Genomic DNA, 57,671 nt, shown 5'->3' with positions numbered 1-57,671 from the left:
TAACGCCTCATCGCCAGTATAATCATCTTGTAAAATAATAAATGCTTTTACAATATTACCGCGAATCGCATGAGGACTTGCTACAACTGCACACTCTTTTACAGCAGGATGATTTATTAACGCATCTTCTACTTCAAACGGTCCGATTGTATAACCAGAACTTATGATGATATCGTCACGACGACCTTCAAACCAGAAATAGCCATCTTCATCAATATGCGCTAAATCACCTGTGATATAATAGTCGCCAGCTTGTGCCGCTTTCGTACGTTCTTCATCTTTATAATATCCTTTGAAAAGTCCTGGGAAATCTAGTGGCAACGCAATATTACCTTTCACATTAGTATCCACTTTATTGCCATCGTCATCTACTACAGTTACATGACTTCCTGGAATTTCTTTACCCATTGAACCTGGACGTGGTTCAGTATCTTTTAAGAAACCGATAAGTAAAGTACTTTCCGTTTGACCATAACCATCACGTACCGTTAAGTTGAAGTTTTTACGGAACTGTTCTACAACTTCACGATTTAATGGTTCACCGGCAGATACGGCACTGTGCAAGTGTTCTAAGTTATAATCTTGTAAATTCTTTAATTTCGCCATCATACGATATTCTGTTGGTGTACAACAAAGCACATTAATTTTAAAATCTTGTAATAATTCTAAGTAGCGGGATGGATTGAATTTACCATTATAGACGAAAGCAGTAGCGCCTGAACCCATAATAGATAAGAATGGACTCCACACCCATTTTTGCCAACCTGGTGCAGCAGTTGCCCACACTAAGTCATCTTCTTTGATGCACAACCAATGCTCTGGCGCCATTTTCATATGTGCATAACCCCAGCCATGAGAATGTGTTACAGCTTTAGGATTGCCTGTCGTACCAGAAGTGTAGGATAAGATAGCAATATCGTCTCTAGTCGTGTTAGCCATTTCTAGTGACGTACTTTGGCCTTCTTTTTCATCTTCGATACTAATCCAATCCGTTTCGTGACCATCTACAATAAATTTAGTTAAGTTATCATATTCTTTAATATTTTTAAATTCTTTGATGAAATCTGCCTTAGCAATAACAGCATTAATTTCCCCATGCGTAATACGATATTGTAAATCTTTCGTTCTTAACATTTCAGAACTTGGAATAATCGCAATACCTAATTTTAAAGCTGCAATGTAAAGTTCATATGTCATGATTGAACGTGGCATCATAATTAATACTTTATCGCCTTTTTTTAACCCATGTTTTAAAAATACATGTCCCACTTTATTCGCATTGTTGATTAATTCAGAATACGTAACTGTGATAGGTTCATCGATTCCATTTTCATAAATCAGTGCTTTTTTAGTTGCATCTGAAGCGTGTTTCTCAATTTCAGAAACAATGTTATACGTTTCCGGTGCAAGTAAGTTTGAATTCTTCATATTAAACTTCCTTTCCCTTCTCATTCGTGCTTTCTTTTCAATTTCTTTAACGCATTAAAATATACCACTTATGGCAATGATTTTAAATAGTACCGTTTTTATAAATTAAAAAGATTAAGTCCCTAACTCCCATCACCATAGGTATTAAGAAACTTAATCTTATCATGTTAGAAAATATCAGTTACATCTATCGTAGCTTTCAAACCAGCTAACTCAATACGTACATTATACGATAAATCACGATTCACTATATCGTAATCTACACCTTTTCTAGTACCACGTTTTTTATGCGTTTTACTATAAGCTTCAGAGTTCTGCCAATCGTAAAATGCTTGACGATCTTCCCATAATGTTAAAATAATGTAATGACGATGTGCAACGTTAGGACGTAAAAAGCGTAAAGCTTTAAATCCTGGTTCATCTTGTAGGTATTTAGGACGTTCTAAGAATTTCTTCTCAAATTTTTCTTCCATACCTTCATTAACGAATAAATGATTTAATACACAAAATGAGTCGTTAGATAATTCGTTTATTTCTTCTAAAATACTATAGTTTTGAGTATCATTATTTTTTTGAATCGTCATTAGTTGATTATCTACTTCATCAATTACATATGTTTTATAACTGTCTTCTAAAATCATGTCTGTTATTCCTTCATTTCTAAACTAGTATTCAGTTTTTAATATCTTTCTAGCTTCGACCTTGTTGTTCATATAAAGAAATTGAGCGTTTTACAATTTCCAAAAATTCATGATCTAAAGTCGGAAAGTTTATAAAATAATCTAATATATTATCTGAGAGACGTTCTTGCTTTGGAAATGACTGATCTTCATTAATCCAATGTGCAAGTTCACCTAACGGGGTCTGGTCGTCCACAAATCCTTGCATAAAATCATAAAAACTCATTATCTCACCCCAGTATTCCAATATATATTTATACTATCATGAACAATATCCTTAAAACTAGAGGTGCGAGAGAGACAGTTTTACCGAAAGTGTAGATTAGAAGTCATTATTCTGCACTTACCTATGAATTTAAGTAATCTAACACAACTGCGCCTACCGCTTCTGCTGCCACAAGCATAGATGATTCATCAATTCTAAATTTAGGGTGATGATGTGGATAAGCTTTACCGTCTTGTGGTGCTGCACCTGAATAAATAAATGTACTTGGTAATTCTTTCGCATAAAACGCAAAGTCTTCAGATGGTGGCTGTGCTTCACATTCTTCGACACCTTTAACATCTGCTAAGTCTGCATTTTCAATTGTTTTCGCTACATATTCAGTAAACTCTGGATCATTATATAATGCTGGATAGTCTTTACTAAATTCAAAGTCACACTTAACACTAAACGTTGCTTCAAGTCCTTCAACTAAACGTTTAAGTTCTTCTTCAATACGGTCACGTGTAGCATCTGTAAGTGCACGGACGTCACCTTCAAGTACAATTTTATCTTTAATTACATTGAATTGCCCTTTTCCATCAAAAGAACCAATTGTGACTACGCCAGTTTCAAAAGGATTAAGACGACGTGAAACTACAGTTTGAGCAGTTGTTACAAAGTTAGCACCTGCTACAATCGCATCGTTCGCTGTATGAGGAGAGGAACCATGACCACCTTCACCTTGCACTGTTAATTTGAAATATGAACGACCTGTTTGAACGTTCTCTGGGCGATAATACACTTTACCAGGTTCCATATTTGTCATGACATGCGTACCTAGTACATGGTCTACACCTTCTAAAACGCCATCTTCAATCATGCCTTTCGCACCACCAGGAGGCATTTCTTCTGCAGGTTGGTGAATAACAATGACTTTACCTTTAAACTGGTCTTTCATTTCAATTAAAGTTTCTGCCAAAATAAGCATGTACGCAGTATGAGCATCGTGACCACACGCATGCATGACACCATCATTTTTAGATGCGAAAGATAAGCCTGTATCTTCTTGAATAGGAAGTGCATCAAAGTCGGCACGAATAGCGATCGTTTTCCCTGGTTCGCCACTATCAATCGTGACTTTCACACCATTTTCACCTACATTCGTTTCTACCTTACAATCTTTATCTTTATAGAAATCAGCAATATATTTAGGCGTTTCTTCTTCTTTAAATGAAAGTTCTGGATGTTCATGTAAATGACGACGAATTTCAATCATACGTTCTTCTTTATCTTGTAGTCGTTTCACTAAATCTTTTGTCATCTCTCGTCCACTCCTTCTTTTTCCTTCATTATATGCCTTTAAAAAATAAAAATGTTGTTGCACGATTTGACATAGCATTCCTAATTAAAAAGGGAGTGGAACAGAATTTTTTTAAATTCGTTGTTCCACCCCCGCAAGGATGACTAGAACTGAGAAAAGCTTGATTTAAGCGCCTTCTCAGTTCAGTCAGCTACTGCGAATTTGCAAAATAGCATCATTATAGTATTTATGTCCCAGCCTCTTTAAAAATTATTTAGTGTTTATAATATGGATCAAATTCCATTGCGCCTGCTTTTTCATCGCTAACACCATGTTTATAATAATCTACATATTGTGGTTCTAATGGTTCTCTACCACGAATAATGTCTGCTGCTTTTTCAGCTAGCATAAGTACTGGCGCATGAATGTTACCATTTGTTGTTCTAGGCATAGCTGAGGCATCAACCACACGTAAGTTTTCCATACCATGTACTTTCATTGTTAGTGGATCTACTACTGACATTGGATCTGAAGCAGGGCCCATTTTCGCACTACATGAAGGGTGTAAAGCTGTTTCACCATCTTTACGTACCCAATCTAATATTTCTTCATCAGTTTGAACAGATGGTCCTGGTGAAATTTCGCCACCATTATATGGATCCATTGCTTTTTGAGATAAGATATTACGCGCTACTCTAATCGCTTCAACCCATTCTTGTTCATCTTCTTTAGTTGAAAGATAATTAAACACAATACTTGGTTTTTCAAATGGGTCTTTTGATTTAATCTTCAAGCTACCTCTTGAGTTAGAATACATTGGTCCAACGTGCACTTGATACCCATGGGCTACAGGTGCTTTTTGACCATCATATCTTACAGCAATTGGTAAGAAATGGAACATTAAGTTTGGATAATCAACTTGATCATTTGATCTTACAAATGCCCCACCTTCAAAGTGGTTAGAAGCTGCCGCACCTTTACGTGCAAATATCCATTGTAAACCAATCCAAGGCATACGTTTTAAATCTAAACTAGGTTGTAAAGAAACTGGTTGTTTACATTTATGTTGAATATAAACTTCTAAGTGATCTTCAAAGTTTTCCCCTACACCAGGTAAGTGCATACGAGGTTCGATTCCTTTAGATTTTAAGAACTCAGCATCACCAATACCTGATAATTGTAATAATTGAGGTGTATTGAAGGCACCACCTGATAAGATAACTTCTCCAGCATCAACAGTATGATATTTACCATTACGTTTGAATGTGACACCCGTTGCTTTATTACCATCAAAGTGAATTTCAGTAACAAAGGCACGTGTTTTCACTGTTAAATTTTTGCGCTTCATCGCCGGATGTAAGTAAGCTCTAGAAGCAGAGACGCGACGACCATTATGTACTTGACTGTCAAATGGTCCAAACCCTTCTTGTCTATAGCCATTTACGTCTTTTGTTTTATGATATCCTGCTTCTACACCTGCATCAAAGAATGATTTAAATAATGGGTTAGTCGCAGGTCCTCTTTTTAATTTGATAGGTCCTTGATGGCCTCTATATCTATCATACGGTGCAGCACCATATGTTTTTTCTAAACGTTTAAAATAGGGTAAGCAATGTGCAAAGTCCCATGTTTCCATACCTTCTGGCTCTGCCCAACCTTCATAATCCATTGGATTACCTCGTTGATAAATCATACCATTGATAGAACTTGAACCACCAAGCACTTTACCACGTGCATGGTCTACTTTACGTCCCATATGTGGCTCTTCTTCAGTTTCATAAATCCAGTCATAAAAACGATTACCTGAAGGGAACATTAATGCTGCTGGCATTTGAATAAATAAGTCCCAAGGATAATCACTACGGCCCGCTTCTAATACAAGCACATCTTTATCCTTGTCTTCTGTCAAACGGTTACCTAGCACTGAACCAGCACTGCCTCCTCCAATAATTACGTAATCATAAGATTTATTTTTACTCATAGTCATCTTCGTCCTCCCTTAAAAAATTGTTCTTTTTATCTACATTGAATTTAAGTTCGATACGTTACTCTACTTTGTTCAAATAAATGGGACCGCATGATATTACAATTTCTACGGCCCCCATAACTTTATTTAGCTTTACTTGCTGAAGAAATTTACCGGCTCTGGATTGGTATTAGTTAAGATATGTTTAGTTACTAAGTATTCTTCTAAACCTTCTTTACCTAATTCACGACCAATACCTGATTGTTTATAACCACCCCATGGTGCTTGTGCAAAGTAAGGATGGAAATCATTAATCCATACTGTACCTAATTTAAGTTTATTAGCCACTCGTTGCGCTTTTCCTAAATCTTTTGAAAAGACAGCCCCAGCTAAGCCATAAATAGAATCATTTGCTAATTTAATCGCTTCTTCTTCACTATTGAAACCTTCAACAGTAACAACTGGACCAAATACTTCTTCTTGTACAATACGCATTGATGTATCGCAATTAGTAATCACTGTTGGTTCAAAGAATAAACCATCTTTTAAGTCGTCTCTATCAGGACGTTTACCGCCGATTGCAATTGTTGCGCCTTCTTCTTTAGCAATGTCCATGTATTTTTCAATTTTATTGCGGTGCTCAGTTGAAATGACTGGACCCATTTCAGTATCATCGTCAAAACCGTTACCTAGTTTAATTTTTCCAACACGTTCAATTAAGGCCTTTTCAAAGTCATCTTTAATATCGTTATGCACTAAAATACGTGAACCTGCTGAACAAACTTGGCCGGCATGGAAATAACCACCATTTAATGCTTGGTCTACTGCTAATTCAAAATCCGCGTCATCAAAAATGATATTTGGATTTTTACCACCAAGTTCTAATGCGATATTAGTGACGTTATTAGCAGCATTCTTCATAATGTGTTTACCTGTTTCAATACCGCCTGTAAATGAAACTAAGTCCACTTCTTCATGACCTGATAGGGTATCGCCAACTTCTTCACCACTGCTTAGCACTAAGTTGATAACGCCTTTAGGGAAACCTACTTCTTCCATTAATTCGAACACGCGGATTGTAGTTAATGGCGTAATCTCACTTGGTTTCATAACTAAAGAACAACCTGTTGCTAGCGCTGGCGCAATCTTCCATGACGCTTGTAGTAACGGATAATTCCATGGCGTAATTTGAGTTACTACACCTACTGGCTCTTTTAATACTTTACTTTCAGAATTTGGGATTGGCGTATTAATGATTTCGCCGCCATCTTTATCTGCTAACCCTGCGAAATACGTAAATACATTCGCAATGTCATCCATATCTGCATAAGATTCTTCTAATGTTTTACCAGTATCTAATGTTTCTAATTTTGCTAATTCATCACGATTTTCAGTGATTTTATCTGCAATCGCTCTAACTTTTTTACCTCTGACTTCACTTGTTTCTAATGACCATTCGCCATCTTCAAAAGCACGACGCGCTGCTAAAATTGCTTGTTCAGTGTCTTCAGCAGTGCCTTCAGAAACAGTAAAAATAACTTCTTGGTTATACGGATTGATAATATCTCTCGTATTTTTATTTGAACTTTCTACCCATTCACCATCTATATATTGACGATTAGACAATTTACTTACAAGTTCCATCAAACGACCTCCGTTAAGTTTGTTAAATTTTTATTTAACGAATTTTACAAATTTATCCTAGCATATATTTTATACCCTTGCAAACGTTCTTATTATCATCATTTTCTTACTTTTCTTGAAAATGAAGTACAAAAAATGCTAATAATAGTAATGCAATTTTGAAACTTTTTATAAAACACTTTATAATAATTGAGACTTAAAAAATGGGCGTAAATATTAATTTATTTTCGTAATATTTAATATGCAATAAGGGAGGTGCAAACATGGCACGTTCTAAAAATTATGATCAAAAAATTGAAGAGGCAAAAGATTTAGTAATTAATTCAATTGGTGAAACCATGGACTTGTACGGTACAAACAGAAGTGTAGGTAACTTATATGGCACTATGGTTTTTGAAGGAAGTATGACGCTAGATGAAATGCGTGAACAATTACAAATGAGTAAACCAAGTATGAGTTCGGGTGTTAAAAAACTACAAGAGTTTGATATTGTTAAACAACAATTTACTCGTGGTAGTCGAAAACAACATTTTATTGCTGAAAAAAACTTTTTTAATTTCTTTCGTAATTTCTTTACTCAAAAATGGGAACGCGAAGTCGATACTAATCTAGAAGCAGTAAATAAAGCAGAAGCCCTTCTTCAAGAAACATTACAAAACGAAAATTTAGATGATGAAGCAAAAGCAGAAGTTGATAAAATTCAAGCACAACTTAACCATACAAAACAATATTGTAAATGGTTAGAAAATTTAAGTAATGCAATTGAAAGCGGCCAAATCTTTGAACATTACCCTATACCAGAAGATGAAGAAAAATAAAAGCTAGAGGATGTTAAAATCCTCTAGCTTATTTTATGTTATAAATTGTCGTCTTCTGGTTTCTCTTTAACTTGAACAATCCTTAAAGAACGACGTTCAATTTCTTTATGTTTATCAGCACGCGTTTCGAGTTTAATCCTATCTCTATTTAACGTGATAATAAAGGATATCATCATAAAGATAAATATCACTATTAATGGCACACTTGCTAAAATAGATGCCGTTTTTAAAACTTCAAGTGCACGCTCCCCACCTACTAACATTAATGAGAATGGTAATAAGCATAAAGCAAATGCCCAGAATAAACGATTTGCTTTTAATGGTTCTCCAATCACTTTCTTTTGAGATGCGGCAGCTAAAATATATGAACCAGAATCAAATGTAGTCGCTAAGAATAAGAATGCTGATATTAAGAATAAAACAATGATTAATGTAGGGAATGGTAATTGATGCATAACTTCTATAATTGTAGCTTCTGTACTATGCGCATTTAAGAAGCTAATCACATCAAATTGCCCTGAAATTTGTAAATAAACAGCATAGTTACCGAAGATACCAAAGAATAATAGACAACCTAAAGTACCATAGATAATTGTGCCTAAAATGACTTCTTTAAGACGACGACCTTTTGAAATACGAGCGATGAATAAACCTATAAATGGTGCATATACTAACCACCATGACCAATAGAATATTGTCCAATCTTGTGGGAAGTGCGTTTCTTTACGCCCTTTTATTCCACCAAATGGTTCCATCCATGTTGCCATATGGAAAAAGTCTCTTATCATATTACCGAAACTAGTAATAGTCGTTTCCATAATAAAAATAGTTGGTCCTACGATAAATACGAAGGCTAATAATAAGAACGATAGCCATACGTTTACGTCACTTAATTTTTGAATCCCTTTTTTCAAACCAGTATAAGAACTAATAGCAAAGATGACTGTAATTGTTAGTAAAATAATTGATCGCATGACCATATTTTCTCCATCAATACCTGTAAGTCTTTCAATACCGGCTGAAATCATAGGTACACCTAGGGCTAATGATGTTGCTGCCCCGCCAAGTAAGCCGAAGATAAATAAAATATCTACTAACTTACCTACAAATTTATCTGTTTGACCTTTTAATACTGGACGACATGCCTGACTAATTTTATAAACAGGTTGTTTTTTTACGAATACTAAATAACCGATTGGTAAGGCTGGTAAAACATATATTGCCCAGGCAATTGGTCCCCAGTGGAACATGCCGTATTGTGTTGCATATGTAAGAGCTTCATCTGTCATTCCTTTTGCGCCATTCGGTGGAACTTGGTAATAGAACGCCCACTCTATAACGCCCCAATATAAAATATCTGAACCAATACCAGCACAAAATAACATTGAAGCCCAACTAAAGTTATTAAATTCTGGTTTATCTGTTGCTTTTCCAAGTGTTACATTTCCGTATCTTCCAAATGCGATATATAGTACAAAGAATAGTATAGCTAAGCCCATGAATAAGTAAACGGAACCGATCGAATTTGAAATTGCACTATTAATATCAGTAATTACCTTTTCACTTGCATTAGGAAATACCATCATCGGTATAACAGCGAATAATAGTACAATCACCGTCCCTATGAAAGTGGGCCAATCCATAATTTTCTCTTTTTTCAATGATGCTCCTCCTCTATATATTTTGCAGATTTTATGGGTATTATATATTTTGACGATATCTAATATTAAATAAAAATGCAAATTCCATTCAAATTAATCGATTTTATTTTTTGAATAATTATATATTTATAATATATTTATAAGCTCCCTAAATCGCCACAACAATAGTGTTAAATTTAAACTAAACGTATTTAACAAATTTTATAGTATATTAAAAATGAATATTTATAACATATATATGCATTTATATTTATTTTCATTTTTTATAAAACAATTTATTTTCAATCAAAAAAGACTATCAAGTCCTTACTCTTAAATAAGAACTCAATAGCCTTAAAAGTTTAATATCCTAATATCATTTTAAGCGTAAATCCGACAATGACTGAAACGCTAATCGCGAAGAAGCCTGGAATGATGAAACTCGTCGGTCGTGTTCGTCCTGTCTCATCTAAGCTCACCGCAAAGAGTATCGTCGGTTGCGCTGGAATAACAAAGTTAACATTCAATGTTTGAACCATTGCCACGAAGTACATTGGTGGAATACCCATGCTCATCACAATCGGTACCATAATTGAAGCAGTAGCCGTTTGTGAAATAACAATCATCGCGACCACAGCTACTAAGATAATCACTAACCATGGTACAGATTGTATTGTTTTGCCGATGTCATCTCTAATAATTTTTAAATTTTCAGGCGCATTAAAGATAGTTGCCCCTAGCCATCCTGGTCCTAACACGGCGAAGAGTGCACCGATAGCTGATTGTGTAATATTAGAAGATAGAATATCGCTTGTATTAATTTTTTGTAGCAATAAGTTAACTGCTACACTTAAATACATGAAGAATTGCACAATTTCAGTCATTGTGAGCGCTACTTCTTTGCCATCAACTTTGAAAGTAGGCATTAAATCTGGAAAGATACCAAATGTCAGAATTCCTGCGACACATAATAAGAACGCTACGACACCAATTTTTACTTTTTTTGAAAATGAAGGCGCCACCTCAACGTCAGGTGTATGTGCAATTTCACTTTCAGTTACTGTCGTTTTACGTCCTACAAAGGTACAAAAAACACTTAACAGTAACATCGTAATAATAGCGGTTGGTAGCACAATACTTAAATATTTGCCCATTGAAATACCATGCCCTGCCATAACTGAAATAATGTATGCTGTCGCAGAAGCTGCAGGACTACATAATAATGCTAAATTCGCTGTCAGCACTGAAGCCGTCAATGGGCGTTTAGGTTGTATGTTCGCTTTAACTGCCGTTTTAGCAATAATTGGTTCTAATGATAAAGCAATATTCGCCGTTCCTACGCCAAATACAAATAAAAAGACAATAATAGGGGCGATAAAGATAATTGATCTAGGAAATCGTTCGATAATTTTTGAAGCGAGATAGACAAGATAGTCTATGCCTCCTGTAGCTTGTAAGGTACCACCAGCGATACCAATAGATAAGATGATTAATACTGCAGTAACGGGCGCTGACCCCGGAGGTAATTGAAATCCAAATATCATGATAAGTTGCGCGACGATGGCGAAGATACCACACCCTAAAGCCCCAGCTGTTCTAAGCCCTAATAATATGGCCAATATCATGATGATAATTTCTACTACAAATAGTAGCATGATGAAAGCTCCTAACTTTTCTGAAAATTATTGTGATTTTTTTAACATACTTATTTTAACACTTTAATATGCCAAACGTATATAACTATACTAATTTTTAAAAATTAACTTTATTTTAAATGATAATGATTATCAATTATATAGTCAAATAAAAATACCCTTGAAAGTAAACATGTTGCTTTTGCTTTCAAGGGTACTCAATTTATTTATATTTATTGTCTTTGAGTTTTTCCTTTTTAGTTGAAACATTTTTTGAATCATCATATGTTTCTTCATCATCTGTATGACCTTTAGCCATGGCTAAGTTCTTGTCTAAGTTTTTCTTTTTTTCTTTTTTAGAACGTTTATCATAGGCACGTTCTTCAAATATTGAGCCCCATATTAATCCAAAAATAACGCCAATTGTTACTATAATAATTAAGATTAATATAATCCATTTAATAATATCAAATGCCATGTTAACTCACCTTCTTTCAACATTGGGCAATCTTATATTTGTATTGTTGTACTTCTTATTACATTCATTTCCCGTTCTGTTTCGGCTTCAATCATAAAGTGAGAAAACATGCCTTGGCCTTTTCCAAAAATAAAAGAAAACCACGATGCCATATTATAAGGAATCGTGGTTTAGTTTACTTTATTTTATGAAATATAGTTGTATGAACCTGCTTGGCTAGCTGGGATTGTGCGTGTTGAAACGACACCAGGTCCGCCGTTGTAGTTCATTTCTGAAACGTTAACTGAACCGTCATTATTTACGTTCTCAACGTATGCAACGTGGCCGTATGCGCCTTGAGTTGTTTGCATAACTGCTCCTGCTTTAGGTGTGTTATTTACTGTGTAACCACTTTGTGCTGCTGCGTTTGCCCAGTTATTTGCGTTGCCCCATGTGCTACCTACTGAGCCACCTACTTTATCGTATACGTAGTAAGTACATTGGCCTGCTGTGTATAGGTTAGCACCTGAGCTTGATTGACCTGCGAAGGCTTTACTGCTTGATGTGTTTGCTGATTGTGTTGTTGGTGCTTTTTGAGTTGTTACTTGAACGTTGCGGTTTGATGTTGAATAATTTGAACCTAAGCCGCCACCGTTGTTGTTCGCAGTATATGATTGAGTGTTATTATTTGTAGTTTGGTTTTGGTTTTGAGTGTAGCCATTATTATAGTTATAGCTGTAGTTATAATTGTAGTTGTAGTTTTGAGTTTGGTTGTTTGCAGTTTGTTGACCGCCTTGTTGTGCTTGTGCTGGGCTCCAGTTACCTTGCCATTTATAGTGATAGTTACCTTGTTGGTCAATTGTATAAGTGTAGCTATATGAATAAGGATCGTTAGGGTTATATCCATTATTGTTTTCCGCTGCATCTGCATCGTGGTGTGCTAGTCCGAAAGTTGCAATACCTGCTGTTGCGATTGTAGCTGTAGCGATTTTTTTCATAATTAAATATCCTCCTAGATTTGTTTGAAAATAATTTTTTCTCGTGGCTACCTGCAATTTACAATTATTAACATTTCTAAATAATGCTTAAGAATTTTTTTCTCGTTAATTAACGACAAGACACACTCTAACAGACATACAAGGGTTTGTGTGCAATGTTAAAGCTTTGTAAATGAATCATAATAATGTAACGGCGCTTGTAAAAAAAGTCAGAGTTTATTACAACTTCTATAACCTTTTCATGCCAGTGGTTTTGTGTCTTTTTTCAACAGTGTCTCTCATACCTTTGTAATTTATCTGATTATTTTAAAGATGTTTTGTTTCATTAAAATAGGATAAAGCAATGCTTTATCCCATTAATACTCATTAAATTAAATTGTTACTGTGCCAATCAGCATTGCGATGATGAGCAAGACTATCGCAAAGCCCCATATCCAGAAGAAAGCATATTTAATATATGTACCCATATTCGCTTCAGCAAGTCCAATCGCTAACCAAAGTGCTGGTGAGAATGGACTTACAAATGTACCTACGATATTACCAATAACCATTGAATATGCCGTAGAAACTGGATTAACTCCAAACTGACTTGCCGTTTGTTCTACTATAGGAAGTAATGCGAAATAATAAGCATCTGTACTTGTTAGTAAATCAAGAGGCACGCCAAAGATACCTACAATTATATGTAAATACGGACCTACAGCGTCTGGAATGATTTTAATAAGGTTTGTCGCGATAGCTTTTAACATTCCTGTTTCATTTAATACACCTAAAAACATGCCCGCCGCTATAATAACAGCCGCCATCATTAAAGCATTAGGTGCATGTGCTTTTAATCGATTCATCTGATCGTCTACATTTGGGAAGTTAATAATTAATGCAACTGCCACACCAATCATAAACGCAAATTCTGGTGGCGCGATATTTGTTAACATCATTAAAATGACTAAGACAGTCAGCAACATATTAACCCAAATGACCCAACCGTGTTTCACTGCACGACCTCTCACTGGGAATTTAATATCTTGATCACGTTCATAATTTCTCACAAGTTTATGAATATCGATGTCGATAGTTGGTTCCAATTCTCCCTTATCTATAGCCTTTTTAATTCTTTTTTGCTCTCTAAAGCCTAAATATGTTGCGAAAATAAGGACTAAAACGAAACCGATAATTTGTACTGGTATTAAGCCATACCATAATTCATTGACACTTTTAACTTTTAATACTGACGCAACACGTGCCATTGGTCCACCCCAAGGTACCATATTCATAATTGCTGCACTAATTGCGAGTAATAAAATTAATAAATACTTATTCATATTTAGCGCTTTATATAATGGTAATAAAGCCGGAATTGAGAGTAAGAAAGTAACGGCACCTGCGCCATCTAACTGCGCAAACATACCAATGACTGCAGTAATAATACTTACAATCACTACATTACCTCTTGTCATTAAAATCAACCGTTTAACAATTGGTTTAAATAAACCACTGTCTGTCATCAATCCGAAGAAAATAATGGCAAAGATAAACATAATAACTACGTTTATTACAGATTCTAAGCCATTATTAAAAAACTTTACTAAATCCCCTATGCCGTATCCTAAAATCAATGCCCCAACACTTGGAATTAAAATCATACCTACTACTGGACTGATTTTCTTCGCAATTAACAGTCCCACGATTGAACCTATGATTAAAATCCCCATAACTGTTAACCAAACACTATTATCATGCATGAAATCCCCCCAATTAATTCAGTTGCATTCTCCCAATATTCCCAACTTTCAAAAAGAAAGCGTTTACATAATTATACCAAATTTACCCTTTTTAGATATTAAGTTTTATTTATAAAGTAAAATAAGTTATGTGTATATTAAAAAAACGCATTATCAACATCGTTTAATGTCGATAATGCGTTCAAATCATCTATTTAAATATATTGTTTATCTTTTAAGTAGTTAAGAATGACTTCCACAGATTCTTCTACACTTTGTTGTTCTGTATTAATAGTAATTTCTGGTTGTTTTGGTGCTTCGTATGGTGCGCTAATGCCAGTGAATTCTTTGATTTCACCTGAACGTGCTTTTTGATAAAGTCCTTTAGGATCTCTTTTCTCACATTCTTCCACACTGCACTCTGTATAAACTTCGATAAATTCTCCATCTTCCAAGATAGCACGTACGTCATCTCGGTCTGCTCTATATGGAGAGATAAACGCGGTAATCGCAATTGTACCAGCATCTACTAATAGTTTACTTACTTCGCCAATACGACGAATGTTCTCTTTACGATCTTCAGGACTAAATCCTAAATTCTTATTTAATCCGTGACGAACATTATCACCGTCTAAACGATAGGCATGTTTCCCTTGTTCAAATAATGCTTGTTCAAGTGCAACTGAAACGGTTGATTTACCTGAGCCTGATAGGCCTGTAAACCAAATCACTACACTCTTATGACCATTCTGTTGTTGTCTATCTGCTTTCGTTACTTCAGAATCGTGCCATGTAATATTACTTGATTGACTCATGCTTTTCCCTCCACTTATTTTTGTTTCAAACCTCTAATTAATACTTCTGCTACTTCTGGTCTTGAGAATTTAGTTGGTAAAGATTCACCATTACGTAATTTTTCTCTTACTTTTGTACCACTTAAATGAACATGTTCTGATGCATCGTGTGGGCATGTTTTTGCGGTAGCCATGTTGCCACATTTTTCACAATAAAAAGCATGTTCAAACTTCAAGATTTGAATATCTAATTCATCTTCAAATTGAGAAATAAGTTCTTGAGCTTCATATGTGCCATAGTAATCCCCTACACCTGCGTGGTCACGACCGACGATGAAATGTGTACAACCATAGTTTTTGCGGACTGTCGCATGTAAAATGGCTTCACGTGGTCCTGCATAACGCATCGCTGCTGGATAGATGACTAAACGTGCTCTATCTTTCGGGAAGTAGTTTTTAAGAATCGCTTGATAACTTTCCATACGCACATCTGCTGGAATATCGTCTGCTTTTGTTTCACCTACTAATGGATTTAATAATAAGCCATCCACAATTTCTAACGCTGATTTTTGAATATATTCATGTGCGCGGTGAACAGGATTACGTGTTTGGAAACCAACCACTGTTTTCCAACCAAGGTCATGGAATAATTGACGTGTTTCAGCAGGATCTAAATGATAATCTGAGAATTCATCATGTTTTGGACGATTCACTAATTGGATAGGACCAGCTAAGTACACATTACCTTTTTCATAAACCTTTTTAACTCCTGGGTGTGCTTCTTCAGTAGTACCATAGACATTTTGTGCTTCTTTTTCTTTGTCATACGTATATTTTTCTTCTAGTTTTAATGTACCGTATAATTCGCCATCTTCCCCGTAAAGCGCCACGTCATCGCCAACTTCTAATTTAGCTGCTTTGTCTTCAGTTACTGGCAATGTGATTGGAATACTCCACACTAATCCATTTTCAAGATGTGTGTCTTCAACAACTTTAGTGTAATCCGCTTCACCCATGAAACCAGTTAATGGACTAAATCCACCAATTGCGATTAACTCTAAATCAGAAATTGCCCATGGATTTAACGTAATCTTCTTAAATGATTTCGCAGCTTCGATTAAAGTTTCTCTTTCTTTACCTTCAACTACGCGATTAATTAATTCACCACCATGTGGTTGAATTGTGTAATTATTAATTGTTTCATTAGTTGCCATAACTTCATAACCCCTTTTCTAATTAAATTGATTAGTTTACTCGGTTTTACTTGTAAGAAAAAGACAATTTTTTGTTGCGAATAAGTGTGATAATCACTAAAATCACAATCGCACAAATAATTGCGAATCTAATAATATTAGTTATTGTGGCATTGCTATCAAAGTATTTCAGCAATGCGTTACTATTTGTGAAAATGATTAACCCACCTACACAAATAGCTAAAATATTAATTGGTAAGATCTTAGTAAGATAAGCAGAAATAGGTGCTGCTATCATACCGCCAACACTTAACGCGATGACAAACCACCAATTAATTTGTGTGATACCTAAAAAGAGAATAAAACTTAACGATGTTGATAATGTAACGAAAAACTCACTCGCTGATACTGTACCAATAGCATAGCGCGGTTGGATCTTATGACTTGCCAATAATAAAGGTGTATTGACCGGTCCCCATCCACCGCCACCAATGGCATCTAAGAAACCAGCGATAGCTCCTTGTGGCACAAGTTTCGCACTACTTAACTTTCCAACATGCGCGTGAAGTTCTTTATGTCGCTTAAATAGGAATTGATATAAAATATAAATTCCCATTGAAAGTAAGAACAGAGCGATATATGGCTTAATATAATTTCCATGTATTTGCGTCAATAATGCTGCGCCAATGAACCCGCTGATTGAACCAGGAATCGCTAGCTTTAACATGGTCGGTTTATGTACATTTTCAAATTTCCAATGTGACGTCCCTGAAGCTGCTGTTGTAGCAATTTCGGAAAAGTGTACAGTGGCTGATACAATCGCAGGTGCAATACCATACGTTAACAAAATAGATGATGATGAGGCCCCGAAACCCATTCCGAGTGATCCATCAACAAGTTGGGCTAAAAATCCAGCTAATGCAAATATAAATAATTTCTTCATATATCACACGCCCCTTCATATTAAACTTGTGATTGGAGCCATCGCATGAATTCTCGTTGCTTATCTTCATTCAAGTAAGTTTCAGATAAAATTTGTTGTAATAAATTTTGCTTTTCAGATGGCTCAATTGGTAATGCTTTAATACGCTGTCTGCTTTGATACAAAAATTCTATATAGGTGTCATAACGTTCATCGTACATTCCACTTAATTTGGAGATGATTTGCGCGCCTAGTTTAGGACTAGCGCCATTCGTTGAGACACTCATCGTTAGTCTTCCACGTTGTAAAATGCTAGGAAATGTGACGTCTCCTTCCTGTGCATCTGCTGCGTGATTAAGTAAAACCCCTTGAGGTAAACTTGCTTTCACTTGCGCATTCACTTCAGGCTCATTTGTCGCAACTACTACAAGGTAAGCTCCTTCTAAATCACTTGGTTCAAAGGCTTTTTCACTCCATGTAATGCGACCTTCAGTCACTAAAGTGTGTAAGGCTGGTGTGAGTGAAGGACTCACAATATGAATATTGGGACAATACGCTATTAATGTAGTGGCCCGTCTTGTTGCTACTTTTCCACCACCAACAATGACAATATATTTATCAGTTAAATCAATCATAAGTGGCATACTATTCATACTGTTTCCCCCATTCACTTCGCCTCTATGCCGATTTATGTACCTACATTATAACTAAGGTAAGGTCATTTCTAAATCAGCAACTTGTTCTTTAAACCAGCTAATCTTCTGTCTCATTTGCACTACATCACCAACCACAATCATCGCCGGATTCTTAATCTCAGATGCTTGTTCGACAATCGTGCCTAATGTGCCGGTAACAGTCTTCTGGGAAGCAGTCGTTCCTAAATGTACTAACGCCACAGGTGTATCTGTCGATTTACCATGATGGATAAGCAATTCACAAATTTCAGGCAATCGTTTCACACCCATATAAACACATAATGTTTCTGGACCGTGTGCAAGATGTTCCCAGTACGCTTCTTTCGACATACCGGGTTTGTTAACGGCTGTGACAAACGCGACTGAAGAGCTATAATCTCTATGCGTTACTGGAATGCCCGCATAAGCTGGTGCTGCAATACCTGAAGTAATACCAGGGACGATTTCAAATGGGATTTGGTGTTGCGCTAAGATTTCTGCCTCTTCACCACCACGACCGAAGACAAACGGGTCGCCCCCTTTTAAACGCGTAATCGTATGCCCCTTCTTAGCTAAACTTACCAACATTCGATTCGTTTCCTCTTGCGGTAGGGAATATTTATTCGGATCTTTACCACAATAGAAGAATTTCGTTGATGGTTTCGCTAATTCTAAGATTTCTTTATTCACTAAACGATCATACAGAATAACATCTGCCGCTTGAATTGCTTTCATACCTTTAATCGTCAATAAATCAGGATCACCAGGCCCTGCGCCTACGAGATAAACTTTTCCCATCCTGTCACCCCCCGTTATTTCTTTTTTGAAAATTAATTATGGAAATCTTGGCCACCGTGAACTTTAGCTACTACACCAGAGCGAATAACAAAGTCACCGAAATGTTCACCTTCAAGACGTTCTTTACCATAATCCATAAGAATAGGACGTAAACTTTCAAGAATTTCTTGTTCGCCAATATTCTCTTTATACAATTTATTTAAGCGTTCACCTTTAAAGCCACCACCTAAATACATATTGTATTTACCAGGTGCTTTACCGATAAATGCAATTTCAGCAAGTGCTGGTCTCGCACAACCATTTGGACAACCTGTCATACGAATCGTAATCTCTTCATCATTTAGTCCCGCTTCATCTAATAAATCCTCAATCTTAGAAATTAAAGATGGTAGGTAACGTTCTGATTCTGCCATAGCCAAGCCACATGTTGGAAAGGCTACGCAAGCCATTGAATTACGTCGTAAGCCTGTATAATTCTTACCGTCTGTTAAACCATATTGGTCAATAAGACTTTGAATTTCTTCTTTTTTCTCAGGAGTTACATTTGCAATAATTAAATTTTGGTTTGGAGATAATCTGAAGTCGCCCGTATGTGTTTCTGCGATTTTTCGCAATGCCGTTTTTAATTGATAATCTTCTGTATCTTTAACGCGTCCATTTTGAATAAATAACGTATAATTCCAAACGCCTTCTTCGCCTTCAATCCAACCTAAACGGTCGCCGTTATGTTCAAATTCGAAGTCACGTGCTTCTTCAATATTCCATCCTAAGCGTGAATTAAGTTCTTCAACTACCTTGTCCACACCTAAACGGTCTACAGTATATTTGAAGCGTGCATTTTTACGATTCTCACGATTGCCGTAGTCGCGTTGAATCGTTAAAATCTTCTCACAAACGTCAACAGCTTTATCTTTAGGGATAAATCCAGCTAAACGTCCTACTTGAGGATACGTATCAGGGTTACCATGTGTCATACCCATACCGCCACCGATTGTGACATTAAATCCGATAAGTTCTTCATTCTCCACAATAGCGATAAGACCAATATCTTGAGAGTAGACATCAATGTCATTTGAAGGTGGAACCGCGATACCAATTTTAAATTTACGTGGTAAATATTTTTTACCGTACATTGGTTCCACTTCTTCAGCTGAATCTAAAACTTTCTCTCCATCTAACCAAATTTCGTGATACGCATTTGTTTTAGGTAATAAATGATCACTAATCGCTGTCGCATAATCATTAATTTCCTTATGAATACTTGATTGATATGGGTTAGGGTTACACATCGTATTACGATTGACGTCTCCGCATGCTGCAATCGTATCAAGTACTGCTTCGTTAATCTTTTGCATTGAAGATTTTAGATTGCGTTTTAAAATGCCATGGAATTGGAACGTTTGACGTGTCGTTAACTTCATCGTTTGGTTACCGTAACGTTCAGAAATATCATCCATTGCTAACCATTGTTCTGGCGTCGCTTTACCCCCTGGTAGACGGACACGAATCATGAAGCTGTATGCTGGTTCAAGCTTCTGTTTACGACGTTCATCACGTATATCTCTATCATCTTGTTGATAGCTACCATGGAACTTTAATAATTTCGTATCATCGTCAGAAATAGCACCAGTTAAAGGATCTGCTAAACCTTGTTCAATCGTTCCACGTAAATAATTACTATCGTCTTTGAGATATTCTAAGGCGTCAAGCTTTTGGTTTAATTCATCAGTTATTTGCTTATTTGTTTTAGCCATTAAATACCACCCCTTCTTTAGTACACATCACGTTGATAACGTTTATCTTTCTTCATTTGTTTAAGATATGCTTCAGCATCTTCTTCAGATAAGTTTTGTTCTTTAATTAAGACATTGCGAATCGCTTGATGTACGTCTTTGGCCATGTTCTTTTCATCGCCACAAATATAAATTGAAGCGCCATTTTGTAGCCATTCATTAAACTGTGCACTATGTTCTGAAATGCGATGTTGCACATAAACTTTTTCATCTGTATCGCGTGAGAATGCGACGTCCATTTTGCCTAATGTACCGTCTTTCAACCATTCTTGCCATTCAGTTTGATACAAGAAGTCTGTTGTAAAGTGTTGGTCACCAAAGAATAACCAAGTGTTACCTTTGAATCCACGTTCTTCACGTTCTTGCATATACGCTCTAAATGGCGCAATACCTGTACCAGGACCAATCATAATCACTGGTGTGTCACCATCTGTTGGGAACTTGAAGTTTGGATTACGTTTTAAATAAATTGGCACTGTATCACCTGGTTGAATACGTTCAGCAAATTGTACAGAACATACACCTGAGCGATCACGGCCATGCGAATTGTATCTCACTGCGCCAACTGTAATGTGGACTTCGTCTGGTAAAGCTTTGTAACTACTCGAAATTGAATATTCTCTTGGTGGTAATTTTCTAAGTAATTGATATAAATTTTCCGGTTGTAATTCTGTTGTATTGAAATCATTTAATAAGTCGATTAAGTCACGACCTTCAATATAACTTTGAATCCATTCGTTATCTTCGACTTTTTCATTGAGCTCTTCATTATCAAATAATGATGCTGCATTGATAAGTAATGGTTTTGTTAATTTTGTGATTTCGAAGTGTGTTGTTAAAGCATCTTCAAGTGATAAAGTATCACCTTCATCAGAAATTTGAACTTGTTCTTCTGGGTCCCAGCCTAATGTACTGATAAGTAATTCAACTAATGCTGGATCGTTTTGCGGTAAGACGACTAAACAATCGCCCACTTCATATTCTTCTCCAAAGTTATCTAATAAGAATTCAATATGCCGTGTTTCTTTATTAGACCCTCGACCATTTAAGTTAATGTTTTCTAACACTTCTGCTTGATATGGATTTGATTTTGAGAATTTCTTCTCTTTTGCCGATTTAATAGATTCACTGACTACTTGTTCGTTTTGTATGCCTTCTGGTGCTGTATCGATAGCATTGATAACGTTTGCCATCCACTTTTCAGCGTCTTCTTCATAATCCACATCGCAATATACGCGTTCATAAATTCTTTCAGCGCCTAATTCGCCAAGCTTTCTATCAAAGTCACGACCTGTTTGACAGAAGAACTCATAAGTTTGGTCCCCAAGCGCTAATACAGAGAAGCGCACGCCTTCAAGTTTCGGTGCTTTACGTCCATGAAGAAACTCATGAAGTTCAGCAGCGTTATCTGGTGGATCTCCTTCGCCTTGTGTAGATGTAATGATGAATAAGTCTTCAACGTTTTTAAGATTTTTAGGTTTAAATTCATCCATTGCTTTTAAAGTAACGTTATGACCAATGTTTGATAAACGTTCTTCAAAGATTTCCGCTAAACCTTGTGCATTACCTGTTTCAGAACCATAAAGTAATGTGATACTACGTTTCTCAGGTGTAATGGTAGGTTCTTTATCTTGCAACATGGCTTCTGTATTGGCAGATAGTTCGCCTTGAACTGTCGCTTGATTTGATGCCCCAGTTTGAGATTGGGCCGGTGCACCATTTGCTGAAAATTGTTGGTTCGCAACTAAGTAACCACTTAACCATACCTTTTGTTCTGGTGTAAGCGTCTGTAGTAATTCATTAATTTGTGTGGCTTGCCCTTCTGTAAAAGGACTATTTGTGACACTTAAATTCAATGTTATCCACCTCTTATTCCGTAAGAATACAATTTTATTTTATTTAGATACTATCTTTATTATGTAAGAAATATATCCGGATTTACAATAAAATTCGGATATATTTTTATTTTCTAAAACCTATCAGAATACTAGGCTTTATATTCAAAAATTTTTTACCTTAATCATTAAGGCTTATCTGCAACGTGGAGACCACATTCAGTCTTTTCAAAATTAGACCAACGCCCTGCACGAGAATCTTCAGAGTCAAAAACAGGTGCAGTACATGGAATACAACCAATACTTGGATAATGTTGATCATGTAATTCATTGTATGGTAAGTTGTGCGCTTTGATATAATCCCAAACTTCATCTTCAGTCCAATAAATTAATGGACAAACTTTAATCGATTTAAAGCGTTCATCTTTATTGATGAAATTAGTGTGTGCACGCGTTGGAGATTGGTCACGACGTAAGCCTGAAACCCAAGCGACTGCGCCACCTAATACCTCTTCTAACGGTTTAATCTTTCTAATGTAACAGCATTGGTTAGGATTGTTCTTCCATAGTGCTGGATTATATTTCTCCGCTTGTTCTTCAAGCGTTAAGTCAGGTTGCTTCATTTCAATGCGAAGTTGTGGAAAGCGTTCTTTCACTCTATCAATTAAGTCATACGTTTCTTGAAAATGTAAATTCGTATCTAAAAATACAATTTGAGCATCTGGTTTAATTTGAGAAATCAAATTAATAAGCACCATACTTTCTGCTCCGAAACTACATGAATAAACGATAGAGTCACCATATGTGCGGTATGCCCATTCTAAAATTTCGTAAGCGCCCTTTGTAGCGTCATCTGTGGAAATAGCGTCGATAAATGGATCTCCATTAAAAGTCTCATACGTAATCTTCGGTACTGACATAAACTTATGGTCCCCCCTCAGTGTTCACAAATTTATTTATCTAATACCTATCGGAATTGTCAGAATAATATGTTAATACTTTATCGAGTTTTGCCTAGAAAGTCAAGTGAATTTGAGGAGTATCTTTGAGAAAAGAAGAAACAATACGATAGACAAAAACCACTCTAGCTTTAATCTAAAGTGGTTTTAAATATTAATGTTCTGGAACAAAAATGCCACTATCTTCAGGGGCACAATCTATTAAAACGACTTTACCATTTTTTACTCGAACAATAATACTGTAACCATTATGTTTATTGCTATCATAAATAATATCTCCAGATCCTGAGCGGTGATCATATGCATAATATCTCTTTAAAAATTCTCCCTCAGTTATATTGTCAGGAACTACAGAAATGCCCCATACTGTATTATCGTGAGTCCGAGGATTATAAATAATTGCTAAATTACCATATCTTATAAAGTCATTATCCATTCCTTCTATATGAGGAAGTGGTTCGCCTTTACCATACATCTTTTCTACTTCTTCTTTTTTCATGCCTTTTCGAACACCCATGTATTCATTTACAGTATTTTTATGCATAAATGATTCTTCAAAATTTTTGCTAAGGACATCTATTTTAGGTGGGTGTGGCTCATTATCTTTATCTGCTTTCTCTGCTTTTTCTTCTTCAGCCCTTTGTTTTTCAGCTTTTTTAGGGTCATTTGAAATTTTATGCTCTCCTGGTTTCTCTTCCTCTTTGGCAACATGCTAAGTAGTGGACGGTTTACTTTGTGCTTGTTCATTCCCTTTTAAGAAAAAGTGATAATACGCGAAGCAACTGCTTCCTATAACCACAATTACAAATATGGCGATAACTACAAACGGCCAAATACGACGTTTTCGCTTCGGTTCTTGTGGAAAATAATCATTTTCTTGAGTGTAGCCACATTTAAAGTTTTGGATATCACAACCACATCTATTACAAAAGTGTTGATTATCTTTTAATGGGCTACCACATTGAGGACAATATTTCATATATTCATCTACCTTTCACTTTTCATGATTTAAGGACTGAGTTGTTTGTGAAATTTGGATATTAGTAAATTAAAAGTGATATGTTGCAATTTATTCAGCAAGACATTGGATTTTAGCAATATATCCGTGATCAATATCTACGGCAACTAAATAACCATTGCCTTTAAAGTTGTTATAAACAATTTCTGAACCGCTATAATCATCATAAGAGGGATAACGATCAAGAAATTCACTTGTTGAGACATGGTCTGGTGATACACCGACTGCTATAACTTTGCCGTCCTCGCCTTTACTATCATAATCCACTGTTAAATTGCCATATTTAGTAGATTCCCATTTAAAGCCATCTACTTTTAAAGTGCCGGTAGATTTACCTACAAGTTTTTCAACTTCTGAACGTGTCATACCTTTACGCACGCCCATATATCCACCTAAATTATTACTTTGCATATAGGTTCTTTCGAAATCTTCACTCATGACATCAATTTTTGGAGATTTAACCTTGTTCTCTTTTTCAGTTTCATGTTTTTCAGATTTTTTAGCGTCATTGGATGCTTTATGTTCATTTTTTTGTTTTTCAGTTTTTGACGTATGTTGGGTAGTTGTAGCTTCGTTTGACGTATGTTGTTCGTCTTTAATAAAGAAGAAATAATATGTAAGACAGCTTGCTATGATAATAGCAATAATAAGCGCACCTATTACAACCCACGGCCAAACTTTTCGCTTTTGTTGAGGTGGTTCTGGTGGTTGAGGTTGGAAATAAATCCCGCTATCTCGATACTGTTCAAATGCTTTTAAATCATAACCACATTTATTACAGAAACGTTGGTTAGCGTTGATTGGACTTCCACATTGAGGACAATATTTCATAAATGACCTTCCTTTCACTTCTTGATGAGTGTAATAACAATGATGAGTGTGAAATAAGGTTTTTCTATTTTTAATGTATACACACGTAGTATTTACGCTTAATTTTAAATGACTTTTTTGAAATTTTCTATATTTATTTTCCTGGAAAATAAAATACAAAAATAAAGCCAATCGAAGCAAGATAACTCCAATTGGCTTTATAAACTTAATTATCATTGATTTCTATCGTTATAACGCATTTGTTGTCGATAGCCGTACGTACTTTCTTTAATTAGTTGATCATTTAATAAACCAGCGCCAATTGCACCTGCAACAGTAGAAATTGAAGCAGCGAACCATGGAATGCTGAGATATAAATTAATACCTGCTGGCCCTTTCAATCCTAGTTGTTGTCCTAAGAAATTAGCCGGTAATAGCACTATTTCTGCGGTTAAGAATAATAAATACAAGATAATGTAATAAATAATAATGGCAATAAATAATGTCATAATAGTCGTTAAATTGTATAACCATGTGATGCGTTTATTCTTACTCTGCTTTACAGGTTCCCATAAATCGTGGGATAGCATAATCCATATCAACATACCTAGCACCGCGATGATTGATATGCCGAAAAGACGCCACATGGAGAATTCCATACTCATCTGCCACATGGTTGTGAAGATTAAACCAAAGGCGCCTGTAGTAAACGCAATAGCAACGATATTACTTAAACTTGCCATCATGTTTAATGGGTTATTCGCGAAGGTCATGCCACTAACTAAACGCAACATACCTGCAGAACGTGAATTAGATAAATAACGTAAATGCTTCGTTTCTGTTTCTTCTAAATAAACTTCTGTTTTTTTAATATTTGAGAAAGGAAACTGCTTACTTAACATGTGTTTAACGCTATCATCATCATCGTACGCTTCATTCTGTTCTTCTGAGCGATGTACTTCATTAATAATTCCCACAATAGCATTCTTGAAACGATTCTTAACCGGTCGCCATCCAAATGCGGGATATGAAAAAATGGCCGCTCCGTTCTTCTTGTTAATATCTAAAGCGAGTACATGTTGCTGATAAAACATAGGCAAATCTGTAAGTCCTACTACATAATCCCATTGTCTTTCATCGTGATAATCATGAATTTTCTTGAAGATTTCTTCTACAGATTCTGCGAAACCAGTCAGAGGATCAACCACGAGATCAATCTTCCAATCGGTTTGATTATTAGGTTGTTGCGATAAGATGTTTGGTAAATCATCAATCAAACTTTCGCCTAGAGTTTCTGTAACACCCGGCGCGACAACTAATCCAATCACTTTTTCGTCATTGTTACTCATGATTCATCCTCCTCTCTGTGGTCTTGTTTCTTGCCTTCGTATTGGTCTTCATCTTTATCTTCTTTATTTGAAGCGGATTGCTCAACATTTTGTTGTGACTCATCTTGAGAGGCAGATTGCTGTTTGTCTCTTTCTTCTTCTTGCTCTTGTTCCGCTTCTTTATAACGATGGTACTGGCGATATGAATACGTAATGCGTCGAATCTTTTCTTCGTCCTCTACCGTAGAACCCATTGCGCCAGCGAGTAAACCTAATGATGCGACGAACCATAGTAGTTTTAAATAATTTAGAAAAGTAAAATCCGGGTTCGCGCTCGTCCAGCTATTAAATAAACTCACAGGTACAAATAATGAAATACTGATAGATAATAAGATATATAAAATCGCATAGTTCATCAATGTAATTAAAATTAATGTAAGCATCGTCGTAGCGTTATACGTATAACGATAGACACGTTGCGACTTCGACGTTTTACGTTCAAATAGTTGATGGGCATAAAGTAACCAACCTGCCATGCCTATAATTGCAATGAGCATTAATATGATAAAACGATAAATAGAATATTGAACACTTAATTCCCATGGCATTGAAAAGATAGACACATAAGTCCCTGTCGCAAATGCCACAGAAATGATCTTTTTAAAGTTAAAGATATTCTTCCACGGTTCATTCGCCCGTGTTAATCCTAATATAAGTTGAATCCACCCAAGTACTAGGAAAGGATTAATATAACGTTGCTTTGTACTATTATCCTCACTTGGTTCCACTGCTTTTGGACGAATCAGCATAGAAATTTTTGGGTGTGGATTTGGTTTGTCATAGTACAATTGTTCAATTAATGAAGTTATACTGTTAACTAATTTGTGTTTTAAATTGAACCAGCCTAATGATGGCATTGATACCATTGCGATTTGTTGTTCATTGTTAAAGTCACTAATCACGACTTTATTGCCTGAGATACTTGGTAAATCGGTAATGCAAACGACGAAATCCCATTCATGTTGTTCTTTTAACTCAGCTGCTTTGTCTATACTTTCGTGCACATCTTCCGCTGAACCGATTAATAAGTCGACTTTGATGTCGAACTTCCACTCAGTGTTACTATCAATACGTTGTTGGAGTAAGTCTTGTATCTTGGGTATCGCATGGTCGACATGTTTACGTGCCACACCAGGCGAAGGTACGAGTCCAATCGTGTACATTAGGTTTACTCCCTCCTTTTTCAAAAAATAAGCAAAAAGTGTACGTTTAAATGTAAATTACCACTTTAAACGTACACGTTATACGTTAATGTGCTTTATTTAGCCAGTACTAATGGCGAGAAGATGATATAAATAATTACAACTAAAGCAAGAATAATAGTGCCTGCAACGTAGCGATATTTCCAAGGTGTGATGTCCACTTTAGCTTTATTTATATTTAAATCAAATTCGTTAGATGGTTTCAATTTATTGAATATCATTACAATGATTAAATCAATAAAGAAAATCACACTAAATGTATAAAGATAATTAATTTGTGGGAATGCCAAGCTTACAATGACATATAAAATAATATGTGTAAACAGTGCTACTTTAGCACCTAACTTAGAGGTACGTCTAGAGAAGAATGCTACAAGCACTAATGCAAGAACTGGCATACTATAAACGCCGTTAAATTGTTGTACAATCGCATATAAACCACTTGGGAATAATGAGATAAATGGTGAAAGACCGACACAAATAGCACCAATTACGACTGTCGCAATATGTCCTACGCGGGCAATGTGTTTATCTGAGGCTTTCTTACCAAAGATGGGTTTATAGAAATCGTATGTGAATAATGTGGTTGTGCTGTTTAATGAACCGACAAATGAACTTAAGATGGCACCAAAGATAACAGCACCAAAGAGACCTAATGACCAATCTGGTAGAATGCTTTGGATTAACGCTGGATAAGCATTGTCATTTTTATCGATACCACCATTGAAATAATTATATGCAATGATACCAGGAATCACTGTGAAGATTGGACCAAATACTTTAAAGATACTTAAGTAAATGGCACCTTTTTGTGATTCTTGTAAGTTTTTAGCGGCGAGTGCTTTTTGAACGATCATTTGGTTCGCGCACCAGAAGAATAAGTTATTGAAAAACATACCAAAGAATAATGTTGGCCATGGGACGATATCTGAATCTACAGCCCCGAATGCATTCAGTTTCTCTGGAGTATGTTGTACGATATGGTCGAAACCTTTAACGAAACCACCATCGCCTACATGGTGTAGACCAATTAATGTAACAATCAAACCTCCAACGATTAAGCCAATACCGTAAATAGAGTCACTGAACGCGCTTATAGATAAACCACCTACAAAGAGGTAAAGCACACCAATAATACCAATCGTTAGTGAAATGATAATAGTGGCCGTCGTGTCACTTACGCCTAAATAATCTCCAACATGGAACATTTTATTAAATACTAAAGAACCTGAATATAAAACTACTGGCATAAATGATACAACATACGTAAAGATAAATAAGATTGATACAAAGCGTTTCGTAAATGTATCGTATCTCATCTCTAAGAATTCAGAAATGGTCGAAACACCATAACGTAAATATTTAGGAAGGAAGACCCATGCTAGTAAGACTACCGCTACGGCAGCAGTAATTTCCCACGCCATAACTTCCATACCTTTACCATAACTTTGACCATTCTGACCTACTAACTGTTCCGTCGATAGGTTGGTCATGATAATGGTTGAAGCAATTGTGAAACCTGTTAAGGTATTGCCTCCCATAAAATAACCATCTGCGCTATCGGTTTGTACTTTTTTCGAGCGCCAATACGCATAAACACTAATACCGATAACTACGCCTAAGAATAATAGAATCGCTATCCAATTCATACTTCTTTCGCTCTCCTTATAAAATTTTTAGAAATTGCAATCGTCATTCTTTGCAACAAAAAAACGTTAAATTCTCATTTAACGTTCCTATCCCCTTTGGCAGCTTGAAAATTTTATGAAACCTACTATATGATACTTATTTACATTAAAATAATTTTCGATACTTTTCCAATCATAAAACTTGTGCGTTTTTCATTTTAATGATTTTCAATAAATTTTACAACTCAATTTTTAATTAATTTAGATTAATTAATTATATTATGAAATTTATAATAATCCGCTAACCTTTTCGGCTAAAAATGAATAAATGACGCACAGAGGTTTACCGTCTGCAATTGTCTTGACTTCTAAATTTAAAAATTATACATTGTAAATATAGTATTAATATATGCACTAGGGGTGTTTTTTAACTGAGATGAGGCGCGTCCTCGAACCCTTTGAACCTGAACTAGTTCATACTAGCGTAGGAAAGTGTGGGATAAATTTTAGATGCCAATAGAGATGACAAATGTGTCAATCTCTTACTTATATATACATATCTATTATTTACGCAACTTTCCTAGTGAAGGTTGCGTATTTTTTTACTGTAAATGAAAGTGATGGAGGCTCGTGCAATGGCAAGAACAGTATTAGTAACAGGCGGTGGCCGTGGTTTAGGCGCAGTCATCGCAAGAACATTAGTGTCACAAGGATTTCAAGTTGTCATTAATTACAATAAGAGTAAAGAAGCTGCTGAACAGTTAGCAACTGAATTAGGTGATAACGCAATCGCACTACAAGCAAACGTGACGCAACGTGAAGAAGTGGAACGTTTAGTTAAAGAAGCGACAGCGCATTTCGGACAAATTGACGTAGTCGTGAACAATGCATTAGTTAACTTCAAGTTCGATCCCGTTGCTCAAAAAGCGTTTAAAGACTTAAGCTGGGAAGATTACCAACAACAAATTGATGGTACGTTAAAGGCAGCATTTAATGTCGCTCAAAGTGTTGTTCCTCAATTTATTGAACGCAAGTCTGGCAGTATCATCAGTATTGGTACGAACTTATTCCAAAATCCTGTCGTGCCATATCATGAATATACGACTGCTAAAGCCGGCTTAATCGGTTTCACACGTAATATTGCCGCTGAATTAGGTCAATATGGCATTACAGCAAATATGGTTTCTGGCGGTTTATTGAAAACAACTGACGCCAGTGCAGTAACAACACCAGAAGTGTTTGACTTAATCGCTCAAACAACACCATTACGTAAAGTAACGACACCTCAAGATGTGGCAAATATGGTAGCGTACTTAAGTTCTGAAGCCGCAAACGGAATTACCGGACAAAACATTACTGTTGATGGCGGTTTAACAATGAACTAATTCCTTTGAGTTAAATGCAACGTACTTAATACACGCGTTTTCCTCTATTTAATCAAGATCCCAACAACAAACTGGAGTGTTAGTGATTCATTATGAAGAAAGAGAAACAACAATTACACATTGGCATTTTAATTTATGGTTGCGGTCATCATCAGGCAGCTTGGCAACAAACTGATTCAAGCGTTGAACGTCTCGGTGATATTACCTATTATCAAGAGCTAGCTCAGCTTTCCGAGAGAGGACTTTTCGATGTCGTATTCTTTGCGGATAATCAGGCATTCAATCCAGGTTTCACGACAATGCCAAGTTTTTGGTTTGACCCACTCATTAACTTAACAGCTATTTCCCAGGTTACACATCATGTCGGTTTGGTACCCACTATCTCGAGTACATTTTCAAATCCATTCACGGTAGCGCGTCAGTTATTAAGTTTGGACCACATCACTGGCGGGCGCGTCGGTTGGAATTTAGTGACTTCTATGACAGATGTGGAGGCTCAGAACCACAGTATGGAGGCCTTGCCTGAGCATGCGGTTCGTTATGAAAAGGCGGACGAATTCGCTCGCGTCGTTAATGGGTTGTTTGAGTCATGGACTACTGAAGACTTTCAACCTAATCGTGAAGCAGGTACGTTGATGGATACGCCAACGATACAACCGCTTCATCATAAAGGTAAATACTTCCAAGTGCATGGGCCACTAACGACGCCACAAAGCCCACAAGGAAAGCCAGTTGCTATGCAAGCTGGCGCATCTAACCAAGGTATTGCTTTAGCTACGAAATATGCGGATGCCGTCTATTCAGTATCATGGAATTTGAAACAAGCGAAACGCTATCGTGAAAGACTTGATGCTCAAATGAAACATAACACAGAAAATCCAAGATATATTAAAGTCTTTCCAGGATTAGTAACCTATGTTGGACGCACGCATGAAGAAGCGGAAGCTAAAAAAGCAGAACTAGACGCATTACTCCCTGTCGAAACTGCTTTAAAGCAGTTAAGTTTCTTTGTCCAACAAGATTGTAGTCAATGGGAACTTGATGAACCTGTTCCTGAATTGCCACCGCTTGAAGCGTTTAGTGGACCAAAAGGTCGTTATGAAACCATCCTTGAAATCATTAATGACAAACAACCGACTGTTCGTGAATTACTGGGCTATTTAAATGCTGGAGGCGGCCATTTCACTTTAGTAGGCACACCTGAAGAAATCGTAGACGAAATGGAACAGTGGTTCAACGAAGGTGTCGCAGATGGCTTTAATTTAATGCCACCTTCCCTCCCACATAGCTTAAAAGACTTTGTAGAATTAATTGTTCCTGAATTACAACGTCGCGGTTTATATCGCACAGCGTACACAGGACATACCCTGAGAGATCACTTAGGGCTAAATTAGAAATTCAATAGAACTTGTTAATAAAGTTCTTTAAACTATTAAGACTGAAAGAAAACCCTTGTCAATCGAGGAAACGATATGCGTAACGACGGGAGTTTACTTCTTACTTATAGGAACACCTGAGCTAAAGCTCATGTGTAAGTACCACTAACTTCTAAAGAAGAAGTGGTACTTTAAGGCATGCATAAGGTGACGAAGAGTGAAAGAGTTTGCCTACAGTCTTAAGACATTCATTATTATCCAAATTCATTTATATCCAATATCCAATTTATTAATCCATATAATAGAAATTAACGTATAAAGGCGATGATGCTAACTTAGGAGCACCATCGCCTTATTTTGTACATAATAAAAGCGAGCCGTTTTTCAGGCTCGCTCTACTTTTAACAACGCTTAATATTTATAAGGGTCGTTATCTTTCTTATCTTTTAATTTTTTAGCTTCATCTTTTAAGAAATTATCGTCATGTTGTTCCTTTTCAAGATCTTTATTTAAGCCAATTGAATCATTATTGTTGTTGTGATTATATTTATCATTACGATGAGAGTTGCCCTCTTTGCCATAACGGTTATTATCGCGTTTATAATCTTCATCGTTAGTTAAAGTTCTACCGATATTGTTGTTGTCATCGTTACCGTTATTTAATGAGCGATACTCATGACGATCTGTGTCGTGACTGTAATTGCGGTCATCTTCGCGACGGTAACCATTGTCATCATATAAATGGTCACGATTGTGACGGTCATTGTCATTACTATGACGAGAATTGTCATGACTGCCATCATGTACATCGTGTTCGTCGTTTGAATAATGTTCTTTAATATAATCTTGTTCTTTTGCTTTATCTTCTTCATCTAAAATGAAGGCATTGTTACTAGCATTTACATCTTTACGATCTCTATCATTTCTATCGTGGTTGTCTCTATCATAACGGTTATCATTTCTATCATTATGATAGTCATTGTCACGATGACCTTGGTTAGTTACATTCGCATAACCATTGTTTCTGTTGTCATAGTTATTGTCGCGATGGTTGTCGTAGCTGTTGTTATGATCATCGTAACCATTGCCACGGTGATTGTCATAACCATTATTGCCATAATAATTGTTGTCATAGTCGTTATGTTTTTTAGCTTTTCTAACTAATAACATAATACCTGCGATTAACCATAAGATAGCACTAATCCAGTTTGTTGCTAGAGCTAAAATACCTGCGATAAGAATTAAAACACCTGCAACTTTATGTTTCTTACTAATTAAAAAGCCACCAATAATCGCTAAGATTAAAGGAATGATTGAGCCCCAAGTAAGAAAATCAATAAATTTACTTAACGCACCAACGCCTTGATTAATTTCACTTGTTGATACTTGGTTACCTTGTCTTTGTGTTTCAGTTACGACTTGTTCTCGGAAATCGGAATTACCTACGAACGGTCGAATTAATAGAAATAAAATTGCGAGTAACGCTTGTATAGCTACACCGACCCATGTCAGTATGTGTTCACCAACTCGGCTCACTTTATTATGTTCATGTCCATTCTTCGTTGAATAATCATATGTTTGATTTGCCATAATTACGCCTCCTTTTTTTGTCCTATACCCTGATGATAATGACGTTACTCTTATTTTTTGAAAAGTATTACAAATTTCCTTTTCAAAAAAATTAAAAATAATGATGGACAATGAGGTAATAAATGCGAGATGTAATCCAATACATCAAGGCGTAAATAGCAATGACCATGACAATCACACCGATATAGCTTGTCGCGAACACGCCCATATCCGTGATACTTAAAATACCTAATAGATTAAAAATATATTTAAATGCTACAGCAACATGAATCATGGCTACTAAAATCGGTAAAGCAAAAATCCATATAATTTGATGATTGATAGTCGATTTAATACGTTCGTCTTCGATTCCAACTTTCGCCATAATTTGATAATTACGCCGATCTTCATAACCTTCTGCAATATTTTTATAGTACATCATCAAGAAAGTACCAAGCAGCAATACAATAGAAACAACGGTACCAATAAATATCAATCCACCGTTGAATTCATATAATATGGACATCGTCTTCTCTCTAGTGTCAATATTAACTTTATATTTGTCCTCTAAATGACCTTTTATTTTATTAAAATGAGAAACATCCTTAGTCATAATATTAAAATTAATAAACGTCGTTTCATAAGTACTAAGTTGACGACTAGATGAATAAAGCCCATTCATATAATAATTTGCTATTTGATGGTAACGTTTACCATTAGGTGTTATTACCATTAGTCCTTCTGGCATTTGATAACTATAACTAAGATTATCTATTTGTTTCGCTTTAAATTGAGTCTTCATTAAATTAATCGTATTTAATTTTTTAAATATATGACTGGAACTAGCTAGGCCTACTTCATCTTTATTTAAGTTCACTTTATGCTTAGCTACTTTATTATAATCATTTTGCGTCATCAATAATAAATAAGGATTATTAAGTTGAAATCTAGCTGAGTTACTTGTTTCTTTATCAAATGTATGAGGAGAACGGTACGAACTAGCAATCATAGCTACTGGCAACTCTTTAAAGAAATCTATCTTCGCATTTTTCTCAATATCGTGTTCTAGGTTATGCACTTTACGTTGAACGTCCTTATCCGTTGTCACATTACCTTGAACTGACATCTTATATTGATCAGGCATTAGCTTGTAGATGCGTTTGTCTATATCACGATATGTTGTAATCGTCATCCCCAAAGTGACGATTAAAAATGTGCATAGAATAGAAATACTCGCGAGTCCGATAACATTCGTATTGATTCGAGACCTTAAACCAGAAATAATGAAAAAGTATTTCGGATGATAGTACAGTTTCGGTATTTTTTGTAGCCACTCAAGTAATAAAACGCCTAATGATATAAATAAACAATAAGTTCCTAACATGACTAGAAAGACGGCATTAAACAATTGAATTAATGATTGTGCTAATAACGCATCACTTAATGCAATTTTATAACTAATAGCTATGGCGATAACACCAATGACTAATACTATGTAGAGAATAGCCTTAGGTAACCGCCTCTCTGTTATTTGATGCTGCCGAATTAATTTAATAGGACTTTGGAACAATAGCTTAATGTTATTCATTATAAATAAGAACCCCATCAGCACTGCTAACATTAATAACGTAAAAAGCATCGCCTTCATATTAAATGGATAATCTATCAATGACATGCCAGTTTGATGCATTAATTTATTTAACAACATAAAGATTAAGGCACCGAATAAATAACCCCCTGAAATACTAAGCAACGCCACCACAATATATTGATAAATCATTTCCGCCAACATAATGAGTTGGAAATGTTTCTTCTCCATACCCAAAACCATATACATCGCTAATTCCTGTTGGCGTCGTTTCATCATAAAGCGGTTTGCATATAAAATAAAGATAAAACCTAACACGCTCATGAAGAAGTTACCTATTCCTATAAACGCCGGTAATGTCTCACTTCGTTTATGAACATACTCATTCATGTTTAAAGATAGTAGAATAAATTCAATACCAAAGATCATACTCAAAGCTAGGATAAACGGTATCATCACGTGACGCTGTGTTTTAAAGTTCTGACCAATCATCGTCCAAAGCATACGAAATGGCATCTTAGTCACCTCTTTCATTCAGAATGGCTAAACTATCCGCAATACGTTTCTGGAAATCTTGTTGCGATTCCTCTCCGCGATAAATCTCATGATATAAACGTCCATCTTTAATAAACAACACACGCTTTGCATAAGATGCATCCACTGCAGAATGCGTCACCATTAAGATTGTTTGATGGTGATTATTTATTTTTTTGAAAAGGTCCATAATATTCTTCGAAGTCTTTGAATCTAGCGCACCAGTTGGTTCATCGGCAAGTAATAAATTCGGTTCATTCATGAGCGCACGTCCAATAGCAATACGCTGTTGTTCCCCACCAGAAATTTGATAAGGATATTTGTCTAGTAATTTCTCAATGCCTAGTTCAGTGCTAAGTTGATCTAAACGTTGTTGCATGATTTTATGTGAGCGATTAGCTAAAACGAGTGGCATGAGCATATTATCTTTATTAGTCATGGTTGGTAGCACGTTGAAGTCTTGGAAGACGAAGCCTAAGTTATCACGACGGAAATGTGCGATTTGTTTGTTGCGTAGTTTGCGAATGTCTTGGTTGTTGATGGTAATGGTGCCTTCTGTGACTTTGTCGAATGTGGCGATGAGGTTAAGGAGGGTGGATTTACCTGAGCCTGATTCGCCCATGATTGCGACGAATTCGCCGTTGTCTATGGTTAGTGAGATGCCATTGAGGGCTGTGGTTGCGTTTAGGCCTCTACCGAATGTTTTCTTTACATTTCTTACGTCTAATAACATGTCTTCATTCTTCCTTTCTTTGAAAATGATTTTTTACATTTCTTATTAAAGTCATTTTAAGATAGATAGTCACTTGCTTAAGTTATTTCGCTTTCCTGTGGGAAAGGCTCAAGCCTGTAGTCTTGAGACTCTTTCTTTTCCACTAGGAGTCTCATAACTACGCTACGTTTTCTATCTTAAAATGCCTTCTACAATTACATTTACATATTTATCTCTTCAAAAAATCTGCTAACTGCACTATAATTATCTATCTTAAAATCACTTAAGTATGGGATGTTTAAATCTATTCACCGAAGTCTTTCACCAATTTCTTCTATATTTAATAAATCTAAAAGCAGGATATTTTTATGTTAATTCTATGATAAAACAAAAAAGGGCCAACAACATTGATATTTTCTTACAAATGTTGTTGGCTGGCTTACAATTTTGAAAGTTTAGTTTGATTGTGGGAAGTAGATGTGGAAGGTTGTGCCTGTTCCAAGATCTGAGTCGACATCGACTTTATGGTGAAGATGTCGCGAAATATGTTTTACGATGAAAAGGCCAATACCACTTGATTGGTCATTAAGGCGACCATTGTAACCTGAATAACCTTTATCGAATATTTTCGGCAAGTCGGCTTGGCTAATTCCAACGCCATTATCACGAATCGATAGCACTTTCGTTTTATTATTGAACTCAATCCAAATATCTTTTCCTCGCGCATATTTCAATGCATTATTTAGAATTTGTTCAATCATAATGCTACACCACTGGACGTCAGTTAACACTTCATCTTCACAACGCTCATAATGAATTTTTGTTTTCTGATCAATAAATTGAATTGAATATTTCATAATTAGGGGTCGCACGAGTTCATTAATTTTCACTTTTGAAAAGGACATGTCCGTCTCTTCATTCATCAATTTTAAATAACTTAGCGCAAGACTCGTATAGTTATCAATTTGAATAATCTCTTGGCGTACACGATTAACGACATTATCCTCATTACGTTCAAGTAACAACTTTGAAGCAGTAATCGGTGTCTTGATTTGATGGACCCATGTTAAAAAGTAGTTCTCCACATTGGCTTGATATTCAGTTTGATGACTTTTAACCTGTTGCAATTCTTCTTCAAGTTGTGTCATTGTTTCTTTCATATCTTCTTGTTCTTTAAAGCCACTTAATTGAATAAGCCAATAAATAATCATGACAAATAAAATAATCGCCGTACCTAACAGAAACGCGCTCATCGGTAAGCTAAATAAAAAGAAGATTAATAGAAACAATAATATTACGGCAATCACGATAATGATTTCATTTAATATCGATTTCATAAACGCTTTAAACATAGTCACTACACCTTATACCCAACATTTTTCTTCGTCTCTATTAAATCTTTCACGCCAATCGATTGTAACTTCTTACGTAAACGTGTCATATTCACGGCAAGTGTATTATCATCAATGAAATTTTCAGATTCCCAACACTTTTCAATTAAAGACGTACGACTAACATATTTACCTTCATTGCGAAACAGCATATGCAAGATTTGAAGTTCTGTGAAAGATAATTGCACAGATTCATCATTATGGTAAAGTGTCGCTTCATCAATAATTAGCTTACAGTTGTGCACAATAATCTCATTATTGGAGACTGCTAAATCATATGTGCGACGTAATAACGCTTGAATCTTCGCTACGGTTAAAGATAGGTTAAATGGCTTCTCAATAAAATCATCGCCACCCATTTGAATTGCCATAATCTGATCCATATTATCCGTACGTGAACTAATGAAGATAATCGGCACATTCGATGTCTTGCGAATTTCTTGGCACCAATGATAGCCATTGAATGTTGGTAAATTGATATCTAACAATACGAGTTGCGGTTGATGGGAGTTAAATAAATCAAGAATATTATCAAATTGTTTTGCTACAACTACTTCGTAATTCCACTTAGTTAGCTCATGTTCTAAACTTTCAGCGATTACTAAGTCATCTTCCACAATCAGTACTTTCATATTGCTCACCTTTCGTATCTGAATTTCTTAAATTTAATAAATTACTCTTTATCTTGCTCATCATAATCTGGATTAGAAATTTTATTTTTCTCTTTTTCTAATTCTGCTTTTTTCTCTTGTTCTTTTTTGTTACGTTTTCTTTCTTCTCTAATAGATAATGCGATAAATCCAATAATTAATAATGGAGATAACATAATTAATATCACAGGTGTTCACCTCTATTTATCAAATGATATTTTCGAATTACTTAGCCTTTATTTTACATCTTTTTCTTGAAAATGAATACGCATACACTGCGAGACATATTAAAAACCTCATCATAACAGTTAGTATGACGAGGCTTTGAACAATTACTTCCTATTTAATATATATTTTCTAATATCCTCTACAGTTATACTTTCAAAGATTTTTCGTTTAACTGCGTTTCGCTTTCCTACTCTCATCATACTGCCACTATAACTTCTTGGTGAGTAGTTCTCCCAGTAGTCTAATTGTTTAAATAATTCTTGCAATGTCTCCATACATTTACCACCTTTTCAAAAAATTGGGTAAATAAAATAGCCCTCCTTAAATAAGAAGCGCTTCCAGACATCTTCTTATCTCTCAGGAATTCCTGTTGGATTTAGCACCTCACGATGAACGCAGTTGCTGGAGCTTCATAGGGCCAAGTCCCTCCACTCACTCTTAATAAGACGAACTATTTTATTTAAATTCATTATAACCCACTTCTTAATTTCTGAAAAGGATTATGAAATTAATTCAAATAGAAAATATTATTAATTCTACAAATTAATAATTGTTTACAATACCTTTACTTAAAAATAACTTTATAATCATCTTAAATCAAATAAAGTTTCTTAATATAAATATGTAACAACTATTATATACATATTAGGGGGCTTTTTTTAAAATGAGTTTCATCAACAAATTTGGTAAAACAACTGTTGCAGGTTCAATCTTAGCTGCTTCTTTATTGGGAACATCACAAATTTCTTTCGCATCTAGTCCAGGTGCAGGTCCAGAAGAGCAACAAAATGACAATGGCGCTATCGCATTTGGTAACACTGAAAATCCTAAAAACGTTATCTTCATGGTTGGAGATGGCATGGGACCTTCTTACAACTCAGCTTACCGTTATTTCGCAGATAACCCAGATACTAAAGAATTAGATCAAACTGCATTTGATAAATATTTAAAAGGTACAAACCGTACAAATCCAAATGACCCTAAAGAAAACGTAACTGACTCAGCTGCAGGTGGTACAGCTTTCGCAACTGGTCACAAAACATACAATGGTGCTATTTCAGTAGACACTGATAAAAAACCTGTTAAATCAGTATTAGAACAAGCTAAAGAAGATGGTAAATCAACTGGTATCGTTACAACTGCCGAAGTTACTGATGCTACACCAGCTGTTTATGCATCTCACGTTGATAGCCGTGATAAAAAGGATGAAATCGCTCAACAATTCTTTAACGATAAGATTAATGGCCAACACAAAGCAGACGTTATCTTAGGTGGCGGTTCTAAATACTTCGGTAAAGAAAATGGCAACTTAACTGATAAATTCCAACAAGATGGTTACGATTATGTTACTAATAAAGATGAATTAGCAAACTCTCAAAGCGATCAAGTATTAGGTTTATTCTCTGAAAAAGATATGCCATTACAAATCGATGCACCTCAAGAAAATCCATTATTAGTAGATATGGAAAACAGTGCATTATCTAAATTAGAAAAAAATAACAAAGGTTTCTTCTTAATGGTAGAAGGTGCGTCAATCGATAAATCTGGTCACCCTAACGACATCACTGGTGTTATGTCAGAAATGAGTGGTTTCGAAAAAGCTTTCCAAAACGCTATCGATTACGCAAATACACACAAAGACACTTTAGTTGTTGCAACAGCTGACCACTCAACTGGTGGTTTATCAATCGCTAAAGGTAAAGACTACGTTTGGAACCCAGAAGCAATTCACAAAATGAAACACTCTGGTAGCTACATGACAAAACAAATTGCTGAAGGTAAAGACCCAGAAGAAGTTATCAATAACGGTTATGGAATCGACTTCCCTAGTGACCAATTAGATAAAGTCAAAGAAGCAGCGAAAGACTTAAAAGATGCTAAATCTAAAGCTAAAGACGACAAAGATCCTAAAGTCGCTGAAGCAACTACTAAATTACAAGATGCTATCCAAAAACCAATTAACGATGAATCACACACTGGTTGGACTACATACGGTCATACAGGTGAAGACGTAAACACTTACGCATACGGTCCTGGTGAAGATAGATTCGCTGGTAACATGGACAACACACAAAGCGCTAAAAACATCTTCGACTTCTTCGCAAACGACGTAGCAAGCCAACAAAATCAATAATAATGTGGAATATTGAAACAGGCGTTCTCTTAAGTGAGAGCGCCTGTTTTATTTTATATAAATAGTCATATAAACAAAAAGAGAGTGCTTTATCCACTATCGGATAAAGCACTCTTTCTTTCATATTTAGTTAATTTCCAAATTGTCTTTAATTTTCTTTTCGACTTCATTCATACTATTTTTATCAGGATAGAAATAGTATAATCCATCGTCGCCAACTTTGTTTTCACCATTGATTGTAAGTTTCTCAACATTATCTTGAGCTTTATCATAATCAGATCTGAATTTGTTTAGTTGAATAAAACTTAAATCAGTTCTTAAATTATCTTGAGCCGCTCTAAAAATACCATCTAATCTAGTAATAGAATTAATTGAGAATGCTTCTTTAGCAACTGCAGTGATAACTTGTTGTTGACGTAATTGACGACCTTCGTCGCCCCCAGCCCCATCTTCTTTACGACTACGCATGTAAGCTAAAGCTTGTTTACCATCCATGTGGTACTTTTGACCTTTGTCAAAGTGAAATGGAGTCATAGATTTAGTAGTAAAGGTAGCGTTACTAACTATATCAACACCGTTAAGTTCATCAATCACTGTTTTTACTCCATCCATATTTATGGCTATATAATGATCAACTGGTACATCCATTAATTTTTCTAATGAGTTAACCGCCATTTTAGGTCCGCCATAAGCATAAGCATGATTTAATTTTTCAGTTGAATTATGGCCAACTATCTCAGTTCTAGTGTCTCTAGGAACACTAACCATTACTGTTTTTTTGTCTTTAGGATTAATTGACATTAATACTATGGAATCACTACGTTGACCTAAGTTTTCTTGATGACGTTCTGAGTCATCATCAATTCCGTAAAGTACAACAGTCATTGGGTCTCCATCTTTTACAGATTTATGTCTTAGTTGAGAGTGATCTCTATTAAGAGGATGGTTGATAGAATTGTTCAATGAATGAAGTTTCGCAAATACAAATATTCCTGCAGCAACAATAAGAACTATTAATACAATTAGAATTGTTATAAAAATTTTGAAAGCCGTTGATTTTTTCTTCATTTATCATCACTCTTTTTTATAAACTTTTAATTATTTCAATTACACGAGATTGTTGTTCATCTGTCATATCTGATCCAGATGGTAAACATACTCCGTGATTAAATAAATATGCGCCATTATCTTTTTCTTCATATACGTAGTCATAAGATTCAAAGAATGGTTGAAGGTGCATTGGTTTCCACACTGGGCGGGCTTCAATATTATTCTTTTGTAAAGCTTCAATTAAATCTAAAGCTGTAAATCCAGTTTTAGTTTCATCAATAGTTAAAGCTGTTAACCAACGATTAGATTTTGAATTAGGTAATTCAGGTTGAAAATCGAAACCATCAATGCCTCCTAATTCTGTATTGTATTTATCGAATATTTCTCTACGACGAGCTATTCGTTTATCTAAAACTTCCATTTGCCCTCTACCAATGCCAGCTGAAATATTACTTAAGCGATAATTAAATCCTAATTCACTATGTTGATAGTGGATAGCTTTGTCTCTAGCTTGTGTAGCTAAGAAAAGAGCGTGAGCAATATGTTCTTCATCGTTAGAAATTAACATACCTCCACCACTTGTAGTAATGATTTTATTACCATTAAATGAGAAAATACCAAATTTACCAAAAGTGCCACTCTTTTGACCTTTATAGTCAGCACCTAAAGATTCTGCTGCATCTTCAACTAATGTCGAACCATATTGATCACAAATTTCTTTAATTTCATCCATTTTTGCAGATTGACCATATAAATTTACAGCAACTACTGCTTTAGGAGTAATGCCTTTTTCAACATATTGCTCAAATGCTTTACGTAATGCATTTGGTGACATATTCCAAGAATCCATTTCTGAGTCAATAAATACCGGCGTTGCGCCTTGATATATAATTGGATTAGCTGATGCACTAAAAGTTAATGAACTACAAAATACAACATCATCTTTTTGAACACCACTCTCAATTAAAGCTAAATGAATTGCAGAAGTACCACTTCCAACAGCTACCGCTGCTTTTACTCCCACATATTCTTTCATGCTATTCTCAAATTCTGTAACATTTTCACCTAGGGGTGCAATCCAGTTTTTATCGAATGCATCATGTATGTAATTTAATTCTGTACCACCCATATGTGGTCTAGATAAGAAAATTCTTTCTTCTTCCATTACTTTTTCACTCCTTAATTTTGGCTGGTGTTCCAATGACTGTTGATTCTGACTTAACGTTCTTGATTACTGTCGCGCCTGCACCTACAATACATTTTTCTCCAATTTCAACTAAAGGTAAGACTGCTGAATTAATAGCTATATGTGACTCATTACCTACTTTAACGCCTCCTGCTAAAGCAGCATTTGGAGATACATGAACATAATCACCAATCTGATTATCATGTTCAATAATCGATCCTGTATTAATGATTACATGCTTACCAATAGTTGTATCTGCATTAATAACTGCATTAGGCATTACTACTGTACCGCGTCCAATTTGAGCACTAGGACTTATAATGGCCGATGGATGTATTAAAGTAGCATATTGCTTAAGTGGAATATCTAATTCGTGAAATAGCTTATTACGAACTTGATTATTTCCAATTGCAATAACAAAGAAATATTCCTTGTTGTAATGCTCAATGGCATCTAGATTATCGAAAAATATGTCATTATCTGTGTAATATTCATCAATTGCATTATCTAAATAACCAGCAATATGATATTGTTGCTCCGCTTCAATTATATCTTTGATAACTTTTGAGTGTCCACCTTTGCCGATAAGAATAAGGGGCTTGCTCATGCTTCATTCCCCTTAAACTTTTCAGCAGTAACATGGTTAGGCGCATTAATATCTTTACGTTGTAAGATATTAATCACTGTTTTATAAATAATGTACATATCTAATTTAAACGATTGATTCTCGGCGTACCAAACATCTAATTTGAACTTTTCATCCCATGTAATAGCATTACGCCCGTTTACTTGAGCCCAACCAGTAATACCTGGTTTAACATTATGACGTTTTTTCTGTTCTTCATTATATAATGGAAGATACTCCATTAATAATGGTCTTGGACCTACTAAACTAATATCGCCTTTTAAAACATTGATTAGTTGAGGTAATTCATCGATACTTGATTTTCTAATAAAAGTACCAACAGGCGTCATACGTTGCTCATCAGGTAAAAGTTCGCCATTTTCGTCTCTTTCATCTGACATAGTACGAAATTTATAAATTTTAAATGGTTCTCCATATTGACCTGGACGCGTTTGTTTAAATAGGACTGGTTTACCTAATTTTTTTGCAATAACTGCTGCAGCTGTCAATGTAATTGGAGCAGAAATAATTAAACCAGTTGCACTAACGGCAATATCAAATAATCTTTTAATCAAATTTATTAGCTCCTTTTCAAAGCTATTTAAATAGGTAGCTTATTTTTATAAATAGTTTCTAAATGTTTCCAAACTATTTCATTTTTGAATTTTTCTTCAACTCTTTTTCTTCCATTTTTACCCATTTGAAGTTTAATTTCTGGATTATTAATTAAATATTCAACTTTATCGGCTATATCTTTACTTGCACCTATATCCACTAAAAATCCAGTTTCTTTATCTTCAATTGTATCTATTGCTCCAGTTGCCCGAGTAGTTATAACAGGAATTTCTACAGCTTGTGCTTCGAGACTAACATTAGCAAATCCTTCTCTATAAGTTGGAGAAACTAATACATCCATATGGTTAAAGTAGTTAACAGGTTGAGATACATGGCCAGCTAGTATAACATCCTTATTATCTAATAGATATTGATAATCTGTTGCGCTTATCGAATCATCTTTCTCTGGATCACCTAATAACAAAAGTTTAACCTTTACTTTTTTTTCTTGAAGTATTTTAAACATTTCAACTATTTCTTTAATTCCTTTATCTTTCACGATTCTGCCTACAAATCCAATTACAAAATGTCCTGAAAGTTCTTCTTGTAATGCATAAGGAATAGAATTAAATTTCTTATCAAACTTTTCAAGATTGACACCATTAGAACTTCCGTATCCTAATACTTTTATTTTACTTTTTTCAGCTAAGCCTAATTCCATAATCTTGGATTTAAGACTTTCAGAAACAGCAATTACATCCGTTGCACAGAACATTGCCAATTTTTCCATAGCATAAAGTATTTTGTACTTTAAACCAGTTACAGTTTCAAGCCTCAATCCACGCACTGTGTAAATACGAACTGGTCTACGTGTTATAAACGCAGCCAGTGTACCTACTAACCCTGCTTTAGGTGTCCCTGAATTAACAATATAAGGTTTTTCTTTTTTAAATAACTTAATCATATTAATTAATGATTTTAAATCATTTTTTAAAGAAATCTCTCTTTCCATGTTAACTACATGAGTAATATCAGAAGAATACATATTTTGTTCCGGTCCCTCTGAAGACACAACATGGACATCCAAGCCCTTATCTCTTAAATATTCAACTTGTCCCTTCATCAATGTAATACTCTTAGCAACCGTTACTAAATGAAATATTTTTTTATTAGCCATACAATCACCTTATCTATATAGAGAGGTTCTTATAATCTCCATAAACCTTTATTTCCGATTTCGTCATCTTCGATAATACCTTTAATATCAAGAACCATGCCATTATCTTTAACAAGATTTAAGTAGTCTTGTTTATTTTCTACATAGTCTTTATGAGCCACCGCAAAGATAATTGCATCAGCTTTAGGTAATTCTTCTTTATCTTCTAAATTAATATCATAGAATTTTTGGGCTTCTTCTTTGTCAGCTTCTACGTCATTAACATGAACATTTAAACCGTAATCTTTTAATTCTTCGATAATATGAATCACTTTTGTATTTCTTAAGTCTGGACAATTTTCTTTAAATGTTAATCCTAAAACGTTAACTGTAGCACCTTGCACTTCTAAGCCTTGTTTTAATAAACCTTTAACCACATTAGCAGCTATAAATTTAGACATATCATCGTTAATACGACGACCAGCTAAAATCACTTCGGGATGATGTCCAACTTCTTGAGCTTTATGTGTTAAATAGTATGGATCCACGCCAATGCAGTGACCACCTACTAAACCTGGTTTGAAGTTTAAGAAGTTCCATTTAGTACCTGAAGCGCGTAATACTTCATTAGTATCAATATCTAATTTATCGAAAATTAATGCTAATTCATTCATTAAAGCGATATTCACATCACGTTGTGTATTCTCAATTACTTTAGCTGCTTCTGCAACTTTAATTGATGATGCTTTGTGGACACCAGCAGTTACAACTGAACCATATATATCAGCAACTACTTCTAACACTTCTGGCGTTTGTCCTGAAACTACTTTAGTAATTGTTTCGAATGTATGAACTTTATCTCCTGGGTTAATTCTTTCTGGAGAATAACCAACGAAGAAATCTTTACCACATGTTAAACCAGATTCTCTTTCTAATACTGGTACACAATCTTCTTCAGTAGCACCTGGATAAACTGTTGATTCATAAACAACAATTGTATCTGAAGTTAATACTTTACCTACTGTTTCACTGGCTTTTAGTAATGGCGTTAAGTCTGGTTTATTATTTTTATCAATTGGCGTTGGTACTGCTACAATTATAAAATCAGCTTTTTTAAGATCCTCAGCATCTGCTGTGAATTTAATATTCGCTACTTTTAAATCTTCTGTTGTTACTTCATTTGTTCTATCATAACCATCTTTTAATTCTTTAATTCTATTTTCATTAATATCGAAACCAATTACTTCATGTTTCTTACCAAATGTTACTGCTACTGGTAAACCTACATATCCTAAACCTACGACTGCAATATTTCTGTTCATTTTCAATTTCTCCCCTTATTTCAAATTATTTATCATAAATCTTTTTTTACCACCGTTTGTTCGTTCAATGTTGTCTACAAAGTTATAATTAAATTGCGTTTTATTCCCAAATCTAGCTCTTAGTTGTTTTTCTAATTTTGCTTTTAATTTTTGTTTATCGCTATTATCTGAAACTACTAAATTAACTTCTATTAAATCTAATTCATTTTGAACAAATTGAGAGTCAATTATGCTATTTCCTAATTCTCTAATTGCAGTAGATAAGTAAACATTTGTGATGATTCCTCTTTCACTTGATTTTAAGAAATCATTATTTCTACCAATAATTCTTTTAATTTTAATATCTTTTTGTGTGTAATTTTCAGGCAATTCTTCAAATAATTCCACAGAATCACCAATTTTATATCTAAATAATGGCGTAGTAGTTGTATAGAAACCTGTGACTATTAATTCGTAAATTTTATCTTCTACTTTTTTAAGTTCAAAATAACCACTCATTGCGCCTATTTCATATTCGCCTTCTTTATTTTCTGTTATAAATGGTGAACCCTCTGATGAAGCATATTGATTTCTAACTGGACATTTAAATGCTTTTTCAATATCATTTCTCATCTCAGTAGTTAACGCTTCAGCGGTTGGAAATATAGCTATAGGCTTGAAATTTAATTCAATATTACGTTCTAAAATATATTTAGCGATTCGATGAATTACAGTAGGAAATCCATCTAATGTTTGTGGTTTAAATTCATTTAACTTTCGTACATAATATTTCAAGTTTTCTCCTTCTGCATGATAAGCAGAAATCATTAATTGGTTTAAAGGCTCATTAAATCGCCAAAAAATTTTTTCACTTTGATTTTGAGGTATAATTTTTCTTCCCCCAACACTAACTCTACGCATTCCTTTATATACACCATGTTGCTCTTTAAAATAATCTAAATATGCTATTTTTCTAGACATATCATATGGACTAGAATACACCTTTAAACTTTTACCTGTTGAACCACCAGTACCTAAAGTGATTAAATCTATTTTATCTTTTGTAAGAATTTCTTCAACATTAGTTCTTACATCTTCTTTTGTTAAAAGAGGATATTTTTCTAAGTTACTTAAATCTATTTCATCGTTAAATTCTGATAATTTTTCTTTATAATATTCGCTGTTATTTTTTATTAAACGATAAAATTCTCTCATTCTTTCTTCTTGTAATTCATAAGGTTTATCACAATTTCTTAATTTTTCTAACTCTTTATAGTAATGAGAAGTATAACGCTGTTTCTCAAATAACTTACCTTGTACAGAAACCATTATATTTTGCAAAGCAATTGGAGCATGTTCATAAATAAACTGAAGCATAAGCATTTCTCCTTATTTGTAATATTCTAAATACCAATCAATAAATTTATTCACGCCATCTTGAATAGAAGTTTGTGGTTTAAAATCAATGTTTTTAAATAAATCATCTACATTGGCATAAGTTTCTGGCACATCTCCTGGTTGTAGATCCATGTAATTTTTCTTAGCTGTTTTACCAAGTTTATTCTCAATAGCTTCCACAAATTCCATTAAACGAACTGGACTATTATTTCCGATGTTATAAATCTTGTATGGAGCATATGATGAACTTGGATCTGGGTCAGCTCCAGACCACTCTGGATTTGGTTGAGCTGGCTTTTGAATTAAACGGCTAATTGCTTCTACAATGTCATCTACATAAGTGAAATCACGCATCATATTTCCATGATTATAAACGTCAATAGTTTCATCGTTTACTACTGCTTTAGTAAACTTAAACAATGCCATATCTGGTCTGCCCCAAGGTCCATAAACTGTGAAGAATCTTAATCCTGTTGTTGGTAAATTATATAGATGGCTATATGTATGAGCCATTAATTCATTAGATTTTTTGGTAGCTGCATATAAACTTAGTGGGTGATCAATGTTATCTGAGGTTTTAAATGGTTTATTAGTATTTGCGCCATATACTGAGCTTGAAGAAGCATAAATTAAATGTTCAACTTTATGATGGCGACACCCTTCTAAGATGTTCATAAAGCCAACAATGTTTGAATCAATATAAGCTCGTGGATTTTCTAAACTATATCTTACGCCTGCTTGAGCAGCTAAATTTACTACTACTTCAGGTTTTTCATTCTCAAAAATTTCATTAACTTTATCGTAATCTTCTAAATCAATTTTATGGAATGTAAAATGATCTTCTCCGATAGATTTTAATCTATCTTCTTTTAATTGCACTGAATAATAATCGTTTATATTATCAATACCTACTATTTCATATCCTTGACTAATTAATTTCTTAGCTAATGTTGAACCTATAAAACCAGCTGCTCCAGTAATTAAAACTTTCATTATTTTTTACCCCCTATTAAGTCTTTAAAAGTTGCTAAGGCTTCTAACCTTTTTGATGTCACAATATTATTTTTATATTTTTTAACTTTTTCAATATTTCCATCTATATTTTCTTTTCTAATATCGATGCTATTAATGCAAGATTCAATTAATTTAACAAGTTGATTGACATTTTTTGATGGAAAAAGAAACTTACCTTGGACACTGTCTGGCAACCCTCCAATGTTAGAAGCTATAACTGTTATACCATTGCTAATAGCTTCAACAACTGACCTACCATGCCCTTCTGTTTTACTTGGTTGTAAATAAATATCTAAACTTTTGTACCAGTCATTCATTTTTTCTCTATTATTTATTACACCTTTATAATTTATATAATTATTTAAATTATAATTCTTAATTAAATTATTTACTTTATCGCTTAAACCTTGACCCACAAAATCTAAAGTTATATTGTACCCTTTATTACGCAAAATAGATAAAGCCTCAATCGCCAAATCATGACCTTTATAATTTACATAGGTTGAACCAACTAACCCCAATCTTATTTGATTATTATCAAAAATATATTTGCAATCTAAATTCTTCTCAAAATTGTCTGCTAAAACAACATTTGATACACTATTAAAATTCAATCCTTTGGTAGGATATTTATTTTGGAGATACTTTTCAGTTATATATATAGCTACATCTGAATTTTTAATTGCTTGTTTTTGAATAAATTCTCCTGGAAATGCTAATAGCTTACTCAATATATCACCATAATTCCAATATGCATCAAACATTGACCCAACTACTTCTACCAAATAAGGTTTATTCGCTTTTTTACATATTAAAGCCGCTAAAAATCCTAAAACACTTGGCAAGCGTATAATTACACCATCTGAGCTCAAAATCTCTCTAGTTAGTTGTTTATTAATAGATCTGCTATTTTTAATTAATGATTTAAAATTAGTATAATTTTTTACAGGCGAAAATGTAACAGAATCTCCACTTGAAAGATTATAATCGTGCGATTCTTTATCAATTTCTTTATATCTAGAAATAATTTTTAATTCATCAAAAACTTCCAAATATCTTTTCCAAATCGTATATGAAAAACCTGTAGAATAATATTTGTGTGTCTTCTTATCATAAAAAGCTGGAAAGTCATGAACAAAAAGTATTTGCATACTAACCTCTCCTATCTTTCTTTATACTATACATACATATTAAGTACTTAATAATAGCTTGACTAAAATTGATTATTACTACTGAAATGGCTGCTCCAACTAAACCAAAAGAATTTATAAGTAATATTGATGATATTATTGAAACAATTAAGTTGAATATTGAAGCTATTAATTGAAGTTTATATACTTTAAACGCCATTAATGTTGTATCAAAAATCCAACTTTGAAAATTAAATATTATCGATATTGCAATAATCAAAAATACAATGCTATATTTTTGATAAAAACTTCCGTAAATTATTCCAATAATTAAGTCTTTAAAGAAATACACAGGAATAATTACTATCAAACCTAATAATAAAGACATTAAGAAAACATCTTTATTAGTATATTTAATCAGTTTTTCATAGTCTTTTTTTAAAATAGCATTTTTAATTCTTACAATTATATTTTGTGATACAGCATTCATAAATAAATCTATAATAGTTAATAGGTAACTAATTGAAGCAAAAACCCCAACTAATTTTACGTCTAAAACCCTTTCAATCACGTATCTAGGTATTAAAATATTATAAGAATTAAGTAACTGTACAATGCCTAATGGTAACCCATCAATAAATAATGAATATAAAACTTTTTTATTTATAGTTTTATTAATCTCATTATCTATTAAATTAGCTACTTTACTTTCAAAAAAGACCAACCAGATTAACTGTGCAACTACTTGTATAACCAAACCTATTAAAACATTTTTAAATATAAACATTGCAATAGCAAATGGAATAATAATTATAAGAGATTTTCCTATTTGTAATAAGCTTATATATTTGAAATTTTGTTTTTTATGTAATATTGCATAATAAAGTTCTGATTGTAAGTCTAAAATTTTTGTCAATGCAACTAAAATCATATAACTAATATAATCAGGATGAACGATAAAGCCTACTAAAATTATAATTATTAAACTAAAAAGATTTAATAAATTACGCAATTTATGTAAACTTTTAAAACTCAAATCATCTTCAACTACGTATCTAAGTCTTAACCTCATATTCGCAAATAGCATAATAGGTGTTGTTAACGCAACTGCATAAGTATAACTACCTACTTGATCAGGAGAAGTTAATCTAACAGCTAAAATTAATATTAACCATTTAATAAAAGAAAAAATAGCATTTCCCAAAAACGTATAACTAAGATTTTTTAATCTATTCATTTATGAATCACAACTTTATTATTAATATAAAAAATCAGTAAAAACAATGGTAAAAAGAACGTTAAATCATTCAAAAGAATATTACCATTTTGGCCCATTACGAAACCTAGTCTTCCACTAAATAACGTAAAAACATATATTAATTCAAAACGTCTTACCCTGATAATTTCTCTAAGTAGAAATACAGCCAAAGCAATAAAAGCTATTCCTAATATAGGAGCAAAAATAAATCCTAAATATAAATTCGCTTGACCTATCATTGGGATAATCTGTGAAATATGATCATTTTGGTAAATTCTATAATTAAACAGTTTTACACTTGAAATTACATTTAAATTTTTCAAGATTAAGTTTGGTCCTATTGCTGACCTAAATATATCTGCTAATAACATTAATGGATTATGAGAAGGAGATGCTATATCTAAACTCATCGCAACATTGTAAACTCCTCCTAAATAAACTTGAATATTATCAGTTATATCTACTAATCTATTAGCTCCTCTAGTGACTGTTACTGACTCTCTATATTGAGTCATTCCACTAACCACTATTGGTAACAATAATATTAAAAATACATTTAAAGAAATACCTAATTTTTTATATAAATATACTAATACTATAAGATTGATAATAAAATTGAAGATAAAATCAGAGCGATTAGTTCCAAAAAATATTAATGCATTAATTATTGTAACAATAGATATAAGTGAAAATGATAATAATGTTTGAGTTGAATTGAATGTCTTGTATATCCATTTAACTAGCATAAAGTAAATTAGTAATCTAGAAATATTTAAAAATATTATTACGATTGAAGTTAAACTATCTACTTCTTCAATTGAAGTGTAACTACTATTCACTGTAAAAAATGAAAAGAAATTCAAAGAATCAGGTCTCAAAGCAACTAAAAAAACTGTGAAAATTATAAAAATAATATAAATTACGTTACTATTACTAAATTGTATCTCATTGCCAATTTTATTTCTTTTAGGAAACTTATTTTTATTAAAGAATATGCGATGAAAAATTAATATTGCTATATTATATGCTAAAAGTTCATAAGCCATTAAAAATATCGCTTTATTAAAAAGCTGAAAATCAAGTGGAAATGCTGATCTTCCTAAAAACCATTGAGATTTAACAACTAATAAACTCAAAATCACATATCTAAAAAAGCTTACTGTTATGTATACTCCTAAAAATAAACTCATTCCGTATTTTTTTATAACAATTCTTAAAAAAATCACATATAATAGCGCATAACTAATAGGAAGTATATATAAATTTTGATATCCAATTTCTAAACTATCTCTAATTAAGAACAAATAAACTCCGATTACAACTGAGATTATAGTGATTAAAGATGTTAATATTAAACTTAATATTTTTGATTTAAACATATTAATCTCCTATAGATTTTATTATTTTAGCAGGAACTCCACCTATTAATTGATTTTCTTCAACAAATGATTTATTGACTAAAGAATTGGCAGAGATTATATTACCTTTGCCTAACGAGACGCCCATAGTGATAGTAGAATTCCCAGCAATCCAACAACCTTCACCTATATTAATAGGGCTAACTGATGATTTAATGTTACTTACTTTATTATTCATTCTTTCATGTTTAGTGGTCGCTATGATTACATTAGGTGAAATTATTACATTGTTCTGTATTTCTAATCCTCCACTGCCATTTATCCACGTATTATGTGCAATATAAACATTATCGCCAATAATTATATTTCTGTGCATATTTATGATAACGCCACTAGCAATTTGTAAATTTTTTCCACTTTTTTTAAATAAAGGTGAAAATAATTTCCCTCTAATTTTATTCGTGCCTTTTGAATTTGGAAATATACTTAAACATAGATTCACGACATTGGGATAAATATGATATTTAATCATATTAAAAATTCTCATATTTCTCACCTCATTTATTACTATTTTTATTTATTATTAGCTATATCTATAATTTGTTGTGGAGTAAAATCTTCATTTAATTTTGTTACTATTTTATCCACTTCTTCTTTACTATGTTGTTTAACTCGCCCACGATAAATTTTTTCATAAACTTGTTCAGGATGAATTTCATCCTCGTTTAGCAACTCTTCATATAATTTCTCACCCGGACGAATTCCTGAAAATTTTATACCAATTTCATCTTCAGTTTTACCACTTAGTCTTATTAAATTTCGGGCTAAGTCTACAATCTTTACAGGTTCGCCCATATCTAAAACAAATACTTCCCCGCCTTCAGCTAACGCACCAGCTTGAAGTACCAATCTTGATGCTTCAGGTATTGTCATAAAGTATCTAGTCATATCGGGATGTGTTACAGTTACTGGGCCTCCCGCTGCAATTTGTTTTTTAAATAATGGAATTACTGATCCGCGAGAACCTAAAACATTACCGAATCTTACTGCTACAAAATCTGTTATGCTATTTTCTTCATTCAGACTTTGTACTACCATTTCAGCTACACGTTTAGAAGCTCCCATTACATTTGGTGGATTAACTGCTTTATCAGTCGAAACCATTACAAATTTTCTTACTTCAGCTTTTTTAGCAGCAAGAGCAGTATTTCTAGTACCTAAAACATTGTTTCTAAACGCTTCAATAGGATTATATTCCATCAGTGGTACATGTTTATGCGCTGCTGCATGATAAACTGCATATGGTCTATATGTATTCATAACTTCTTCCATACGCTTAGCATTTTGAACGTCAGCTATAATTGGAATGATTTCTATTTTATCCTTATATAAGTTGCTAAGTTCTTGATGAATAAGATATATACTATTTTCTCCATGTCCTAAAAGAATAATTTTCTCAGGCTGAAACTTACAAGCTTGTCTACAAATTTCCGAACCGATTGAACCCCCAGCTCCCGTGACTAAAACTGTTTTATGAGTTAACTCTTTAGAAATCATTGCCATATCTAATTCGACTGGGTCACGACCTAATAAATCTTCGACTTCCACTCTTCTAAGTTGATTTACTTCTAATTCGCCCGATAGTACTGATTCAATACTTGGCATCTTGAACAATTCAATTCCTGTACTATTACAAATATCATTTATTTCTTTCAAACGTTTTGAACTTAATGTAGGAATTGCAATAATAATTCTTTTTATTCTATATCTATTTACTAAATTAGGAATATCATTAATTGTTCCTTGTACTTTAACGCCTCCAGCAATAGTTAATTTACGCTTTTCAGGATCGTCATCAACAGCCAAAACTGGTTCTAAACCCATTTCAGGACTTCTCAACATTTGACGAATCAATAATGATCCTCCTCGGCCAGCCCCTACAATTAACGTGGGTTTTTTCTTTTCTTGTTTACCGACAACAAAACCACGAGCCACTCTCCATGAAATACGAGAGCCCCCGATTAAGATTAAATGCATCATCCAAGTTATTAAATATAGTCTAAAAAATGGTGGATGACCTGTAAAAATAGGTACCAAGATTATAGTTACTAAAATTGAACAAGTAACTGCTTCAACAATAAGCAACAGCTCATTAACGCTCGCATATTCCCAAGCACGATGATAAAGATTGAATATGTATGCAAAGACATGATGTGAAACTAATAGTATTATTGAAGTCAAAATCAAAATTTCATGTGAATAGCCTTTAAAATAAGGCTCTAAAATGTTGTAACAAATAAAAACTGAAAATGCTACGATAAGCGAATCAATAATAATTAATATTAAGAGTCGCCCTCTTGCACTTAATTTATCCACTTTGGTCCCCTCACTTAATTTTTACTCTATAATTAAAATAATCCGAATAATTTTTTACGCTTAAAGTCATCAGTAGGTTGTCGTTTTTTTAAATCTTTATTTTGTAAAATCACTTGAGCGTTCTCGATTAGTTCTTCGATTTCATTTTTATAATTTTTCAAACTTTTTTCTTCAAATAAACTTTTCATTATAAATGGTCTGTTTTTTACATCATGAGCATCAGAAGCTAAGAAATGAACCAAATCATTTTTTATCATTTCTAAACAAACTTTTTGAATTTTTTTACCGTGTTTACCTACTAAAGAAGCAGTCGTAAGTTGACTTAAAGCGCCACTATTAACTAATTCAAAAAGTTTATCTAAATTTGACACAATTTCTTTATTTCTTTCTGGATGTGCTATGACTGGAACATATCCTTTTGACTGCAACTCGAAAAATAATCTTCCGGTATAATGAGGAACATTTCCTGAAGGCAGCTCTATTAAAAGATACTTTGATTTATTAAGACCAATTATTTCACCAGAATTTAACTGTGGAAGAATTTGATCGCTTATTCTAATTTCCTGTCCTGGATGTATATTTATATTTAGTTCTCTAAATTCATCTAAATGAAGAATTTCTTCTAATTTAACTTGAACTTCATTATAATAGTTATCAAATTGAGGACTTAAATGATGAGGTGTTACTATTATATCCGTTATACCCTCTTCTTTAGCCTGCTTTAATAGTGAAATTGCATCTTCTTTACTTTTTGCTCCATCATCTACGCCAATAAGCAAATGATTATGAATATCAATCATTTGCTTCATCTCCATAATAATAGTAATAATTAGAAGATTTATCTGCCTGCGTTTTATTTAAAACTGCACCAATAATATGTCCGTCTGCTTTGTCAATCAATTGTTTAGCTTTTTTAACGTCATTTTTATTATTCTTTTCCGAGTCAATAACCATTACGCAATCTAGAACGTTTTGTAAGAAGACTTGAGCATCAGTAACTGAAACTACTGGTGGTGTATCAATTAATATAAAATCGTATATTTCAGTTAATTCATTAAATATTTTATTAAAACGTCTTGACGCTATTAACTCAGAAGGGTTTGGTGGTACAGGCCCCGATGTCAATAAGTCTAAATTTTCAACACGAGTACTTCTAATAGCTTTACTAAAATCAGATTTGCCAATTATTAAATTCGATAAACCATCATAATTTGAAGTTCCAAAATGATATTGTTGTGTCGGTTTACGCATATCTCCATCAATGATTAGCGTCTTATAACCAGCTTGAGCATAAGTGATTGCAATATTAGCTGAAACAATACTTTTCCCTGCTGCTGGTTTTTCAGATGTAACTATAATACTTTTAATTTCTTCATTTGCTCCTGAAAACATAATATTCGAGCGGATACCTCTAAATTTTTCACTTACAATTGATTTAGGTTTATCTTCAACGATTAAAGGTGTATTTAATTTTTTTCTTTTATCTTTAACTTTTTTAGCCATGTTTTAAACTCCCTATTTTAATTTTTGTATAGATCCTAAAACAGGAACATTTAATTCTCGTTCAACATCTTCTTCAGTTCTAATTCTTCTATCAAGTAATTCTTTTAATGCAACAATAATGCTTGCTAAAACTAAACCGATAATAAGTCCTAATAATAAGTTTATAAAAGGTTTTGGTGAAATTTTTTCTGCAGTACCGTTTGCTTTTGATAATATTGAAACATTATCTACATTCATAATATGAGGCATCTCGTCTTGAAACACATTTGCTACCTCATTTGCAATATTTTCAGATTCTTTTTTATTGTTAGCTGTAACGCTTAAATTTAAAATTTGAGAATTCGCCTCAGTTTTAACATTAACCATTTTAGCTAATTCTTCAGATGAATATTTATCATATTTTTTTGATACTTCCTCTAAAATACGAGGACTTTGAATAATTTCAGAATATGTATTAACTAATTGAATATTCCCTTGTACTTCTTGCACACCAACATTTTTACTTTCTTTTTTTTGGTTTACTAACACTTGTGTAGAAGACTGGTATTCAGGTTTCAATACAAAAAATGTGAATATTGCGCTTAATAAAAGAAAAACAATTGGCAATAAAATAAATAACCATAAATTTTTCTTTATTGTTTGTAATAACTTAGTAAAATCGACCGTATTTTCCATGTTTACCTCCAATG

Annotated in this window: 52 protein-coding genes and 2 riboswitches (1 of these 54 running past the window's edge); of the genes, 4 read left to right on the top strand and 48 right to left on the bottom strand. The window is 34.0% G+C overall.

Annotated features, from left to right (window positions below; all coding sequences use genetic code 11):
* The 6 genes from mbcS to betB form a co-directional block, all read right to left on the bottom strand.
* Positions 1 to 1,428 carry the 5' portion of an acyl-CoA synthetase MbcS gene (gene mbcS, locus CD128_RS03390; RefSeq protein WP_103328676.1) on the bottom strand. It extends 165 nt beyond the left edge of the window, so only the first 1,428 of its 1,593 coding nucleotides appear in the window; it begins with the start codon at positions 1,426 to 1,428; its stop codon lies beyond the left edge, outside the window.
* 167 nt (positions 1,429 to 1,595) lie between these two features.
* Positions 1,596 to 2,069, bottom strand: a complete 474-nt coding sequence (locus CD128_RS03385; RefSeq protein WP_103328675.1) for an antibiotic biosynthesis monooxygenase family protein — start codon at positions 2,067 to 2,069, stop codon at positions 1,596 to 1,598.
* 49 nt (positions 2,070 to 2,118) lie between these two features.
* A complete protein-coding gene (locus CD128_RS03380; protein ID WP_103328674.1) occupies positions 2,119 to 2,334 on the bottom strand; it encodes a sterile alpha motif-like domain-containing protein in 216 nt (71 codons plus the stop codon).
* A 121-nt stretch (positions 2,335 to 2,455) separates the two neighbouring features.
* Complete coding sequence (locus CD128_RS03375; RefSeq protein WP_103328673.1) at positions 2,456 to 3,634, bottom strand: M20 family metallopeptidase; 1,179 nt, start codon at positions 3,632 to 3,634, stop codon at positions 2,456 to 2,458.
* Positions 3,635 to 3,887: 253 nt separating this feature from the next.
* Positions 3,888 to 5,594: a choline dehydrogenase gene (gene betA / locus CD128_RS03370; RefSeq protein ID WP_103328742.1), complete on the bottom strand. Its 1,707-nt coding sequence runs from the start codon at positions 5,592 to 5,594 to the stop codon at positions 3,888 to 3,890.
* A gap of 138 nt (positions 5,595 to 5,732) precedes the next feature.
* Positions 5,733 to 7,223, bottom strand: coding sequence for a betaine-aldehyde dehydrogenase (gene betB / locus CD128_RS03365; RefSeq protein WP_103328672.1), 1,491 nt, complete (start codon positions 7,221 to 7,223; stop codon positions 5,733 to 5,735).
* A gap of 263 nt (positions 7,224 to 7,486) precedes the next feature.
* Here betB and cudC point away from each other — a divergent pair, with 263 nt between their 5' ends.
* Positions 7,487 to 8,041: a choline uptake/conversion transcriptional regulator CudC gene (gene cudC, locus CD128_RS03360; RefSeq protein WP_103328671.1), complete on the top strand. Its 555-nt coding sequence runs from the start codon at positions 7,487 to 7,489 to the stop codon at positions 8,039 to 8,041.
* A 38-nt stretch (positions 8,042 to 8,079) separates the two neighbouring features.
* Here the strand turns inward: cudC and CD128_RS03355 are convergent, their stop codons facing one another.
* The 19 genes from CD128_RS03355 to CD128_RS03265 form a co-directional block, all read right to left on the bottom strand.
* A complete protein-coding gene (locus CD128_RS03355) occupies positions 8,080 to 9,702 on the bottom strand; it encodes a BCCT family transporter (RefSeq protein ID WP_103328670.1) in 1,623 nt (540 codons plus the stop codon).
* A 341-nt stretch (positions 9,703 to 10,043) separates the two neighbouring features.
* On the bottom strand, positions 10,044 to 11,336 hold the full coding sequence (locus CD128_RS03350; protein ID WP_103328669.1) for an anaerobic C4-dicarboxylate transporter family protein: 1,293 nt from the start codon (positions 11,334 to 11,336) through the stop codon (positions 10,044 to 10,046).
* Between the two features lie 202 nt (positions 11,337 to 11,538).
* Positions 11,539 to 11,793 carry a hypothetical protein gene (locus CD128_RS03345; protein ID WP_103328668.1) on the bottom strand — a complete coding sequence of 85 codons (255 nt, stop codon included), beginning with the start codon at positions 11,791 to 11,793 and terminating at the stop codon, positions 11,539 to 11,541.
* Positions 11,794 to 11,978: 185 nt separating this feature from the next.
* Positions 11,979 to 12,770, bottom strand: coding sequence for a CHAP domain-containing protein (locus CD128_RS03340; protein ID WP_103328667.1), 792 nt, complete (start codon positions 12,768 to 12,770; stop codon positions 11,979 to 11,981).
* A gap of 371 nt (positions 12,771 to 13,141) precedes the next feature.
* A complete protein-coding gene (locus tag CD128_RS03335) occupies positions 13,142 to 14,512 on the bottom strand; it encodes a CitMHS family transporter (protein WP_103328666.1) in 1,371 nt (456 codons plus the stop codon).
* A gap of 194 nt (positions 14,513 to 14,706) precedes the next feature.
* Positions 14,707 to 15,306, bottom strand: a complete 600-nt coding sequence (gene cysC / locus CD128_RS03330; protein ID WP_103328665.1) for an adenylyl-sulfate kinase — start codon at positions 15,304 to 15,306, stop codon at positions 14,707 to 14,709.
* A 14-nt stretch (positions 15,307 to 15,320) separates the two neighbouring features.
* Positions 15,321 to 16,499, bottom strand: a complete 1,179-nt coding sequence (gene sat / locus CD128_RS03325; RefSeq protein ID WP_103328664.1) for a sulfate adenylyltransferase — start codon at positions 16,497 to 16,499, stop codon at positions 15,321 to 15,323.
* Between the two features lie 46 nt (positions 16,500 to 16,545).
* Entirely contained in the window at positions 16,546 to 17,421 is an 876-nt protein-coding gene (locus CD128_RS03320; RefSeq protein ID WP_103328663.1) for a sulfite exporter TauE/SafE family protein, read from the bottom strand.
* A gap of 20 nt (positions 17,422 to 17,441) precedes the next feature.
* Positions 17,442 to 18,053, bottom strand: coding sequence for an NAD(P)-binding protein (locus tag CD128_RS03315; RefSeq protein WP_103328662.1), 612 nt, complete (start codon positions 18,051 to 18,053; stop codon positions 17,442 to 17,444).
* Positions 18,054 to 18,107: 54 nt separating this feature from the next.
* Positions 18,108 to 18,872 carry a uroporphyrinogen-III C-methyltransferase gene (gene cobA / locus CD128_RS03310; protein ID WP_103328661.1) on the bottom strand — a complete coding sequence of 255 codons (765 nt, stop codon included), beginning with the start codon at positions 18,870 to 18,872 and terminating at the stop codon, positions 18,108 to 18,110.
* A 32-nt stretch (positions 18,873 to 18,904) separates the two neighbouring features.
* Positions 18,905 to 20,626, bottom strand: coding sequence for an assimilatory sulfite reductase (NADPH) hemoprotein subunit (gene cysI / locus CD128_RS03305; protein ID WP_103328660.1), 1,722 nt, complete (start codon positions 20,624 to 20,626; stop codon positions 18,905 to 18,907).
* 17 nt (positions 20,627 to 20,643) lie between these two features.
* On the bottom strand, positions 20,644 to 22,521 hold the full coding sequence (locus tag CD128_RS03300; protein WP_103328659.1) for an assimilatory sulfite reductase (NADPH) flavoprotein subunit: 1,878 nt from the start codon (positions 22,519 to 22,521) through the stop codon (positions 20,644 to 20,646).
* 167 nt (positions 22,522 to 22,688) lie between these two features.
* Positions 22,689 to 23,420, bottom strand: a complete 732-nt coding sequence (locus tag CD128_RS03295; protein WP_103328658.1) for a phosphoadenylyl-sulfate reductase — start codon at positions 23,418 to 23,420, stop codon at positions 22,689 to 22,691.
* 193 nt (positions 23,421 to 23,613) lie between these two features.
* Positions 23,614 to 24,003: a hypothetical protein gene (locus CD128_RS03290; RefSeq protein ID WP_103328657.1), complete on the bottom strand. Its 390-nt coding sequence runs from the start codon at positions 24,001 to 24,003 to the stop codon at positions 23,614 to 23,616.
* Positions 24,004 to 24,171: 168 nt separating this feature from the next.
* Positions 24,172 to 24,438: a zinc-ribbon domain-containing protein gene (locus tag CD128_RS03285; protein ID WP_103328656.1), complete on the bottom strand. Its 267-nt coding sequence runs from the start codon at positions 24,436 to 24,438 to the stop codon at positions 24,172 to 24,174.
* Between the two features lie 90 nt (positions 24,439 to 24,528).
* Positions 24,529 to 25,308 (bottom strand): zinc ribbon domain-containing protein, encoded by a 780-nt coding sequence (locus tag CD128_RS03280; RefSeq protein ID WP_103328655.1) that lies wholly within the window; start codon positions 25,306 to 25,308, stop codon positions 24,529 to 24,531.
* A gap of 212 nt (positions 25,309 to 25,520) precedes the next feature.
* On the bottom strand, positions 25,521 to 26,636 hold the full coding sequence (locus tag CD128_RS03275; RefSeq protein ID WP_103328654.1) for a 5,10-methylene-tetrahydrofolate dehydrogenase: 1,116 nt from the start codon (positions 26,634 to 26,636) through the stop codon (positions 25,521 to 25,523).
* Entirely contained in the window at positions 26,633 to 27,838 is a 1,206-nt protein-coding gene (locus CD128_RS03270; RefSeq protein ID WP_103328653.1) for an MFS transporter, read from the bottom strand. Before CD128_RS03270 ends, CD128_RS03275 begins: the two co-directional genes overlap by 4 nt.
* A 95-nt stretch (positions 27,839 to 27,933) precedes the next feature.
* Positions 27,934 to 29,526 (bottom strand): solute:sodium symporter family transporter, encoded by a 1,593-nt coding sequence (locus CD128_RS03265; protein WP_103328652.1) that lies wholly within the window; start codon positions 29,524 to 29,526, stop codon positions 27,934 to 27,936.
* 385 nt (positions 29,527 to 29,911) lie between these two features.
* Positions 29,912 to 30,013: riboswitch (TPP riboswitch) on the top strand.
* Between the two features lie 127 nt (positions 30,014 to 30,140).
* Here CD128_RS03265 and CD128_RS03260 point away from each other — a divergent pair.
* The gene (locus tag CD128_RS03260) at positions 30,141 to 30,890 is read left to right on the top strand and encodes a 3-oxoacyl-ACP reductase (RefSeq protein WP_103328651.1); all 750 of its coding nucleotides are present in this window, start codon (positions 30,141 to 30,143) and stop codon (positions 30,888 to 30,890) included.
* Positions 30,891 to 30,982: 92 nt separating this feature from the next.
* Positions 30,983 to 32,284, top strand: coding sequence for an LLM class flavin-dependent oxidoreductase (locus CD128_RS03255; protein ID WP_197730764.1), 1,302 nt, complete (start codon positions 30,983 to 30,985; stop codon positions 32,282 to 32,284).
* A gap of 393 nt (positions 32,285 to 32,677) precedes the next feature.
* On the opposite strand, the gene CD128_RS03250 is transcribed toward CD128_RS03255, so the two are convergent.
* From CD128_RS03250 to CD128_RS11780, 7 genes are all read right to left on the bottom strand, one after another.
* Positions 32,678 to 33,856 (bottom strand): DUF4064 domain-containing protein, encoded by a 1,179-nt coding sequence (locus tag CD128_RS03250; protein ID WP_103328649.1) that lies wholly within the window; start codon positions 33,854 to 33,856, stop codon positions 32,678 to 32,680.
* Between the two features lie 91 nt (positions 33,857 to 33,947).
* On the bottom strand, positions 33,948 to 35,939 hold the full coding sequence (locus tag CD128_RS03245) for an FtsX-like permease family protein (protein ID WP_103328648.1): 1,992 nt from the start codon (positions 35,937 to 35,939) through the stop codon (positions 33,948 to 33,950).
* 1 nt (position 35,940) lies between these two features.
* Positions 35,941 to 36,690, bottom strand: a complete 750-nt coding sequence (locus tag CD128_RS03240; protein ID WP_103328647.1) for an ABC transporter ATP-binding protein — start codon at positions 36,688 to 36,690, stop codon at positions 35,941 to 35,943.
* Between the two features lie 434 nt (positions 36,691 to 37,124).
* On the bottom strand, positions 37,125 to 38,021 hold the full coding sequence (locus CD128_RS03235; RefSeq protein ID WP_103328646.1) for a sensor histidine kinase: 897 nt from the start codon (positions 38,019 to 38,021) through the stop codon (positions 37,125 to 37,127).
* A 5-nt stretch (positions 38,022 to 38,026) separates the two neighbouring features.
* Positions 38,027 to 38,692, bottom strand: coding sequence for a response regulator transcription factor (locus CD128_RS03230; protein WP_103328645.1), 666 nt, complete (start codon positions 38,690 to 38,692; stop codon positions 38,027 to 38,029).
* Between the two features lie 41 nt (positions 38,693 to 38,733).
* Entirely contained in the window at positions 38,734 to 38,898 is a 165-nt protein-coding gene (locus CD128_RS11785; protein WP_167797479.1) for a hypothetical protein, read from the bottom strand.
* A 144-nt stretch (positions 38,899 to 39,042) separates the two neighbouring features.
* Positions 39,043 to 39,213, bottom strand: coding sequence for a hypothetical protein (locus tag CD128_RS11780; RefSeq protein WP_167797478.1), 171 nt, complete (start codon positions 39,211 to 39,213; stop codon positions 39,043 to 39,045).
* Between the two features lie 72 nt (positions 39,214 to 39,285).
* A riboswitch (SAM riboswitch) is annotated at positions 39,286 to 39,386 on the bottom strand.
* Between the two features lie 216 nt (positions 39,387 to 39,602).
* Between CD128_RS11780 and CD128_RS03225 the strand changes: the two genes are divergently transcribed.
* Complete coding sequence (locus CD128_RS03225; protein ID WP_103328644.1) at positions 39,603 to 41,072, top strand: alkaline phosphatase; 1,470 nt, start codon at positions 39,603 to 39,605, stop codon at positions 41,070 to 41,072.
* A gap of 126 nt (positions 41,073 to 41,198) precedes the next feature.
* Here the strand turns inward: CD128_RS03225 and CD128_RS03220 are convergent, their stop codons facing one another.
* The 16 genes from CD128_RS03220 to CD128_RS03145 are packed head-to-tail and all read right to left on the bottom strand — an operon-like array spanning position 41,199 to position 57,657.
* Entirely contained in the window at positions 41,199 to 42,140 is a 942-nt protein-coding gene (locus tag CD128_RS03220) for an LCP family protein (RefSeq protein WP_103328643.1), read from the bottom strand.
* 16 nt (positions 42,141 to 42,156) lie between these two features.
* Positions 42,157 to 43,287: a DegT/DnrJ/EryC1/StrS family aminotransferase gene (locus CD128_RS03215; protein ID WP_103328642.1), complete on the bottom strand. Its 1,131-nt coding sequence runs from the start codon at positions 43,285 to 43,287 to the stop codon at positions 42,157 to 42,159.
* A gap of 7 nt (positions 43,288 to 43,294) precedes the next feature.
* Positions 43,295 to 43,915 carry an acetyltransferase gene (locus CD128_RS03210; protein WP_103328641.1) on the bottom strand — a complete coding sequence of 207 codons (621 nt, stop codon included), beginning with the start codon at positions 43,913 to 43,915 and terminating at the stop codon, positions 43,295 to 43,297.
* A complete protein-coding gene (locus CD128_RS03205; RefSeq protein WP_103328640.1) occupies positions 43,912 to 44,508 on the bottom strand; it encodes a sugar transferase in 597 nt (198 codons plus the stop codon). Before CD128_RS03205 ends, CD128_RS03210 begins: the two co-directional genes overlap by 4 nt.
* Before the next feature lie 26 nt (positions 44,509 to 44,534).
* Entirely contained in the window at positions 44,535 to 45,665 is a 1,131-nt protein-coding gene (locus CD128_RS03200) for a glycosyltransferase family 4 protein (protein WP_103328639.1), read from the bottom strand.
* Positions 45,666 to 45,694: 29 nt separating this feature from the next.
* A complete protein-coding gene (locus tag CD128_RS03195) occupies positions 45,695 to 46,966 on the bottom strand; it encodes a nucleotide sugar dehydrogenase (protein ID WP_103328638.1) in 1,272 nt (423 codons plus the stop codon).
* A 15-nt stretch (positions 46,967 to 46,981) separates the two neighbouring features.
* On the bottom strand, positions 46,982 to 48,322 hold the full coding sequence (locus CD128_RS03190) for a phenylacetate--CoA ligase family protein (protein WP_103328637.1): 1,341 nt from the start codon (positions 48,320 to 48,322) through the stop codon (positions 46,982 to 46,984).
* Positions 48,323 to 48,334: 12 nt separating this feature from the next.
* Positions 48,335 to 49,336 carry an NAD-dependent epimerase gene (locus CD128_RS03185; protein WP_103328636.1) on the bottom strand — a complete coding sequence of 334 codons (1,002 nt, stop codon included), beginning with the start codon at positions 49,334 to 49,336 and terminating at the stop codon, positions 48,335 to 48,337.
* The gene (locus tag CD128_RS03180; protein WP_103328635.1) at positions 49,336 to 50,508 is read right to left on the bottom strand and encodes a glycosyltransferase; all 1,173 of its coding nucleotides are present in this window, start codon (positions 50,506 to 50,508) and stop codon (positions 49,336 to 49,338) included. The genes CD128_RS03185 and CD128_RS03180 overlap by 1 nt, the downstream gene beginning before the upstream one ends.
* Before the next feature lies 1 nt (position 50,509).
* Positions 50,510 to 51,724: an oligosaccharide flippase family protein gene (locus CD128_RS03175; protein ID WP_103328634.1), complete on the bottom strand. Its 1,215-nt coding sequence runs from the start codon at positions 51,722 to 51,724 to the stop codon at positions 50,510 to 50,512.
* A complete protein-coding gene (locus CD128_RS03170; RefSeq protein WP_103328633.1) occupies positions 51,721 to 53,124 on the bottom strand; it encodes an O-antigen polymerase in 1,404 nt (467 codons plus the stop codon). The genes CD128_RS03175 and CD128_RS03170 overlap by 4 nt, the downstream gene beginning before the upstream one ends.
* 1 nt (position 53,125) lies before the next feature.
* Positions 53,126 to 53,650, bottom strand: coding sequence for an acyltransferase (locus tag CD128_RS03165; RefSeq protein ID WP_103328632.1), 525 nt, complete (start codon positions 53,648 to 53,650; stop codon positions 53,126 to 53,128).
* Positions 53,651 to 53,676: 26 nt separating this feature from the next.
* Positions 53,677 to 55,479, bottom strand: coding sequence for a polysaccharide biosynthesis protein (locus CD128_RS03160; protein WP_103328631.1), 1,803 nt, complete (start codon positions 55,477 to 55,479; stop codon positions 53,677 to 53,679).
* A 32-nt stretch (positions 55,480 to 55,511) separates the two neighbouring features.
* The gene (locus tag CD128_RS03155) at positions 55,512 to 56,279 is read right to left on the bottom strand and encodes a tyrosine-protein phosphatase (protein ID WP_103328630.1); all 768 of its coding nucleotides are present in this window, start codon (positions 56,277 to 56,279) and stop codon (positions 55,512 to 55,514) included.
* Positions 56,272 to 56,982, bottom strand: coding sequence for a polysaccharide biosynthesis tyrosine autokinase (locus CD128_RS03150; RefSeq protein ID WP_103328629.1), 711 nt, complete (start codon positions 56,980 to 56,982; stop codon positions 56,272 to 56,274). The genes CD128_RS03155 and CD128_RS03150 overlap by 8 nt, the downstream gene beginning before the upstream one ends.
* Before the next feature lie 12 nt (positions 56,983 to 56,994).
* Positions 56,995 to 57,657, bottom strand: coding sequence for a Wzz/FepE/Etk N-terminal domain-containing protein (locus CD128_RS03145; RefSeq protein WP_103328628.1), 663 nt, complete (start codon positions 57,655 to 57,657; stop codon positions 56,995 to 56,997).
* Between the last annotated feature and the right edge of the window lie 14 nt (positions 57,658 to 57,671).

Origin of the sequence: Staphylococcus croceilyticus, assembly GCF_002902575.1 — a bacterium.
Lineage (GTDB): Bacteria > Bacillota > Bacilli > Staphylococcales > Staphylococcaceae > Staphylococcus > Staphylococcus croceilyticus.
Note: the sequence above shows the minus strand (reverse complement) of the source record. Positions and strands in the feature narration are given on the sequence as shown.

Bases quoted from the DNA above. Each gene is read 5' to 3' on its own strand.
- CD128_RS03190 (WP_103328637.1), bottom strand. From the start codon at position 48,322: ATGCTTCAGTTTATTTATGAACATGCTCCAATTGCTTTGCAAAATATA.
- CD128_RS03380 (WP_103328674.1), bottom strand. From the start codon at position 2,334: ATGAGTTTTTATGATTTTATGCAAGGATTTGTGGACGACCAGACCCCG.
- CD128_RS03165 (WP_103328632.1), bottom strand. From the start codon at position 53,650: ATGAGAATTTTTAATATGATTAAATATCATATTTATCCCAATGTCGTG.
- CD128_RS03235 (WP_103328646.1), bottom strand. From the start codon at position 38,021: ATGTTTAAAGCGTTTATGAAATCGATATTAAATGAAATCATTATCGTG.
- CD128_RS03200 (WP_103328639.1), bottom strand. From the start codon at position 45,665: ATGGCTAATAAAAAAATATTTCATTTAGTAACGGTTGCTAAGAGTATT.
- CD128_RS03350 (WP_103328669.1), bottom strand. From the start codon at position 11,336: ATGCTACTATTTGTAGTAGAAATTATCATCATGATATTGGCCATATTA.
- CD128_RS03260 (WP_103328651.1), top strand. From the start codon at position 30,141: ATGGCAAGAACAGTATTAGTAACAGGCGGTGGCCGTGGTTTAGGCGCA.
- CD128_RS11780 (WP_167797478.1), bottom strand. From the start codon at position 39,213: ATGGAGACATTGCAAGAATTATTTAAACAATTAGACTACTGGGAGAAC.
- cobA (WP_103328661.1), bottom strand. From the start codon at position 18,872: ATGGGAAAAGTTTATCTCGTAGGCGCAGGGCCTGGTGATCCTGATTTA.
- CD128_RS03295 (WP_103328658.1), bottom strand. From the start codon at position 23,420: ATGTCAGTACCGAAGATTACGTATGAGACTTTTAATGGAGATCCATTT.
- CD128_RS03215 (WP_103328642.1), bottom strand. From the start codon at position 43,287: ATGGAAGAAGAAAGAATTTTCTTATCTAGACCACATATGGGTGGTACA.
- cysI (WP_103328660.1), bottom strand. From the start codon at position 20,626: ATGGCTAAAACAAATAAGCAAATAACTGATGAATTAAACCAAAAGCTT.
- CD128_RS03265 (WP_103328652.1), bottom strand. From the start codon at position 29,526: ATGAATTGGATAGCGATTCTATTATTCTTAGGCGTAGTTATCGGTATT.
- CD128_RS03195 (WP_103328638.1), bottom strand. From the start codon at position 46,966: ATGAACAGAAATATTGCAGTCGTAGGTTTAGGATATGTAGGTTTACCA.
- CD128_RS03220 (WP_103328643.1), bottom strand. From the start codon at position 42,140: ATGAAGAAAAAATCAACGGCTTTCAAAATTTTTATAACAATTCTAATT.
- CD128_RS03185 (WP_103328636.1), bottom strand. From the start codon at position 49,336: ATGAAAGTTTTAATTACTGGAGCAGCTGGTTTTATAGGTTCAACATTA.
- CD128_RS03285 (WP_103328656.1), bottom strand. From the start codon at position 24,438: ATGAAATATTGTCCTCAATGTGGTAGCCCATTAAAAGATAATCAACAC.
- CD128_RS03240 (WP_103328647.1), bottom strand. From the start codon at position 36,690: ATGTTATTAGACGTAAGAAATGTAAAGAAAACATTCGGTAGAGGCCTA.
- sat (WP_103328664.1), bottom strand. From the start codon at position 16,499: ATGGCAACTAATGAAACAATTAATAATTACACAATTCAACCACATGGT.
- CD128_RS03170 (WP_103328633.1), bottom strand. From the start codon at position 53,124: ATGTTTAAATCAAAAATATTAAGTTTAATATTAACATCTTTAATCACT.
- CD128_RS03320 (WP_103328663.1), bottom strand. From the start codon at position 17,421: ATGAAGAAATTATTTATATTTGCATTAGCTGGATTTTTAGCCCAACTT.
- CD128_RS03315 (WP_103328662.1), bottom strand. From the start codon at position 18,053: ATGAATAGTATGCCACTTATGATTGATTTAACTGATAAATATATTGTC.
- CD128_RS03155 (WP_103328630.1), bottom strand. From the start codon at position 56,279: ATGATTGATATTCATAATCATTTGCTTATTGGCGTAGATGATGGAGCA.
- CD128_RS03145 (WP_103328628.1), bottom strand. From the start codon at position 57,657: ATGGAAAATACGGTCGATTTTACTAAGTTATTACAAACAATAAAGAAA.
- CD128_RS03345 (WP_103328668.1), bottom strand. From the start codon at position 11,793: ATGGCATTTGATATTATTAAATGGATTATATTAATCTTAATTATTATA.
- CD128_RS03225 (WP_103328644.1), top strand. From the start codon at position 39,603: ATGAGTTTCATCAACAAATTTGGTAAAACAACTGTTGCAGGTTCAATC.
- CD128_RS03210 (WP_103328641.1), bottom strand. From the start codon at position 43,915: ATGAGCAAGCCCCTTATTCTTATCGGCAAAGGTGGACACTCAAAAGTT.
- CD128_RS03255 (WP_197730764.1), top strand. From the start codon at position 30,983: ATGAAGAAAGAGAAACAACAATTACACATTGGCATTTTAATTTATGGT.
- CD128_RS03270 (WP_103328653.1), bottom strand. From the start codon at position 27,838: ATGTACACGATTGGACTCGTACCTTCGCCTGGTGTGGCACGTAAACAT.
- CD128_RS03375 (WP_103328673.1), bottom strand. From the start codon at position 3,634: ATGACAAAAGATTTAGTGAAACGACTACAAGATAAAGAAGAACGTATG.
- betB (WP_103328672.1), bottom strand. From the start codon at position 7,223: ATGGAACTTGTAAGTAAATTGTCTAATCGTCAATATATAGATGGTGAA.
- cudC (WP_103328671.1), top strand. From the start codon at position 7,487: ATGGCACGTTCTAAAAATTATGATCAAAAAATTGAAGAGGCAAAAGAT.
- betA (WP_103328742.1), bottom strand. From the start codon at position 5,594: ATGAGTAAAAATAAATCTTATGATTACGTAATTATTGGAGGAGGCAGT.
- CD128_RS03275 (WP_103328654.1), bottom strand. From the start codon at position 26,636: ATGAGTAACAATGACGAAAAAGTGATTGGATTAGTTGTCGCGCCGGGT.
- CD128_RS03180 (WP_103328635.1), bottom strand. From the start codon at position 50,508: ATGCAAATACTTTTTGTTCATGACTTTCCAGCTTTTTATGATAAGAAG.
- CD128_RS03340 (WP_103328667.1), bottom strand. From the start codon at position 12,770: ATGAAAAAAATCGCTACAGCTACAATCGCAACAGCAGGTATTGCAACT.
- CD128_RS03385 (WP_103328675.1), bottom strand. From the start codon at position 2,069: ATGATTTTAGAAGACAGTTATAAAACATATGTAATTGATGAAGTAGAT.
- CD128_RS03175 (WP_103328634.1), bottom strand. From the start codon at position 51,724: ATGAATAGATTAAAAAATCTTAGTTATACGTTTTTGGGAAATGCTATT.
- CD128_RS03290 (WP_103328657.1), bottom strand. From the start codon at position 24,003: ATGCATAAAAATACTGTAAATGAATACATGGGTGTTCGAAAAGGCATG.
- CD128_RS03230 (WP_103328645.1), bottom strand. From the start codon at position 38,692: ATGAAAGTACTGATTGTGGAAGATGACTTAGTAATCGCTGAAAGTTTA.
- CD128_RS03150 (WP_103328629.1), bottom strand. From the start codon at position 56,982: ATGGCTAAAAAAGTTAAAGATAAAAGAAAAAAATTAAATACACCTTTA.
- CD128_RS03280 (WP_103328655.1), bottom strand. From the start codon at position 25,308: ATGAAATATTGTCCTCAATGTGGAAGTCCAATCAACGCTAACCAACGT.
- CD128_RS03245 (WP_103328648.1), bottom strand. From the start codon at position 35,939: ATGCCATTTCGTATGCTTTGGACGATGATTGGTCAGAACTTTAAAACA.
- CD128_RS03250 (WP_103328649.1), bottom strand. From the start codon at position 33,856: ATGGCAAATCAAACATATGATTATTCAACGAAGAATGGACATGAACAT.
- cysC (WP_103328665.1), bottom strand. From the start codon at position 15,306: ATGAGTCAATCAAGTAATATTACATGGCACGATTCTGAAGTAACGAAA.
- CD128_RS03335 (WP_103328666.1), bottom strand. From the start codon at position 14,512: ATGCATGATAATAGTGTTTGGTTAACAGTTATGGGGATTTTAATCATA.